Annotated in this window: 49 protein-coding genes and 4 pseudogenes; 14 read left to right on the forward strand and 39 right to left on the reverse strand. The window is 59.7% G+C overall.

Translation table 11 applies throughout. The features are described from left to right. Positions 1-1,019: pseudogene (locus tag C1D09_RS27730) on the forward strand (DEAD/DEAH box helicase); the annotation flags it as partial. A 262-nt stretch (positions 1,020-1,281) separates the two neighbouring features. Here the strand turns inward: C1D09_RS27730 and C1D09_RS27735 are convergent. After that, the gene (locus C1D09_RS27735) at positions 1,282-1,728 is read right to left on the reverse strand and encodes a DUF2971 domain-containing protein (RefSeq protein ID WP_143977237.1); all 447 of its coding nucleotides are present in this window, start codon (positions 1,726-1,728) and stop codon (positions 1,282-1,284) included. A gap of 354 nt (positions 1,729-2,082) precedes the next feature. Here C1D09_RS27735 and C1D09_RS27740 point away from each other — a divergent pair, with 354 nt between their 5' ends. The 3 genes and pseudogenes from C1D09_RS27740 to C1D09_RS27750 form a co-directional block, all read left to right on the forward strand. After that, positions 2,083-2,334: a hypothetical protein gene (locus C1D09_RS27740; protein ID WP_143977238.1), complete on the forward strand. Its 252-nt coding sequence runs from the start codon at positions 2,083-2,085 to the stop codon at positions 2,332-2,334. A 254-nt stretch (positions 2,335-2,588) separates the two neighbouring features. Continuing rightward, a complete protein-coding gene (locus C1D09_RS27745) occupies positions 2,589-3,776 on the forward strand; it encodes a Fic family protein (protein ID WP_006329252.1) in 1,188 nt (395 codons plus the stop codon). 10 nt (positions 3,777-3,786) lie between these two features. Beyond that, positions 3,787-4,259: pseudogene (locus C1D09_RS27750) on the forward strand (tyrosine-type recombinase/integrase); the annotation flags it as partial. 251 nt (positions 4,260-4,510) lie between these two features. Here the strand turns inward: C1D09_RS27750 and ccoS are convergent. The 8 genes from ccoS to ccoN all read right to left on the reverse strand — a co-directional run bounded on the left by ccoS (position 4,511) and on the right by ccoN (position 12,576). Further along, positions 4,511-4,660, reverse strand: coding sequence for a cbb3-type cytochrome oxidase assembly protein CcoS (ccoS, locus tag C1D09_RS27755; RefSeq protein ID WP_006329249.1), 150 nt, complete (start codon positions 4,658-4,660; stop codon positions 4,511-4,513). Then, positions 4,657-6,942 carry a cation-translocating P-type ATPase gene (locus tag C1D09_RS27760; RefSeq protein WP_143977239.1) on the reverse strand — a complete coding sequence of 762 codons (2,286 nt, stop codon included), beginning with the start codon at positions 6,940-6,942 and terminating at the stop codon, positions 4,657-4,659. The genes ccoS and C1D09_RS27760 overlap by 4 nt, the downstream gene beginning before the upstream one ends. After that, positions 6,939-7,436, reverse strand: a complete 498-nt coding sequence (locus C1D09_RS27765) for a FixH family protein (protein ID WP_006329246.1) — start codon at positions 7,434-7,436, stop codon at positions 6,939-6,941. Before C1D09_RS27765 ends, C1D09_RS27760 begins: the two co-directional genes overlap by 4 nt. After that, entirely contained in the window at positions 7,433-8,998 is a 1,566-nt protein-coding gene (gene ccoG / locus C1D09_RS27770; protein WP_109671461.1) for a cytochrome c oxidase accessory protein CcoG, read from the reverse strand. Before ccoG ends, C1D09_RS27765 begins: the two co-directional genes overlap by 4 nt. A gap of 198 nt (positions 8,999-9,196) precedes the next feature. Next, complete coding sequence (gene ccoP / locus C1D09_RS27775; RefSeq protein ID WP_019856557.1) at positions 9,197-10,060, reverse strand: cytochrome-c oxidase, cbb3-type subunit III; 864 nt, start codon at positions 10,058-10,060, stop codon at positions 9,197-9,199. Positions 10,061-10,062: 2 nt separating this feature from the next. Continuing rightward, positions 10,063-10,212: a CcoQ/FixQ family Cbb3-type cytochrome c oxidase assembly chaperone gene (locus C1D09_RS27780; RefSeq protein WP_027033462.1), complete on the reverse strand. Its 150-nt coding sequence runs from the start codon at positions 10,210-10,212 to the stop codon at positions 10,063-10,065. Between the two features lie 10 nt (positions 10,213-10,222). Further along, entirely contained in the window at positions 10,223-10,954 is a 732-nt protein-coding gene (gene ccoO / locus C1D09_RS27785; RefSeq protein WP_006329238.1) for a cytochrome-c oxidase, cbb3-type subunit II, read from the reverse strand. Positions 10,955-10,965: 11 nt separating this feature from the next. Then, positions 10,966-12,576, reverse strand: a complete 1,611-nt coding sequence (gene ccoN / locus C1D09_RS27790) for a cytochrome-c oxidase, cbb3-type subunit I (RefSeq protein ID WP_097572454.1) — start codon at positions 12,574-12,576, stop codon at positions 10,966-10,968. 129 nt (positions 12,577-12,705) lie between these two features. Between ccoN and C1D09_RS27795 the strand changes: the two genes are divergently transcribed. Beyond that, positions 12,706-13,245 (forward strand): hemerythrin domain-containing protein, encoded by a 540-nt coding sequence (locus C1D09_RS27795; RefSeq protein WP_019856553.1) that lies wholly within the window; start codon positions 12,706-12,708, stop codon positions 13,243-13,245. A 3-nt stretch (positions 13,246-13,248) separates the two neighbouring features. On the opposite strand, the gene C1D09_RS27800 is transcribed toward C1D09_RS27795, so the two are convergent. After that, positions 13,249-14,004 (reverse strand): Crp/Fnr family transcriptional regulator, encoded by a 756-nt coding sequence (locus C1D09_RS27800; RefSeq protein ID WP_143977240.1) that lies wholly within the window; start codon positions 14,002-14,004, stop codon positions 13,249-13,251. 156 nt (positions 14,005-14,160) lie between these two features. On the opposite strand from C1D09_RS27800, the gene hemN (C1D09_RS27805) reads away from it, so the two are divergent. Beyond that, positions 14,161-15,510 carry an oxygen-independent coproporphyrinogen III oxidase gene (gene hemN, locus C1D09_RS27805; protein ID WP_143977249.1) on the forward strand — a complete coding sequence of 450 codons (1,350 nt, stop codon included), beginning with the start codon at positions 14,161-14,163 and terminating at the stop codon, positions 15,508-15,510. 528 nt (positions 15,511-16,038) lie between these two features. Here hemN (C1D09_RS27805) and C1D09_RS27810 read toward each other — a convergent pair. The 14 genes from C1D09_RS27810 to hemN (C1D09_RS27880) all read right to left on the reverse strand — a co-directional run bounded on the left by C1D09_RS27810 (position 16,039) and on the right by hemN (C1D09_RS27880) (position 30,538). Further along, positions 16,039-16,311 (reverse strand): DUF2274 domain-containing protein, encoded by a 273-nt coding sequence (locus C1D09_RS27810; RefSeq protein WP_143977241.1) that lies wholly within the window; start codon positions 16,309-16,311, stop codon positions 16,039-16,041. Between the two features lie 12 nt (positions 16,312-16,323). Then, positions 16,324-17,538: a TraB/TrbI/VirB10 family type IV secretion system protein gene (locus tag C1D09_RS27815; RefSeq protein ID WP_143977242.1), complete on the reverse strand. Its 1,215-nt coding sequence runs from the start codon at positions 17,536-17,538 to the stop codon at positions 16,324-16,326. 11 nt (positions 17,539-17,549) lie between these two features. After that, positions 17,550-18,566, reverse strand: coding sequence for a P-type conjugative transfer protein TrbG (gene trbG, locus C1D09_RS27820; protein WP_167514785.1), 1,017 nt, complete (start codon positions 18,564-18,566; stop codon positions 17,550-17,552). A gap of 8 nt (positions 18,567-18,574) precedes the next feature. Continuing rightward, positions 18,575-19,300, reverse strand: coding sequence for a conjugal transfer protein TrbF (trbF, locus tag C1D09_RS27825; RefSeq protein WP_109671454.1), 726 nt, complete (start codon positions 19,298-19,300; stop codon positions 18,575-18,577). Continuing rightward, on the reverse strand, positions 19,301-20,623 hold the full coding sequence (gene trbL / locus C1D09_RS27830) for a P-type conjugative transfer protein TrbL (protein ID WP_006329225.1): 1,323 nt from the start codon (positions 20,621-20,623) through the stop codon (positions 19,301-19,303). It abuts the gene before it with no gap. A 30-nt stretch (positions 20,624-20,653) separates the two neighbouring features. Then, the gene (gene trbJ / locus C1D09_RS27835) at positions 20,654-21,379 is read right to left on the reverse strand and encodes a P-type conjugative transfer protein TrbJ (RefSeq protein ID WP_143977244.1); all 726 of its coding nucleotides are present in this window, start codon (positions 21,377-21,379) and stop codon (positions 20,654-20,656) included. Next, positions 21,376-23,826 carry a conjugal transfer protein TrbE gene (gene trbE / locus C1D09_RS27840; protein WP_143977245.1) on the reverse strand — a complete coding sequence of 817 codons (2,451 nt, stop codon included), beginning with the start codon at positions 23,824-23,826 and terminating at the stop codon, positions 21,376-21,378. Before trbE ends, trbJ begins: the two co-directional genes overlap by 4 nt. Beyond that, a complete protein-coding gene (locus C1D09_RS27845; protein ID WP_006329217.1) occupies positions 23,820-24,092 on the reverse strand; it encodes a VirB3 family type IV secretion system protein in 273 nt (90 codons plus the stop codon). The genes trbE and C1D09_RS27845 overlap by 7 nt, the downstream gene beginning before the upstream one ends. After that, entirely contained in the window at positions 24,092-24,400 is a 309-nt protein-coding gene (locus C1D09_RS27850) for a TrbC/VirB2 family type IV secretion system protein (protein WP_010914020.1), read from the reverse strand. Before C1D09_RS27850 ends, C1D09_RS27845 begins: the two co-directional genes overlap by 1 nt. An 11-nt stretch (positions 24,401-24,411) precedes the next feature. Continuing rightward, on the reverse strand, positions 24,412-25,380 hold the full coding sequence (gene trbB, locus C1D09_RS27855; RefSeq protein ID WP_069091251.1) for a P-type conjugative transfer ATPase TrbB: 969 nt from the start codon (positions 25,378-25,380) through the stop codon (positions 24,412-24,414). Then, positions 25,377-25,790, reverse strand: coding sequence for a CopG family transcriptional regulator (locus tag C1D09_RS27860; protein WP_027033450.1), 414 nt, complete (start codon positions 25,788-25,790; stop codon positions 25,377-25,379). Before C1D09_RS27860 ends, trbB begins: the two co-directional genes overlap by 4 nt. A gap of 118 nt (positions 25,791-25,908) precedes the next feature. Continuing rightward, complete coding sequence (locus C1D09_RS27865) at positions 25,909-27,939, reverse strand: conjugal transfer protein TraG (protein ID WP_097572446.1); 2,031 nt, start codon at positions 27,937-27,939, stop codon at positions 25,909-25,911. A gap of 661 nt (positions 27,940-28,600) precedes the next feature. Next, positions 28,601-28,990 carry a hypothetical protein gene (locus C1D09_RS27875; RefSeq protein WP_027056303.1) on the reverse strand — a complete coding sequence of 130 codons (390 nt, stop codon included), beginning with the start codon at positions 28,988-28,990 and terminating at the stop codon, positions 28,601-28,603. 222 nt (positions 28,991-29,212) lie between these two features. Next, a complete protein-coding gene (hemN, locus tag C1D09_RS27880; RefSeq protein WP_143977246.1) occupies positions 29,213-30,538 on the reverse strand; it encodes an oxygen-independent coproporphyrinogen III oxidase in 1,326 nt (441 codons plus the stop codon). A gap of 1,345 nt (positions 30,539-31,883) precedes the next feature. Between hemN (C1D09_RS27880) and C1D09_RS27885 the strand changes: the two genes are divergently transcribed. After that, entirely contained in the window at positions 31,884-33,047 is a 1,164-nt protein-coding gene (locus C1D09_RS27885) for a porin (protein ID WP_167514784.1), read from the forward strand. 974 nt (positions 33,048-34,021) lie between these two features. On the opposite strand, the gene glmS is transcribed toward C1D09_RS27885, so the two are convergent. Then, positions 34,022-35,845 (reverse strand): glutamine--fructose-6-phosphate transaminase (isomerizing), encoded by a 1,824-nt coding sequence (gene glmS, locus C1D09_RS27900; RefSeq protein WP_143977247.1) that lies wholly within the window; start codon positions 35,843-35,845, stop codon positions 34,022-34,024. Positions 35,846-36,301: 456 nt separating this feature from the next. Next, positions 36,302-36,946 (reverse strand): acyl-homoserine-lactone synthase, encoded by a 645-nt coding sequence (locus C1D09_RS27905; protein WP_006329186.1) that lies wholly within the window; start codon positions 36,944-36,946, stop codon positions 36,302-36,304. Positions 36,947-37,627: 681 nt separating this feature from the next. On the opposite strand from C1D09_RS27905, the gene C1D09_RS27910 reads away from it, so the two are divergent. The 6 genes and pseudogenes from C1D09_RS27910 to C1D09_RS27940 all read left to right on the forward strand — a co-directional run bounded on the left by C1D09_RS27910 (position 37,628) and on the right by C1D09_RS27940 (position 45,484). Beyond that, a complete protein-coding gene (locus C1D09_RS27910) occupies positions 37,628-38,380 on the forward strand; it encodes a carbonic anhydrase (protein WP_027056310.1) in 753 nt (250 codons plus the stop codon). Positions 38,381-38,777: 397 nt separating this feature from the next. After that, positions 38,778-39,467: a B3/B4 domain-containing protein gene (locus C1D09_RS27915; protein WP_097572440.1), complete on the forward strand. Its 690-nt coding sequence runs from the start codon at positions 38,778-38,780 to the stop codon at positions 39,465-39,467. 84 nt (positions 39,468-39,551) lie between these two features. Continuing rightward, positions 39,552-40,190, forward strand: a complete 639-nt coding sequence (locus C1D09_RS27920) for a LysE family translocator (RefSeq protein WP_027056312.1) — start codon at positions 39,552-39,554, stop codon at positions 40,188-40,190. 18 nt (positions 40,191-40,208) lie between these two features. Then, positions 40,209-41,096: a dihydrodipicolinate synthase family protein gene (locus tag C1D09_RS27925; RefSeq protein WP_027056313.1), complete on the forward strand. Its 888-nt coding sequence runs from the start codon at positions 40,209-40,211 to the stop codon at positions 41,094-41,096. Positions 41,097-41,350: 254 nt separating this feature from the next. Continuing rightward, a pseudogene (locus C1D09_RS27935) lies at positions 41,351-41,962 on the forward strand (ISKra4 family transposase); the annotation flags it as partial. A gap of 978 nt (positions 41,963-42,940) precedes the next feature. Further along, on the forward strand, positions 42,941-45,484 hold the full coding sequence (locus tag C1D09_RS27940; RefSeq protein ID WP_143977248.1) for a two-component system VirA-like sensor kinase: 2,544 nt from the start codon (positions 42,941-42,943) through the stop codon (positions 45,482-45,484). 119 nt (positions 45,485-45,603) lie between these two features. On the opposite strand, the gene virB11 is transcribed toward C1D09_RS27940, so the two are convergent. From virB11 to C1D09_RS28000, 12 genes are all read right to left on the reverse strand, one after another. After that, positions 45,604-46,644, reverse strand: a complete 1,041-nt coding sequence (gene virB11, locus C1D09_RS27945; RefSeq protein ID WP_027056317.1) for a P-type DNA transfer ATPase VirB11 — start codon at positions 46,642-46,644, stop codon at positions 45,604-45,606. Then, positions 46,628-47,767, reverse strand: coding sequence for a type IV secretion system protein VirB10 (virB10, locus tag C1D09_RS27950; protein ID WP_027056318.1), 1,140 nt, complete (start codon positions 47,765-47,767; stop codon positions 46,628-46,630). Before virB10 ends, virB11 begins: the two co-directional genes overlap by 17 nt. Further along, positions 47,764-48,645 carry a TrbG/VirB9 family P-type conjugative transfer protein gene (locus C1D09_RS27955; RefSeq protein WP_027056319.1) on the reverse strand — a complete coding sequence of 294 codons (882 nt, stop codon included), beginning with the start codon at positions 48,643-48,645 and terminating at the stop codon, positions 47,764-47,766. Before C1D09_RS27955 ends, virB10 begins: the two co-directional genes overlap by 4 nt. Further along, entirely contained in the window at positions 48,642-49,355 is a 714-nt protein-coding gene (locus tag C1D09_RS27960; protein WP_027033433.1) for a type IV secretion system protein VirB8, read from the reverse strand. The genes C1D09_RS27955 and C1D09_RS27960 overlap by 4 nt, the downstream gene beginning before the upstream one ends. Beyond that, the gene (locus tag C1D09_RS27965; RefSeq protein WP_080680416.1) at positions 49,352-49,510 is read right to left on the reverse strand and encodes a type IV secretion system lipoprotein VirB7; all 159 of its coding nucleotides are present in this window, start codon (positions 49,508-49,510) and stop codon (positions 49,352-49,354) included. The genes C1D09_RS27960 and C1D09_RS27965 overlap by 4 nt, the downstream gene beginning before the upstream one ends. A 26-nt stretch (positions 49,511-49,536) precedes the next feature. Continuing rightward, positions 49,537-50,424 (reverse strand): type IV secretion system protein, encoded by an 888-nt coding sequence (locus tag C1D09_RS27970; RefSeq protein WP_027056320.1) that lies wholly within the window; start codon positions 50,422-50,424, stop codon positions 49,537-49,539. 57 nt (positions 50,425-50,481) lie between these two features. Continuing rightward, a complete protein-coding gene (locus C1D09_RS27975; protein ID WP_027056321.1) occupies positions 50,482-51,156 on the reverse strand; it encodes a TrbJ/VirB5 family protein in 675 nt (224 codons plus the stop codon). Positions 51,157-51,169: 13 nt separating this feature from the next. Then, positions 51,170-53,539: a type IV secretion/conjugal transfer ATPase VirB4 gene (gene virB4 / locus C1D09_RS27980; protein ID WP_027056322.1), complete on the reverse strand. Its 2,370-nt coding sequence runs from the start codon at positions 53,537-53,539 to the stop codon at positions 51,170-51,172. Continuing rightward, positions 53,539-53,865 (reverse strand): type IV secretion system protein VirB3, encoded by a 327-nt coding sequence (locus C1D09_RS27985; RefSeq protein ID WP_019856520.1) that lies wholly within the window; start codon positions 53,863-53,865, stop codon positions 53,539-53,541. Before C1D09_RS27985 ends, virB4 begins: the two co-directional genes overlap by 1 nt. Continuing rightward, entirely contained in the window at positions 53,865-54,170 is a 306-nt protein-coding gene (virB2, locus tag C1D09_RS27990) for a pilin major subunit VirB2 (RefSeq protein WP_245436993.1), read from the reverse strand. Before virB2 ends, C1D09_RS27985 begins: the two co-directional genes overlap by 1 nt. A gap of 74 nt (positions 54,171-54,244) precedes the next feature. Continuing rightward, entirely contained in the window at positions 54,245-55,027 is a 783-nt protein-coding gene (locus C1D09_RS27995) for a type IV secretion system lytic transglycosylase VirB1 (RefSeq protein ID WP_027056324.1), read from the reverse strand. A 107-nt stretch (positions 55,028-55,134) separates the two neighbouring features. Next, positions 55,135-55,350 carry a hypothetical protein gene (locus C1D09_RS28000; RefSeq protein ID WP_133117143.1) on the reverse strand — a complete coding sequence of 72 codons (216 nt, stop codon included), beginning with the start codon at positions 55,348-55,350 and terminating at the stop codon, positions 55,135-55,137. Positions 55,351-56,334: 984 nt separating this feature from the next. On the opposite strand from C1D09_RS28000, the gene virG reads away from it, so the two are divergent. Beyond that, entirely contained in the window at positions 56,335-57,060 is a 726-nt protein-coding gene (gene virG, locus C1D09_RS28005; RefSeq protein ID WP_027033428.1) for a two-component system response regulator VirG, read from the forward strand. On the opposite strand, the pseudogene C1D09_RS28010 reads toward virG, so the two are convergent. Continuing rightward, a pseudogene (locus C1D09_RS28010) lies at positions 57,036-57,603 on the reverse strand (IS66 family transposase); the annotation flags it as partial. The gene virG and the pseudogene C1D09_RS28010 sit on opposite strands and share 25 nt — an antisense overlap. Positions 57,604-57,671 lie beyond the last annotated feature (68 nt).

Genomic DNA, 57,671 nt, shown 5'->3' on the forward strand with positions numbered 1-57,671 from the left:
ACGCCCGCTGGGATGCGGTGAACAACGATATCCTTCGCAAGCGGGCGGCGGCAGTGCAACAGCCCTTCCCAGCGCTGGGCGAGTTGCAGGCGATTGTCGGCCAGGAGATCGAATTTCAGAGCAGGCTCTGGCAGAGCGATTTCGAAGGCGCTGTGGAAGCAGCGGAGGGAGTGCTGGGTGGACTCACCGACCCGGACCTCCGAGGTTATCGAGCGCTGTGGCACTACCTCGCCGGCTCAGCCGCTTGGTATGGAGGACGCGCCGGCATCGCCTCGCTGGACGTCAAGGCGCGCGGCCATTTTAATCATGCAAAGCGCGCCGCCACCGATCTGCCTTGGTTGGTCAAGCTGGCCCGCTATCACGCGGACATGGAAGCTCCTCTTGGCCGCAGTCCCCGTCTGCTGCGACAGATCGAGCGCGTTGAGGGCGTGCTGGAGCGGCTCGGCACCGTGACCGACCGGGAGTTCAACAAGCGCGAGCGGGAGATTCTGGAAGGTCTCGCCTCGAAGAACGGTTTTGAGCAGGCGCAGGTACGCCTAGGCGAGATTCTCGGCTTCCACGCGGGGAAACGCGAAGTCGACGCGTCGCCGGATCCCTGGTGGGCGGCGGATGATCTGTGTTTCGTGTTCGAAGATCATGCCGGAGCAACAAACGATGTGCTGGACGCTACCAAGGCGCGACAGGCCTTCTCGCATCCCAACTGGATTCGCGACCACGTTGCTTTGCCCGATAATGCCATTATCCTGCCGGTACTGGTCACGCCGGTGACCAAGGCGAAGTCGGGGGCGGTTCCGCATCTCCACACCGTGTCGCTATGGGAAATCGACGAGTTTCGGGAATGGGCAGGTCAGGCGTTGCGGACATTGCGGCAACTGAGACGTACCTTTAGTCAGGCCGGTGACCTAGTCTGGCGTGCGGAAGCTGCTGAGCGCTTCGAACAAGACGGGATGGGTGCCGACCAGATCTACAAGTGGCTGAAAGGACGTATCGCGAGCGGTATCTTACAGAGTATCCCATAAGAATGGGAGAATACCCACTCACCGCGAAATTGGACTATAGGTTGCCCGAGCGGGCCTCAGGCAGGTGCAACGTCCGCTTCTAAGGAACCAACGATCACATAGCAACGGCCGACATGAGGCGCGTTTCAGACAGACACAATGGGGTAGCATGCAGAATGACATTCCGGCCACCGCGGTGATATCAGACGTTGAGGTACGTCCCGGGCGGGCAGCCTGCCTTCTTTTCACTCTCACCAGCCGAACTGCCACCGCCTTGCCGCCGTTAGGGAGTCTGCGGACGAACAGGCGGCCACAAACTGAGCTTGCGTTGACGGGTGACCTCGAACTTGGCGAAGTCGACCCGTGCCAGCATCACCTCGACGCCCATCCCCTTCACCATCTCCCGCATCTGCTCGTAGGAACGCTCGCGGAACTTCGGACCTGCAATGATTTTCTTCAACCGCAGGTCAGGCCCGAATGGCTGGAAGTAGTGCGTCTGGCCTTGGATGACCTCGGGGTTCACCAGTGGCAGTAGCCAGCGCCACTCGTCTTCATACGCCCAACCGTCAGACTTTATCCGCGCCAACTCTTTAAGGTGCTCAGGCCCTATTTCGGCATACGACGACAGTCCGAGGTCGACCAGGCGCGGCCTCGTTTTGCGGTAACGGACCTTGAAGAAGTCCCCTTCCGAAACGTCAAACCCAAGCACCATCCCGCGAAATTTCGCCATAGTGCCCCCACATCTGCGGCTTCGACCACGTTTCGCTCATACAGATGAGGCCCTGCTCCTGGTCTAGCCGGCGGCGGTACGAGGACAGGTGGATGCGGTCGCGCTTGTCGTCGAGCACGATGCCTATGAATTCGAAGGCGTCATTGAGGTCTTCGATGCGGGAGATCCGTAGGCACCGCTTCTTGATGGCAGCGACCGCGTACCGGGCCTTCAGGACGCAACGGAGCTACAACTGCCGGCATCCAACGCCGGTGAATATATTGCCGGCGAGCCGCCGCATGTCTGACGCCTCGCAGAATTGTTGACTGAACTGCCCACGCTGCCTAACTGCATCACCTGAGCAGAAGACAGAGCGTGAATCTGCCGAACATTATTTGCGAAAACGCGCTTGCCAAGAGCTTCTTCGAGCGCTGCGCGGAGTCGCTACCGAAATTCCACAATCCGTTCATCGGCGCGCTCTATGACTGGCAGACGTTGCTTACAGGTGTATTTGCTCTTGTCGGGTCGTTCGAGTCCTCGCGCAGCCTGGTCGCAGCGTCGCCTGCTTCCGCAGTCTCTGGAGAATCATTTGGAGTCGCCTGTATTTTCCTGGTCATATGTCCCTAGTCAGCGCGACCGGCGAAGTTCGGCCAAGCGATCGGCCAAATCGACCTACCGATCGCAAATTTGTACATACTATCAATGCGCTAAGCATAGCGAATATCGGCCATCATCGGCATCGGCATTGGCGTCGTCGATCAACCGTCTCGGTGAAGCTGAGGTAGCGGCTAACATCGGCCAAATGATCGGCCAGTTATGGGCGCTCAGCTAAAATTTCTGTTGACATATACGTACTTAGCGCGATCTAACATCGGCCAATCATGGAAGAGACCGTACAGCGCATCGAGCCGGCGCGCCTGGAAGACGTTGCGGAGCCTATCTCCGACGCGCTGGCTGAGCTGTCAGCAAGCTCGGCGGTTCTCGGCGCCAAGCTGCATCCGCGCACGGCTGCGAACCTGGCGGATCTCGTGCGCATCATGAACACCTATTACAGCAACCTGATCGAGGGCCACAACACGCGCCCCCGCGACATCGAACGCGCCCTCGCCGGCGAATTCGACAAAGACCAGGAACGACGCAACCTGCAGGTGGAAGCCGCGGCCCATGTTCGACTGCAGGGGGAAATCGATCGCCTGGCAGCGGAGGGTCAGCTCCCAGAACCGGCTTCGCTTGATTTTTTGCGCTGGCTGCATGCGGAATTCTACCGTGACGCCGATGAGGCGATGTTGCGCATTCGCGGCGCAGACAGAGAATTCTTGATGGTTCCGGGTCGGTGGCGATCACAGCCCGAACATGATGTTACTGTCGGCCGCCACCAGCCGCCGTCAAGCGATCGCGTCGAAGCGTTCATGGAGCATTTCGCTAGCCGGTACCGCTTCCAACGTACGGGCAAAGCGGCTAGGATATTGGCGATTCCGGCCGCGCATCATCGGTTCAATTACATTCATCCCTTCCCAGACGGCAATGGACGCGTCAGTCGCTTGATGAGTCACGCCATGGCCCATGAGGCAGGAATCGCCGCGCACGGGCTGTGGTCGATTTCCCGAGGCCTGGCGCGGGGTCTGGAAAGCCGCGGCGACTATAAACGCATGATGGATCACGCCGACATGCCACGCCAAGGCGATCGCGACGGCCGCGGTAATCTTTCTATGCGGGCGCTGGCAGATTTTACCTTATGGTTTCTACGCGTATGCATCGACCAGGTCAGTTTCATGTCCAGCCTGTTCGATTTGAACCAACTTGCCCGGCGCCTGCAGCGGTTCGTTCAACGCTACGACCTGAAGCCGGAAGCTTTCCGGCTGCTCGAAGAGGCGCTTCTGCGCGGCGAGTTCGATCGCGGTGAGGCCTCACGTATCGCTGGCTTGCCGGAACGTACGGCCCGCCGCGTGTTTACCGAGGTGCTCGAGCTTGGCCTGCTTGCGTCCGATACCCCGAAAGGACCGGTATCGCTACGCTTCCCGGTCGACACGTTGGACGAACTGTTTCCTAAGCTATTTCCGGAAACTTAGCGTCGCATAACTGCGCCTACTGTTTCCCCGCCCGGGCGAGTTGCGAGCCGCCGGATGGGAAGAGTTCGACTTCAAAGGCTCGGTGTGGACCATCCCGGAAGCAGGCAAGAAAATGCGGCGGCCGCGCCGCGTTGCACTTTCGAGGCAGGCCATCAAAATCCTGACCGATCTCAGAGACATTTCCGAGGGCGAGGCGCTGCTGTTTCCAACTGCGCGATCGGGTTCTCGTCCGATTTCCGACAATACCCTTAACGCCGCCCTGCGTCGCATGGGTTACAGCAAGAAAGAAGCAACGGCTCACGGTTCCCGAGCAACGGCATCAACTCTGTTGAATGAATGCGGCAAGTGGCATCCAGACGCAAGAGAGACAGCTGGCCCATATTGAAAAGAACGACGTTCGGCGCGCTTACGCCAGGGCGGAGCACTGGGAAAAGCGCGTCAGTATGATGCAGTTGGTGGGCCGATTATCTGGAACGAAATTGAGAGCACGAAACCTGCAGTTGAACCCAACCAAGTGTAACTGCAACCCCGTGTCCGCACCTATCGTGAACATGAACATCAGCTTTGCGTACGTTATGACATTGGCCGCGTCTATGTTGGGGCGGAACCGGCGACGCAGTCCTTCGAGGGACAGGGGCTTTTCACAAATCTACGTCAAGCGGCTTAATTGGTTGTGGAGCTTCATTCGTTATTCCGAGTCGGCGTCAGCACAGCGTCGGGAACAGCGGTCTGGCTCAGCGTTCCGGCTTGTCGTCCCGGAGGATGCGCTCAGCGGCTCCGTCAAGATCCTCATATTGGCCACTCTTCAATGCCCACAGAAAGCCAGTCAGCCCCAGTGCGCCAAGAAATAGGGCGACTGGCATGAGGTAGACGAGTATCGTCATGATGACCGCGCTGATGGGTGAATGCCAGAATGCGTTGCCGAAGAAGCCCTCGTCAGCTCGGCGAGCATAAAGCCCTGCAGCCTCAGCCCGTTTCCGATCACCAGCAGCGATGAGGCGGACATCGCCACCGCCGCGATCAACGGCGTGACGTGGCCGAAGATGGCGATCGGCACGGCAACGGCGTTGTAGATGATCGCGATGGCTATGTTCTGGCGCATCAACCGCCCTGCCTTCCGCGAGACGTCCAGCGCAAGGGGTACTGCCGAAAGGCTTTCACGCAGAAACACGAAATCGGCCGCGTTGCGGCCAATATCGGCGGCGGTGGCGGGAGCGATCGAGACGTGCGCCGCGCCCAGCGCTGGTGTGTCGTTGAGTCCGTCGCCCACCATCAGGACCTTGTGGCCGGCCTTGGTCAGCATTTCGATCCGCTCAACCTTCCCGGATGGCGGCAGCGCCGGAACAAAACGGTCGATGCCCAATATTCTTGCGACATCGCCACAGACGTCCGCGGTATCGCCCGACAGCATTTCGACCGAGACCCCTGCATCGTTCAATTGCGCCATGACGCTCCCGGCATCGGCCCGCAACGCATCCTCGAAAGCGAAGGAAGCGACAATCATCCCGTTCTTCGTGAGAACCGTTCCGCCGTAGCCATGTTTGCCTTCGCCGCCGGTTCGAGCCTTCCATCCAGCCCATCCGCGTCGACCCAGCCGCCAGGTATTTCCGGCGTCAGTTGCTTCGATTCCAAATCCCGGATGCTCGGTGACGGCACGGAATTTGTGTTGCCCGCCAGGCGTGGCAAAACCGGCTATGGCCTTTGAAAACGGATGCCGCGAGTGCGCTGCCAGGTCGGCTGCAACTGCCAGCATGGCGGGATCGATCGATGACGCGTTGACGAGCCGGGGCTGGCCAAGCGTGAGCGTTCCGGTCTTGTCGAACACCGCTATATCAATCGTCGCCAGGCGTTCCATGGCCGAACCGTCCTTGACCATGATGCCGTTCTCGAACAGGCGCCGTGCGGCGACCACCTGTACGATCGGCACCGCGAGGCCAAGCGCGCACGGACACGTGATGATGAGAACAGCGATGGCGATCGTCATCGCCCGGTGCCAGTCGCCGGTCGCCGCCATCCAGCCCAGGAATGTTACCAACGCGGTGAGATGAACCACGGGCGCATAGAGTGCCGACACGCGGTCGGCGATACGACGATAGCGGGCACGACCGCCCTCGGCGGCTTCCATCAGTCGAACCATTTCGGCGAGGAACGAATCCTTGGCGGCAGCCGTCGCCTCGATCGTCAGCGGGCCGGTAAGATTGAGCACGCCGGCCTGTACTGCTGCGCCCGGGGCCACGTTTTTTGGCGTGCTTTCGCCTGAGGCCAGTGAGCAGTCGAGATCCGACGCCCCCTGAATGATCTTGCCGTCGACGGGGATTCTTTCACCGGCTGCGATCAACAACCGCATGCCTGGTTCGATCTCGCCGACCGGCAGATAGTCGCGCGCGCCGTCGCCGCGCTGCACCATGGCGCCACGCGCGGCCAGCTGAGACAGGCCTTTCACCGCGGTGCGGGCACGTTCGCGCATCACGTGATCGAGGGTCCTGCCGATCAAAAGGAAAAACAGCAGTGATACCGACGCGTCAAAATAGGCATGGTCGCCATGGTTGATCGTCTCATAGAGGCTCATGGCATAAGCGAGCGACACCCCAACCGCGATCGGCACGTCCATGTTCATGCGGCCGTGGCGCAGTGCATTCCAGGCCGAGCGGAAGAAGATGCCGCCGGCGAAGGCGAGCGCCGGGATGGCGATCAATGCGGAGACCCAGTGAAACAAGTCGCGGGTTGCACCTTCGGCGCCGGACCAGACCGAGACCGAAAGCAGCATGATGTTGCCTGCCGCGAAGCCGGCAACAGCGACGGCGCGGATCAACTCGGCAAGCGTCTTGTCCTTCTTATCAGCGTCGGCTTCGAACAGGTGCGCCTGAAAGCCCAGCCGTCCCAGCGCGGCGACAAACGGAGGCACAGAGTCCCCACGCCACCGGATCGCGACCCGTTTCGTCGACAGGTTGACACGAGCGCCTTCGACGCGATCGAGCCTTCCGAGAGCCGTCTCGATGGCCTGGATGCAGGCCGCGCAGTGAACCGTCGGCACTGAAAGGTCGGTCTGCCAAAGATTGTCGCCAAGCGATCGGCTCGCCAACCTGATCTCCTGGCTAGACGGCAGGACCGATGTGGTACTGGTCAGATCCAGCGCCAGTTCCGCGCTGGGTGCACAACAGCTCATTGCAGCGCTCCTTGCGAAATCATGATCCGGCGAACGTCGCGATAGGGCTCTGTCAGACCGGCATCGGCGTCGACTTCGACGATCCAGACGCCATCCCTTGGCAAGTGCTGCGCGGCAAATTCCTGGTCCGAGACGAGGGCGAGAGTGACGGCCTTGTCCCCAGCCTCGTAGGCGGGATGACGAAACAGTATCTTGACGCCATGCAAGGGGACCGGCTTGCCGGTGGTATCGCTCAAGCTGTAGCGGACCTCACCCCGAGCGATCGTCAGTTTGCCGGTCCAGCCGAGTGCCGCCTGCGCGCGCCCTTCCTCGGCCTTTCGGTTGAATTGCTGGCTGGCCACATAGGTGTTCTCGACGACAAGGCCGGTCCAGCTCGTGCTGGCGAGTGTCGCCATCGTGAGATTGACCGCGATGATCACGCCGAAAAAGCCGAGAATGGTGAGCAGCATGTGCCTGCCGGTGAACTCACGCGTCTTTTGCGTATTGGTGCTCATCTGGCGATCTCCGGGGCGTTGAAGGTGGCGGTGTATTCGTCCGATTCGAAGCTCGCTCTGTCCTCGACGCGGAACTTGAAGGTTTGTGCAGCGTGCCGAACCTCACCCGCTGGCTGGCGCACGAAGACCTTGAGCATGTTCAGCCGGTCGGGTTGGACCGCGATGGCGAAGAAGCGAGCTGCCGGCAGATCACTGCCGACGACGCTCATTTCGGCTCCCTGCAAGCCCTGCATCGTGACGACGATCGTCCTTGGCTCGGGGATCATGTTAAGCAGCTTGACGGTGTAACCGTTGCGGATCGAGCCGTCGGACAGGGTCACGAATTGCGGATTGCGGTCGTGCAGGACGTTGATCTCGAGTCGGTCGCGCGTCAGCAGCGAATAGATCAAGGCAAGCCCGACCGCCGTCCACGCGCCCATGTAGAAGAAGGTCCTCGGCCGGAAGATCTTGCGAATATGGAAATGCGCCAACCTGGCGGAGAATGTGCTGTCGGCCGTTCTGACGAGTGAAGGGTTCACGGGACCGGAGCCGCCTGCGGTCGCCACCGCCATGTTGGCGTTGTAGTCGGACAGCGTCGCATAGGAGATCAGCCCGCGCTCCTTGCCGAGCTTGTTCATGACGCCGTCGCAGGCATTAAGGCACAGCGCGCAAGTGATGCATTCGAGTTGCTGGCCGTCGCGAATGTCGATCCCCATCGGGCAGACTGCGACACAGGCATTGCAGTCGACGCAGTCACCGACCGGCTGCCCCGCAGCCTGGACCTTCTTGGCGTGCCGCGAACGAGGTTCGCCACGCCAGTCATTGTAGGTCACAGTGAGCGAATTCTCGTCGAGCATGGCAGCCTGGATGCGCGGCCACGGGCACATGTAGGTGCAGACTTGCTCGCGCATCAGCCCGCCGAATGTGTAGGTGGTGGCCGTCAGCACCGCGATGGTGACGTAGGCGACCGAAGCGGCGGTGCCGTTGAATACGTCGCCGATCAGCGTCGGCGCATCGGCTAAATAGAGGATCCAGGCGCCGCCGGTAGCTGCCGCTATGACCAGCCAGATGGCGTGTTTCGACACACGCAGCACCAGTTTGCGCGCGGTCCAGCGGCCGGCGTCGAGCTTCATGCGAGCGTTGCGATCGCCTTCGATCGCCCGCTCGACAACTAGGAAAAGATCGACCCATACCGTCTGCGGGCAGGTATAGCCGCACCAGGCGCGGCCGACGGTGGACGTGATCAGGAAGAGGCCGATGCCGGCCATCATCAAAAGGCCGGCGACATAGTAGAATTCCTGCGGCCATATCTCGATGAAGAAGACGTAGAAACGGCGGTTGGCAAGATCGATCAGCACGGCCTGATCAGGAGCAAACGGACCTCGATCCCAGCGCAACCAGGGCATCAGATAATAGATGCCCAGCGTGACCGCCATCACCAGCCATTTGAAGCGGCGAAAGCTGCCCGAGGCGCGTTTAGGGAAGATTTTCTTGCGCGGAGCATAGAGCGGCTGTCGTGTCTTGGCGGAGTTGACCGCTTTTGCCTCGAGCCGCTCCATCTGCGTTTTATCCAGCACGTGCATCTCCACTCGCGCGCGGCCTATGACATCGTTGTGCGACGGACTGCTTCGACAGACGTCCGGTCTGCAGTGAGCCCGCTTCGCCGTGTGGGCCGCGCCGCCTTGCTGCAGGTCAATCGCCGCATGCCGGAATGGTGTCGGGGCCCGACTCGTGCCGGGCCCCGTCGCTTGGCGGGGAGGGCCGAGAATAGGCTTCCGTTCCTATTCTCCGCCGCCAAGCGAATGGACATAAACCGCAAGTTCCTTAACCTTGGTCTCGCCGAGACGCCCGATCCAGGCCGGCATGACACCGTGCTTCGGCGCGCGGACTTGGACGGCGATGGCTGTCTCGCCGGGTGCGTAGAGCCAGATCGCATCGGTCAGATTGGGCGCGCCGAGCTCTTTGTTGCCTTTCGCATTATCGCCATGACAGGCGACGCAGTTTTCCGCGAATACCTTGGCGCCGGGCTCGATAAGACTTGCATCCTGGACCTTGCCCGAGAGGCTGGCGACATAGGCGCCGACCTGTGCGATCTGTTCGGGCGTGATGATGTCACCGAAGGGGGGCATTTCCGACTGCCGAGTATCCGGGTCGGATGCGAAACGGATGCCGTGCGCGATCGTTTGCTGGATCTGCTCGGTCGTGCCGCCCCACAGCCAGTCATCGTCGTTCAGGTTTGGAAATCCCTTCGACCCTTGGGCGCCCGAGCCGTGGCATTGCACGCAATTGACCTTGAAGGTAGCTCCGCCGGCCGCTACCGCGAATTCACGCAGCGCGTCGTCGGCTGCAATCTCGGATACGGTCTTCTGCTGGATGGCCGCGACATATTTGCCCTTGGCGGCTTCGGCAGCCGCCAGCTCAATCTTGACAGCGTTGCGGCTGGAATAGCCAAGCACACCCTTGGTCGCGGAAGACAGCATCGGCCAAGCCGGATACGCAATTGTATAAGCCACCGCCCAAGCGACGGTGATGTAGAAGGTTATCACCCACCATCGGGGCAATGGGTTGTTGAGCTCCCTTATCCCGTCCCATTCATGACCGGTCGTTGAGATGCCCGAGACTTCATCGATATGCTCGCTGCTCATGATCAGTCGTCCTTGAGTGGAATCTGGGCGGCTTGATCGGCCTGTGTTTTGCCGCCGGGACGCAAGGCAAAGGCAATGCAGCCGACGAAGAAGAGCGCCATGGCAAGCAGACCCCAGCTGTCCGCGAATTCCCGCATCAAATTATAGCTCATTGCGTCCCCCTCAGCGGTAGCCGGCTGCATCGTCATAGGTCTTGAAATCGACCAGTGTTCCCAGCATTTGCAGATAGGCGACGAGGGCATCCATCTCGGTCACCTGCTGCGGATTGCCGTCCAGATCACCGACTTTGGCTTTCGGATAGCGTTTCTCGACGCCGGAGGCATCGGCATTCGGGTCGGCCTGGGCCATCAGATCGGCATTGGCGTGCGCGATCATGTCATCGGAGTACGGGACGCCAACACGCGCGTTCGCAACCAGATGCGTCGAGAAGTCCTTCACCTCGATCGGAGCGTCCTTCAGGAAGGCATAGCGAGGCATGATAGATTCCGGCACCACCGAACGTGGATCCATAAGGTGCTGAACGTGCCATTCGTTGGAATAGCGGTTGCCGACTCGTGCAAGGTCAGGGCCGGTGCGCTTCGAGCCCCACTGGAAGGGGTGGTCGTACATGGACTCGGCGGCCAGGCTGTAGTGGCCGTAGCGCTCGACCTCGTCCCGGAAAGGCCTGATCATCTGGCTGTGGCAGAGGTAGCAGCCCTCGCGCACATAGATGTTGCGTCCGGCGAGTTCCAGTGGCGAGTAGGGCCGCATGCCTTCGACTTTCTCGATCGTGTTGTCGAGATAGAAAAGCGGCGCAATCTCGACGATGCCGCCGACGGTCACGACAAGAAGAGAGCCAACGAGAAGAAGCGTGGCGTTCTTCTCGATGATCGCGTGTTTGTCCATCAAGCCCATTGTCTGGCTCCCTATTCGGCAGGCCGGAGGGCGGGCTCGGAACCTGGCATTGGTTGCTCTTCGCGCTGGTGGCCAAGAATGGTCATGGTCACGTTCCAGGCCATGAGCAGGGCGCCGGTGAGGTACATCGCACCGCCGATGGCACGCATGACGTAGAAGGGATGCATGGCGGCGACGGTTTCGGCGAAGGAGTAGACGAGGAAACCCTGCTCGTCGTATTCGCGCCACATCAGGCCCTGCATGATGCCGGAAACCCACATCACCGCGGCGTAGACGACGATTCCGAGCGTCGCCAGCCAGAAGTGCCAGGTGACGAGCCGCAGCGAATAGAGACGTTCACGGTTCCACAGTTTCGGCACCATGTAGTAGATTGCGCCGAACGAGATCATGCCAACCCAGCCGAGCGCGCCGGAATGGACATGGCCGATGGTCCAGTCCGTGTAGTGCGACAGCGAATTGACCGTCTTGATCGACATAATCGGACCTTCGAAGGTCGACATGCCGTAGAAGGCGACTGCCATCACCATCATGCGGATGATCGGATCGGTGCGCAGCTTGTCCCAGGCGCCAGACAGCGTCATCAGGCCATTGATCATACCGCCCCATGAGGGCATCCACAGCATGATCGAGAACGCCATGCCGAGCGTCTGCGCCCAGTCGGGTAAGGCGGTGTAATGCAGGTGGTGCGGGCCGGCCCAGATGTAGAGAAAGATGATCGCCCAGAAGTGGACGATCGACAGGCGGTAGGAATAGACCGGCCGGTTCGCCTGCTTGGGCACGAAATAATACATCATGCCGAGGAACCCGGCGGTGAGGAAGAAACCGACGGCGTTGTGGCCATACCACCATTGCGTCAAGGCGTCCTGGACGCCGGAGAAGGCGGAGTAGCTCTTCGAGCCCAGGAACGACGCCGGCATCGACAGATTGTTGACCACATGCAGCATCGCGATTGTCACGATGAAGGACAGGTAGAACCAGTTGGCGACGTAGATATGCGGTTCCTTGCGCTTCAGGATCGTGCCGAGGAACAGGATGAGATAGGCGACCCAGACGATGGTCAGCCAGAGATCCACATACCATTCGGGTTCGGCGTATTCGCGGGCTTCGGTGATGCCGAGCAGGTAGCCGGTCGCGGCCATGACGATGAACAGCTGGTAACCCCAGAACACAAACCAGGCCAGTTTGCCGCCAAACAGCCGGGCGCGGCACGTGCGCTGCACGACATAGAGAGACGTGCAAAGCAAAGCGTTGCCGCCGAAGGCGAAGACGACGCCGGATGTGTGCAGCGGCCGCAGCCGGCCGAAATTGAACCAGGGTTGGATGTTGAGGTGAGGGTATGCCAGCTGCAGGGCAATGATCACACCGACGAGCATGCCGACGACGCCCCAGAATACCGTTGCAATGGCTCCGTAGCGGATCGGGCCATCCATGTAGGCGGAGGTGTCGATCGGAGCCGCCGGCTTGAAATCTGTGTTGCGCAGCAGGATCGCGGTAAAGCCAGCCACGGCGAAGAACAAAACCCCCATATGCTGGCGAAAAGGTCCTTCTACGCCGAAGCCGGCAGCCACCAGGGCCGCAAAAGCAAACAGGCTTAGAACGACGATCTCCGTGCCGAATTTCATGACATGTCCCCGACCAGGATTCCAATGCGCGGACGCCAAATCCGCGGTGCATTAATTCCGTAGTTGCCGCCTGCTCGCCCTGATCCATGTCAGAGCCGCACGATTTTGCTTCGGGCAGCATCGAGTTCGGTGCAATCAGAAGGTGGCGATTTGAACAAGGAAACGCAGCACGGGCCAACCCGCTCATGGACAAGTGCGGCTTTCTCGCGCCAGGTCGGCACAGAGGCGATTCCGGGCGAGGTCATGAAGCTTGCCCATCGGGAAAAGCTGGAGCTCTGCTTCTCGCTGGAAAGCATTGCCGATGCACTGCCGAACGTCGACCGCCTCAAATGTCTTGGAACGGCCAAGAAGATCGTTCCGCTGCTCCGTGACATTCATGGGTTTGAGGAGAGGGTGATTTTCCCTGCGTATGAGGCGCACTTGACTCCGGCCGAGGCCAAACTTGCCTCTACCAGCCGGTTGCGCATCGAGCACCTTGAGGATCAATGCTTCGCTGGCGAGGTGGCCGAAACGCTCCTAGCGATCGGTCATGGTGATCCGATAGAGAGCGCGGAAGCTGTCGGATTCATGCTACGCGGCTTCTTCGAAGGCTTGCGGCGACACATCGCTTTCGAACGCGAGCATGTCCTGCCGCGGATCGTAATAAGCGACGAAGGCCCCGACGCTTAGGTCTCATTCAAAGGCCGGTTGCCGCGCGCCTCGGCCGCCGCAGTGCTGCTCCAGCCGGCTCATGCTGTCGACCGTTACATGGCGTTTGTTCTCGATCCGGATCACGTCGTCAGCCCGCAATCGCGTAAGCTGGCGGCTCACGGTCTCGTTCGTCAGTCCAAGGAAATCAGAGATGTCGGCACGTGTCAGCGGCAGATCGAAGCATGCCGACCCAGCCGCCGGGTCGATACTGGAATCCATATTCCGGGCGATCATGAGGAGAAAGCTCGCCACCTTCTCCGGTGCGGTCTTGCGCCCGAGAGTCACCATCCATTCAAGTGCCTCGTCGAGTTCGTCCAGCGTCTGCTTGAGCAGGCGATGCTCGAGTCCCGGTGATTCCTTTATTATCCGTTCAACGGCCGCCTTCGGAAACGAGCACAGCGAGACGGAGGTTGCCGCTTCCACATTGATCGTGCTTTTCACCTTGAAGGGCCGTCCCAGAAAATCCGGTGCGAACCGAAGACCGACAATCTGCTGGCGGCCGTCCGAAAGGCACTTCGTCAGCTTCACAACGCCTGAAAGCAAGTTTGAATAGCTGTCGACGGCCTCGGCGTCGGCGATCAGTTCGACCCCCGGCTCGAGCTTGTGCCGCGACGAAGTTTTGGCGAGCCCAACCAAATGGTTTGGATCGAGCGCACCGCAGACGCCGCGATGTCGTGCTGCGCAAGACAGGCAAAGAACGGGAATGCCGGAGCTGTGAATGTCTTGCCGTACTGTCATTACGCTCGCGCTACCGATCCCAAGTTTCGGCAGGATAGCAAGCGATGGCAGAGAAATCCTTGCGGCAGTTTGTCCGTGCTGGAGGCTGACCGAAATCAGGGCATTGGCTCTTCGACGCGTCCAGACTTCGGCGAGGCAAAAACGGCGGACCACCAAATGAGACCGAATTTAGCTGCCAGGCTTGGCGAGAACGTCCCGCGTTATACCAGTTACCCGACCGCGCCGCATTTCCATCCTGGCGTCGACGCTGATGTCTATCGAAGCTGGTTGAAGGCGCTCGAAAGCGGTGACGAGGTCTCGCTCTACCTGCACATCCCTTATTGCGACCGGCTGTGCTGGTTCTGTGCGTGCCATACAAAGCAGACCCGCCGCTACGAGCCGGTGGCTTCGTATCTCCGCTCGCTTCACGCGGAGATCGCGACTGTCGCCGGTCTTGTCGGCGGCAAGGCCCATGTCCGCGCCGTGCATTTCGGCGGCGGCTCGCCGACCATGCTGAAGCCCGAGGATATGATAGCCTTGGGAACTGTCCTGCGGGATAGCTTCGATTTTCTTGCCGATGCGAAGATCAGCGTCGAAATCGAACCCAACGACATGGACGAAGCCCGCCTTGATACACTTGCCGAGATCGGCATGGCGCGGGCGAGCCTCGGCGTTCAGGATTTCGATCCGAAGGTGCAGAAGGCGATCAACCGCGAGCAGAGCTTTTTGCAGACCAAGGCGGTTGTCGACGGCATTCGCTCTCGCGGCGTAGGGTCCGTGAACCTCGATTTGCTTTACGGCCTGCCGCATCAGACCAGGGAGAGCGTCTGTTCCACCGTGGCGCAGGCGCTGACTCTGGAGCCGGACCGGATGGCGCTGTTCGGCTACGCGCATGTGCCTTGGTTCAAGAAGCATCAGACTATGATCGACGAGGCATGGTTGCCAGGTCCGGCCGAACGGTTCGCTCAGTGGCAAATTGCCGCCCGTCTGATCATGGGCGCCGGATACGAGGCGATTGGAATAGACCATTTCGCCAAGCCGGATGATGCGCTTGCAGTCTCGGCTCGCGCGGGAACAATCCGCCGCAATTTCCAGGGCTACACCGAGGATCGCTGCGAAACACTGATCGGGCTCGGGCCGTCATCGATCAGCCGGTTTCGACAGGGCTATTCGCAGAACATGCCGTCGACAGCCGAATATGGACGCATGGTCGAGGGGGGACATCTGGCCACGGTCCGCGGCATCGCGTTTTCCGAAGATGACCGTGTTCGCGGCTGGATCATCGAGCGCTTGATGTGCGATTTCGGCTTTTCAGCAGCCGATCTGGTGGAACGCTTCGGGGAAGCCGGACAAAAGCTTCTTTTCCAAGCAAGCTCCATCGCCATTGGCGACCCTGCTCGACCGCTTGAACTCCAAGGTGACAGTTACGTCGTATCGGCGGAAAGTCGTCCCTTTGTAAGGAGCATTGCAGCGAAGTTCGACAAATATTTCGAAAGTGGAACGGCCAGGCACTCAGTGGCAGTCTGAGTGCCACAGACGAACGTCACCGTCTTCAGTCGATCGCGAACCTCCTCAAAATCCCCGAAACCAGCAGCTAACAATTCGATAGTGCATATGACGCCACTTTACGATGGTGTGACGACACGGGTATTTCCCAAAGGGGGTCGCATGGCAGAGGGCTGGGACCCGCCGGAACCCTGCAGGCAGGGCTCCACTTAAAGCAGGTTGGATTGTTCGGCCCAGTCTTTCACTGAATGTCAGCGACGCACCCCATTGCGGCTTCCGCTACTCAGCGCTGCGGCTCTTGAATACCCCTTTGAGATGAGCTCATTCTGAGTAACAACCACACGGCGTTCCCACGTGTCTGAAACCATGCATGAGTGCGGCTAGCACGCCCTGCGCCTTGTTCGCGGTTTCCGGGCCGCCCCGGCACTTACTTGACCTCCAGCTGCTCGAAGTTCGCGCATAGGCCTTACATGACGGATCGGTAGGCCGCGACCGCCGGGAAATTAGGCACCCGGGCGGCTGCGCCAATTGACCAACTTTATGCTTCGATTACTCGGAATCTGAACCTGACATGCGTCGCGATTTCTCTGACATGCCGGCGGCAGGCAAGCTTTCCTTTCTGGCCTTGGCAAACGCTCTGTCACCTTCCAGAAACCCTGCCAGCATGAACGGTATGAGTTCCGCTACCGTTTCAGACTCGCCATAGGTCTGGCGGTAAAGCGCCGCATAGTCCTTGAGTGCTTGGTTCAGGTCCGCGCTAACGGTGATGGTCATCTTCGAAGGTGTCCGGTCTGGAAGCTTTCCAAGTTTCAGATCTGCCATGATTACTCCTGTTCAAGTCGGGTATGGGCGCAGCACAAGATCCTTGTGTACAATCACGCGTAGGGGCCAACCGGGGCGGACGATAATGGTGGGTTGAATATTCAGGTTTTTTTCGGTGATGCGCTGGCCGGCTTGACTGATGTTTTGCTGAGTGGATTCCCGGATCGCCTTAACTAGGTCGCTTTCGTTTTCCCCAAAGCTCAACTCGGTACCAACGCCCAGTAGCGTCGCTAGAGCAACTCCCTTGATCAGCTGCCAGGTGTGAAAATCGACCTTGTCTTCAAGCCCGGCATAGCCGGCAGTATCCGTCGCTGGCAGATTGTCGATTTCGATCGAGGAACCGTCGGGCAGGATTATTCGCTGCCAGACCAGCAATGCGCGCCTCTGCCCAAAAGCCACGACGCTGTCATAAGTGCCGATGAGGCGTGAGCCTTGCGGAATGAGCACAATGCTGCCGGTGACTGTGTCGTGCACATTCTCGGTGACCTGCGCGACGACAAGGCCAGGCAAGTCGGAATTTATGCCGGTGACGAGACTGGCCGCGATCACGCTGCCGGCCATCAGTTGGTAGGGCGAGGCCGGCGTCTGCAGCGCGTGCTGATTGTAGATCCCGCTTGTGTTTCGCTGACTGATAAAATCGAGCTTGCGCTGTTGGTTGTTCTGGTCACCCTCGGCTGGGGCAACGGAAGCTGACACGCGCGTCGCTCCGGATTGCGGAAGCGCCTCAGACGGCTGCTGCGCACTCGGCCCGCCGCCGGCGACATCTGTCTGTCTGGGTCGATTGTCGATCCGGAACAAGACTTGCGACTCGCGCGCCTCAATTGCTTGCTGGGCAAGGCGCTGCTCCTCGGCGGAGATATCCTGCCCTGGCGCGATGCCGAGCTGACGTTGGCGTTCAAGGATGGGGCGACCGAGGTCGCCGGGCAGTGGCGGTCCGAGCACAGGGGCCTTCGGCATGATCCCGGAATAGTCCTTGGGAAGCGCTTCTAGTCCCTCGGCGGGTGGCTTGCGCTCGGTGTTATAGCGGTCCTCTGCCTGGTGCTTGATACGCCATGCCGGTCCTTGAAGCGCCATCATCGTGACGCCCAGAATGGCACCGGATCCGACTGCAGCGATGGCGACGATCAGACCGCGCCTGAATCGGACAGCGCGGCGGGGCGAGGCTCGCAATTGCAGCTGCTCGGGATCGAGTTTCGGCGGCGCATCGGATCGGGAAGTATCGGTCATGAGCGCTCCCCTCACCTGCTGGGCCGCGCAAAGAGCGGAATCCGCCGCGGCGGTTGCCGGCCGTCAGTCCTGGTGATGCGCACCACTTGCTGCTGTTTGGCGCCGAGGCGCAGTTCGGCGGCAGCAAAGAGGCGATCGACGATGTAATAGTTGCCGCGCATACGGAAGTTGACGAGCTGGTCATTGCCATCGGCGCCGACGATGAAGAGAGGAGGCGCTTCACCCTGATCAATGCGACGGGGGAATTCGATATAGACCTTGCTGCCATCGTCGAAAGCGCGCATCGGCCTCCAGGGTGGTGTGTCGCCGGTGATTGAATACCGGAAGCGGATATTCTCGAGCGCCACATTCGAAGCTACCGGCATGGCAGCCTCGGCTTGAGCGTTGCGCTGGCGTAGCGCGATGATCTGGTCCTCGCTATAGCTCCAGGAGATCGCCGCCATTGAGGTTTTCTCGGTGCTTTGAAGCTGCAAATGGTAGGTGCGTCGTTCTGTGGTGATCACCAGATTGGTGGTAAGCCCCGGCGCGAAGGGTTTTACCAGCACATGGGTGCGCTGATTGTCACCGGTGCCGCTGACGGTATCGCCGATCACCCAACGCACCGTGTCGCCGGCCGACACGGCTGTTAGCTTCTCGCCCGGCTGGAGTGCGATATCGGTAACGCGCTCCGGTGCGGCGTAGAGCTGATAGAGCGCGCCATCGGCGAATGGATAGACCTGAACCGCATTCATGTACCCATACCTGGTGGGTTGCTGCGTCGCTGCTTTATTGGCATCGGAGACCCGTTCTTCAGGAGAGCGCTTGTCTTCGGCCACCCTGCCCGGATTGGGCTGTAACTGACCGGGTAGCGGCAGCGGCTTTGGCACCTCGACTATCTTGACCGGCTTCTCCGGCGGCTTCTCGATTGCGGCTGGTTTGAAATCGGCAGCATCATAGTAAATCTCAGGCGGCGGTACCGGCTTCGACGCGCAGGCGGAGAGGACCGCTGTAGAGGCCGACAGGATCAGCACGGCACGGACCGGCGACATTCTATTCTTCATTGGTGGACTCCTTTTGGGGAAACGGACGTCGGCGCAGCACTGTCGAGCTCGCGCGACCAGTCGATGGCGTTGATGAAGACGCCGAGCGGGTTGTTGCGCAGTTGGTCAGTATTGCTTGGCGGGCGGATCACGATGGTGAGGATCGCGGTCCAGCGCGTCGTGCTGGCAAGGCTGCCGCGCTCAAAAACCTGCTCGGCCCATTTGACCTGGAACGAGCTGTCGGAAGCCCTGACCACGCTGGTCACTTGCACCGACACGCTGCGTGTGCCGATCTGGCCGAAAGGATCGTTCGCCTTGGCGTACTCGTTGAGAAAGAGCGCCGCGCGGTCGGTGGCGAAGTCATAGGCCGAAAGCCAGTTCTGCCGCACCAGCACCGGATCGGTGGAAACGGAACGGACATTCTGAATGAAGCGGCCGAGATGCCACGCGATCTGGGCATCGGAGGGCTCGTAGTCCCGGATTGCCGGTGCAACGGCGCGTGCCTCGCCGAAGCCGTCGACCTCGACGACGTAAGGCACGACGCGGCTCTGGATCGACTGCCACACGAGTCCGCCGGAAAGTCCGGCCGCCAAGGTCAGACAGCCAAGAGCCATGAACCGCCAGTTGCGGGCCTGCACTCGAGATGAGCCTATGCGCTCGTCCCAGAGCTGCGCGGCCTTCTGATACGGCGTGACCGGCTCGGGCGTCTTGCCGTAACGTTGAATGGGTCGCTTGAATAGCATTTAGTCGTCCTTGTCGTTGAGAGAGGGATTGGCGCTGCCTCCCGGCCTGTCGCCTTCACGGACGGCCTGCATGGCGGCGTGACGGTGGGCACGGGCTGTCTGTTCGGAACGCAGGCGCCTGGCCCAGCCGGGCGCGGCATCAGCGACCGGACCAGTAGGGCTTCCGGTCATGGATGCGGTCGGCGCACCACCGGTCGCGGTCCAGGCAGCTTCGCGCCCGGCATCAACGCTGCGCCCGAAGCCTCCTGCGGCAGATCGTGCCGCCCGCATTGCGGCGCCGCCGGCGGCGCTGGTCACACCATGCATTCCAGCAGCTACACCGGGCAGGCCGGACTCGGGCGATGTTGCGCGCCCCATCTGCCAGGCCGTAGAAGCCGCTGACCCCATGGTCGTGCCGGCACGGAGTGCGGTGAGACCGCTGCCGGTTGCCATGCGCGCGCCGGCAAATGCTGCGCCTGCGGCAACGAGCGATGCACCGGCTGCGGCTGCCGTGGTTCCAAGTGCGGCGCCCGCGCCAAGCTGCGGCGCGCCCGAGACAAGACCGGAGGCTATCCCAGGTCCGAAAATGCCGAGACCAAGGAGCGCCAAGGCGCCCAGGACCTGTGACATGGCGGCGGCCAGATCCGGCTCCTTGCCTTGCAGCGCGGAAGCGAACTCGCCAAAGAGCGTGGAGCCGATGCCGATGATGACGGCCAACACCATCACCTTGATGCCCGACGAGATGACATTGCCGAGCACGCGCTCGGCGAGAAACGCGGACCGGTTCCAAAGCGCGAAGGGCACAAGAATGAATCCGGCCAGAGTGGTGAGTTTGAATTCGAGGATGGTGATGAAGAGTTGGATGGAGAGGATGAAGAAGGCGATGATGACCAGGAACCAGGCCACGAGCAGCACGAAGATGGTGAGCGCGTTGCCGAAGATTTCTGGGAAGCCGAGAAGCTGGCTTGCCTGATCGAGAAGCGGCCAGGCGCCCTCGAAACCGGTTGCGGCAATGCGGCCCGGATGCAGGAGATTGTCGGCAGATAGGTTGCCGGATGACGCATTGATGCCGAGACCGGCAAAGGACCGATAAATGATGTCGGCGAGGTTCTTGAAGTTATTCAAGATGAAGGCAAAGACGCCGACATAGAGCACTTTGCGGATGAGCCGGCCGAATATGTTGGGTTCGCCGCCGAATGCCCAGGCGAGGCCGGCAAGTGTGACGTCGATGCCGATCAGGGTCGTGGTAAGGAAGGCGACATCGCCCGAGAGCAGACCGAACCCGCTATCGATGTAGCGGATGAAGGTCTCCATGAAGCGATCAATGACCCCAAGGTCGTTCATGCCGCCTTCCTCGTCGTCAGAGATTGGTGATCAGTTGCCGGGATAGGCCCTGCCTGTGCCGAGGAAGCGCTTTGTTGTCTCGCGCGCGGCCTCCTCGGACTGCGCCTTGCGCGCCGCATCCTCGGCCTCAGCGCGGAACTGCGTTGCGAGCAGCGTCTGGATCTGCATCTGCTGCTTGGTCGAAAGCGCAAGGAGCTGGTTAGTGGCCTGACTTGCCTGAAGCGCACCGGCCGCGCCTTGGCTGCGGTTGACGAGATCGGCAAGCAGGTCACCATCACCGCGAACATTCTCGACGATCTGCGACTGGACACCCATGGTCTGACGGAATGCCTGCATTGCGCTTTGCCAGCGGTCACGTGCGGCGCTCGCCACATCGCTGACCTTGATCGTGGCGTCGTAGCTTTCCGGATATTGATTACGCCACTGGTCCTGAAGCTTGTTGAGATCAAAGCTCAGGCCACTCGCCTGGTCCATCAGACCGTCGATCCGTTGGAGCGAGCCGGTAAGCTGACCCACGGAAGAAAAATCCAGACTCTGAAGATTGCGTGCCATGTTCTGCAGCACGGTCGCCTGGTTCTGGAGCGACTGGATCTGGTTGTTGATCTGCTCCAGCGAGCGCGCCGCCGTGAGCACGTTCTGTGCGTAGTTCGACGGATCGAACACGATGAGCGCGTAGGCCGGCTGCACGTAGTCGGCCATCGGCTTGGCGATCAACGAAAGGGTGATCAGGCCCGAGAGAAAGCGGCGCCGCATCATGACGATTGCTCCTTGGTTGGTTGAGGGAATTGCTGGAGAAGCTCGGCCGCCCAATCCAGGCCGCGGGCGCCGAGGAAGCGAAAGACAAAGCTGTCCTGCCCGTGCTTGGACAGGACCCTGTCGATCAGGCTTTGCGCGGCTGGACCCGAGGCGCCGCAAAGTGCAAGCGCGATGGGGCCGAGCCCGAGCTCGAAGAGACGGTTGCCGCAGCGCGACTGCAAATAGTAGTGCCGCTTCGGCGTGGCCCGGGCGATCAGTTCAATCTGCCGGTCGTTGAGACCGAAGCGCTCATAGGCAGTCCGTGCCTGCGGTTCCACGGCACGATCATTGGGGAGAAAAATGCGCTGTGGGCAGCTCTCGATGATCGCCGGCGCTATTGCAGAGCCGGCGATGTCGGCAAGCGACTGCGTGGCGAAGATCACCGATACGTTCTTCTTTCGCAGCACCTTCAGCCATTCGCGGATGCGGGCAGCAAAAAGCGGATTGTCGAGATAGACCCAGGCCTCATCGAGCATGAGCAGCGTCGGTCGCCCGTCGAACCGCTCCTCAAGGCGATGGAAGAGATAGGTGAGCACAGGCAGCACAGCGCTTTGGCTATGCATCAGCTCCTCGGTCTCGAAGCACTGCACATCCGACAAGGCCAGCCGATCGTCGTCGGCATCGAGCAATCGGCCGAAGGGACCGTCGAGCGTGTAGGGCATTAAGGCGGACTTCAGTGCATTGGACTGAAGCAGGACCGACAGACCGGTCAGCGTGCGCTCCTGCGCCGGCGCGGTGGCGAGGCTGTTGAGCGCCGACCAGATCGCCTCCTTCACCTCCGGCGTGAGGGTGACGTTCTCATGGGCAATCAGGCCGGCGATCCATTCAGCTGCCCAGCTGCGCCTACCCTGATCACCGATATTGCGCAGTGGCTGGAAGGCAAGCGCACCGTCCGAACCCAATACATGATGCTCTCCACCCATGGCGAGCGTTGCCGCGCGCGCCGAATTGCCTTTGTCGAAGACATAGACCTGCGCGGCGGCATAGCGACGAAACTGCAGGGCGATCAGGGCAAGCAGCACCGATTTTCCGGCGCCGGTCGGTCCAACGATCAGCATGTGGCCGACATCTTCGACATGGGAAGAAAGCCGGAACGGAGTCGACCCGCTGGTTTCGGCGATGAGGAGCGGCGGGGCCTCTCGTCCAGTGAATTCAGCCAGATGCTCGTTCGCCGCAGGACCGGCCCACACCGAGGAAAGCGGCATGAGATGGGCAAGGTTCAGCGTGTGAACGAGCGGCTGACGAACGTTGGCATAGACATGACCCGGCAGCGAGCCGAGCCAGGCTTCGACCGCATTGACGCTTTCGCGGATGGTGGTGAACCCGAGCCCATTGATGATGCGCTCGACCGCGCGAAGTTTCTCAGCGGCGGCTTGGCGATCCTCGTCCCATACCGTCACCGTTGCAGTGAGATACCCGAAGCCGACATGATCGCCGCCCAACGCCTGAAGTGCTTCATCGGCGTCGAGCGCCTTATTGTCGGCGTCGCTGTCGATGAGCGGAACGGGTTCGTTGCTTACAACCTCGCGCAGGATTGCGACGATCGATTTGCGCTTGGCAAACCACTGCCGGCGCAAGCGGGTCAGCGTCTTGGTGGCCTCGGTCTTGCCGAGCGGAATGAAGCGCGTCATCCAGCGATAGGCGAAATCCTGATGATTGAGGGCATCGAGGATTCCGGGCCGGGTGAGGTTCGGAAAGCCGAGGATGGTAAGTGTGCGAAGATGTTGCTCACCCAGCATCGGCTCCAAGCCGCCGGTAAGCGGCACATCGACCAGGATGCCGTCCAGATACATTGGCGTTTCCGGCACGGCGACCGGATGGCGGCGGGTCGAGATCGTGTCGTGCAGGTATGTCAGCGTCTCGGCGTCATCGAGCGGACGCACTTCGGGCATGAAGCCCGACAGAAGATCCAGCACACGGTCGGTCTCGTCACGGAACCGCGCCATCTCCTGGCGCCAGTCTCTTTCGCCTTCTGAATGATGCTTGTCGACGAGCGCGCTTTCCGCCCGCGCCTGGGCGTCCGGTGGCGGCATGGACAGCAAGGTCAGGTGATAGCGGCTCTCGAAATGCGCGACCTTGCCTTCGAAGGCAGCACGCCGTTCTTCATCAACCAGCCATGACGCCGCGTCCGGGAAACGCGAGGACGGATAGCCCAGCGCTTCGATGCGCTCGGCCTCGAAAAACAATGTCCAGCCGGAGCCAAGGCGTCTAAGCGCATCGTTGGCCCGGGCGCAGATGCCGATGAGTTCGGCTTCGGTCGAGCTTTCCAGATCGGGCCCGCGAAACCGAAGAGTCCGCTGAACGCTGCCGTCCTTGTTGAGCACGATGCCGGGCGCCACCAGTGCTGCCCAGGGCAGATGGTCGGCAAGCCGGTCGGCCTTGCCGCGATATTCCGAAAGGTTCAGCATGCGAGCCATCCCCTCAGGCGAAGGTGACGGACAAGCACGCTGGCAAAGTCGGGATCGCGCCTTGCGGCAAAGACCGCGAGCGTGTGGCCGCCAAGCCAGAGCACTAGCCCGGCAATCCATTGCTGCAAGCCTAGTCCGATGGCCGCAGCCACCGTGCCGTTGAGGATCGCCACCGCCCGCGGCGCGCCGCCAAGCAGGATCGGTTCAGTCAATGCCCGGTGAACGGGAACCTCGAAGCCCTCGATATGTTGCACTCCGGCGGCCATCAGACGAGCGCCCCGCCGCCAAAGGAGAAGAACGAGAGGAAGAAGCTCGATGCGGCGAAGGCGATCGACAGGCCGAAGACGATCTGAATCAGCCGGCGGAAACCGCCTGCAGTATCGCCGAAGGCAAGGGTCAGGCCGGTGGTGATGATGATGATCACCGCGACGATTTTGGCGACCGGTCCCTGCACCGATTCCAGGATCTGCTGCAGCGGCTGTTCCCAAGGCATGCCGGAGCCGGCAGCGTGCGCCGGAACTGTGAGAAGAAACGCGAGCGCGGCAAACGAAAGAAAGCGGAGCTTCTTGCGCATAAGGGGGCCTTTCAGAGTTGCTGGAGTTGCGGAGGCGTGAGTGGGGTGACGGCGTAGTCGCCGCTGCCGTCGAGACCTGTGACCTCAGCGATTGCATCGATGCGGCGCGACGAGCCGCGCCCCGCGATGAAGACGATGAGATCGATGGCATCGGCGATGAGGCGGCGCGGCACGGTGACGACAGCTTCCTGTGCAAGCTGCTCGATGCGATAGAGGGCAGAGCGCGCCGAATTGGCATGAACCGTGGCGATGCCGCCGGGGTGCCCGGTGTTCCATGCCTTGAGCATGTCCAGCGCTTCCGCGCCCCTGACTTCACCGACGATGATGCGGTCGGGGCGGAGCCGGAGCGTCGAGCGCACGAGATCGGCGAGTGTGACCGAGCCCCGCCTGGTTCTCAGGGCAACGCAGTCCTTTGCTGCGCATTGCAGTTCGCGGGTGTCCTCGATGAGGATCACTCGCTCGTCGCATTCGGCGACTTCGGCCAGCAGCGCATTGGCAAGCGTCGTCTTACCCGACGACGTGCCTCCGGCGACAAGGATGTTGCGCCGTTCTCGGACTGCCTTTATCAACGCATCGGCCTGCAGCGGCAACATGATGCGATCCGCAACATAGTTGGCCAGCGTGTAGAGCTTTGCGGCTGGTTTGCGGATGGCAAAGCAAGGCGCCAGCACGACAGGCGGCAGCAGTCCCTCGAAGCGTTCGCCCGATGGCAATTCGGCGCTGACAATCGGATTGTCCGCATGCGCCTCGGCACGCACGTGGGAAGCGACTAGGCGGATGATGCGTTCCGCCTCGGAAGGATGCATATGCACGGCCGTATCGATTCGGCCTTCTCCCAGCCGGTCGAGCCGCAGCGCGCCATCGGGATTGACCATCACCTCGATGACCAATGGATCGGCCAGCGCCTCAGTGATCGTCGGACCCATGGCGGTGCGCAGCATGGCGCGGCGTCGGTGGTCGGCCTCTGGATGAGCGCTCATCCTTCCCCTCCTCCGCCATTGTCTTTGCCAAGCGAGCGTTTCCCCGATGCGATCTGGCGACCGACCTGCTCGACGAATTTGTCGAAACGCTCCTGAGCAATCGCCTGTGTCGCCTTGTCCGGAACAGGCGTGTGGGCATGAAGCGTGATCGAAAAGCGGATGAAGAGCGCCAAGCTTTCCAATGTCATGTCGACATCGCGCCTGACGTGACTGAGGTCGCGGGAAAGACGGTCCAGCCTCATGCCATAGCGCCGATCGAGTTCATTCTCGCCACGCCGCTCGATGAAAGCTTCTACGGCCTTCGCGACGACCGCGGATTTTGTGGTCGAGGGATCGCGGCTGAGGTTGTCCAGCTTCTCGCTCAATTCCGGTTCGAGCAGAAACTGGTGACGAATGCGGTGGGGCTTCATGCGCTTGTTCCAACTGGCCGGCGCTGGCGGGCCGGCGGCGGAACAAGCATTATCGAGATGCCCAAAATTGCTTACGGCCGTTATCTACGCTGAGATACGCTCGAGCTGCGGAAAGCGTTCAGAAGCCGGGGACGATATCCTTATCATCGCCCCTTCCCTCGTTGATGCCATAGGCACCTGCGACGGTGGAGATCCGGTCCATGACGCGCTTGTCCGCCATCGCCTCGCTATCATCGTCTGCGGGTCTGGACAGATCGTCCTGGTCCGGTTCCTGCGTGACGGCGGTATGTTCTTCGGGTAGGCCAGGATGGCGCTGCTGCTGAACACCTCCCTCGTCCGCATGCGCGGCGCCAGCGCTTTCATCGTCGGACGCAAGACGACGGTCGACGCCGCGTACTTGCCCAGTCCAATCGTCCGGCCGCGACATCGGGCAGTCCGCGTAGGGTCCGTCGCGCAACACCGGCGAAGGCAGCACCCGCTCGGTGAAATTGTGATCCTCATAGTATCGCAGCTTTTTGGCCCGGATGGGGGGCAATCCCGAAACCAGCACCAGTTCGTCCGCGGGCGGCAATTGCATCACCTCGCCCGGTGTCAGCAGCGGGCGGGCGGTTTCCTGGCGGCTCACCATGACATGCGAGAGCCAAGGTGCCAGCCGGTGGCCCGCATAGTTGCGCATGGATCTGAGTTCCGTGGCCGTGCCAAGCGCGTCCGAGATTCGCTTGGCCGTGCGCTCATCATTGGAGGAAAAGGCAATTCGCAAATGGCAGTTGTCCAGAATAGCGTTGTTGTCGCCATACGCTTTGGAGATCTGGTTCAACGATTGCGCGATCAAGTAGGCACGAATTCCGTAACCGGCCATAAACGCGAGCGCGGTCTCAAAGAAGTCGAGGCGACCGAGCGCCGGAAACTCATCCAGCATCATCAGCAGTTGATGCTTGCGGCTCTTCTTTGGGTCACCCTCGAGGCGCTCCGTCAGCCGCCTGCCGATCTGGTTCAGGATCAGTCGCACCAAGGGCTTGGTGCGCGAGATGTCCGATGGCGGCACGACCAGATAGAGCGACATCGGCCACTCCGCATCCATCAGATCGGCAATGCGCCAGTCGCAGTCCGATGTTACCGCCGCCACGGTCGGATCACGGTAGAGGCCGAGAAAAGACATGGCGGTCGAGAGGACGCCTGAACGTTCGTTCTCCGATTTGTTCAACACCTCTCGTGCCGCCGAGGCCACGACGGGATGGACCTGAGGCTTATTGGCCGCGCCGAGATGGTTGGTCGTCATCATTCGCCGCAAAGTCGCGGCAAACGAGCGTTGCGGGTCCGAGAGAAAGGTGGCGACGCGGGCAAGAGTCTTTTCCTCTTCGGCGTAGAGCACGTGCAAGATAGCGCCCACCAGGAGTGAATGACTGGTCTTCTCCCAATGATTCCGCCGCTCCAGCGCGCCTTCCGGATCGACTAGAATGTCGGCGATGTTTTGGACATCGCGAATCTCGTCCGAACCTTTGCGTACCTCCAGCAGCGGGTTGTAGCGGGCCGATCGCGGATCAGTCGGATTGAACAAAAGGCAATGCGAGAACCTCGACCGCCAGCCGGAGCTCAGCTGCCAGTTCTCGCCTTTGATGTCGTGAATGACGGCCGAGCCGGACCAGGAGAGAAGGGTTGGGACAACCAGTCCGACGCCCTTGCCGGAACGTGTCGGCGCAAAGGCCATGACGTGCTCAGGCCCGTCATGACGCAGATACCGGTCCTTCAGTTTGCCGAGGAAGACGCCTGCCGGCTGAAACAGCCCTGCTTTCTCGATCTCCCGCGTCGCCGCCCATCGAGAGGAGCCATAGGTGGTGACCAAGCCGCGCTGGCGCGCGCGCCAGAGGGAACCAGCGATCGCAGCGGCACAGCCCATGAATCCACTGGTGCCCGCAAGCATGCCCGCCTTGTCGAATACCTCGGGCGCATAGGCATCGAATTGGAACCACCATTCCAACAGTTTCCACGGCTCGTAGATCGGCCAGCCAGCCGCGACAAACCATGGCGCGCCGAGTTGTTCCTGAAAGGCTAGCATATGAGCGCACCATTGCGTGGCAGCCCACACGCCGAGGAGAACGATGGCGAACACAATGGCGATCTGCCCAATCAGAAGCTTCGTGGGCGTCACTGGCTTGCTCCGCTGTTCTGGAGAGATGGATCGAGCATCGCCCGGGACGGCCGGAACAGGAATGCGCCCTATGTACGACTTGGTGCGATGAGAGGCTGTTTGGCGCGCCGTTGCTCTCCTTCGAGGTGTATCAATATTCGCGCATTCCCGAGGACTGCTAAGTCGGAGGGGACTATCGGTCGTGCCTATCGTGAGCACGTGGTCGGGGAGCGGCGGTGGCGTGCGGGCAAGCCGCTGAGGAAATTCTGAACATCGAGTCCGGTCTGAGGTACAACAAGCCTATCGAGATCGGATCGCGAGGTAGCCCTGCCCGCCATGGGAATTCCTCAGGCGAGTACCGACATATTGGGCGCTGCCTTATAAGTGGAAGGCGCCTTCCCGTTGCCTCTATCGCAGATAAGTTACCTTCCGGCCTTCGCGCTGGGTTTCCCAGCTGGACTGCGTTTCAGTCTCAATTCGCTGTGCTTCTTGTGAGCCAGACACCATTTCTCGGACGGTGAATTGACGACATTCATTGTCCGACAAGCCCTCGCCGGCGATCTGTTGGGCAGAGGCGGCTATCACCCCGGCCGTGGCACATCCGCGCGCTGCAGAACCTCGATGAGCCGCCGGCTCAAACGCCCAGGCGGATGCAAAGATCCACAGATGCGTTCCGCCAGCCCTAGTTGCCAAGCATATGACCGGCATTTCGCAACGCGCCTAGGAAGAGGCCGGCATGGTGAGTGACATCGATTTTGGCCTGCATTGACACCGGCATGCTGGTCCAATTCTCCAACGGTGCAATGAAGCGGGAGAAGGTATCGTCGACGACGCAGTAGCGGCTAATAAGGCCTTGTCTGTCCAACGCCAGCACACCAATCTGCCCGCCTCGATATCGGATGGCTGCGAGCCGTTGGACCTCGGCGTCATCATCGATCCGCACATCGAAAAGCAGGTTTCCGCGGCTCCTCGCGGCTATCTCCGCCGCTTTGTCATTGAAGCTCAAGCAGAGTGAGCGGACGCTTTCCACTGCCATCTGGAAAACCAACAAATCCAGTTCATTCACGGCCATGTGGGCAGTTGAGCCAATAAATGGATGATTGCAATGTCGCACACGGCTTGTTCACAGGTGTCGGCGACTGATCGTTCGTGGCTTTCTTCGAGGGCGGGAAGCCGCTTGAGGCCTGCTACGCCGGCGAAGGCTGTGAAATCGTGACCTCGAAGAAAGGAAACCGCATGGGCGTCAAATTTCGCTTCGGCGTCGCCTTGGCCTCCTCACACTTATTTGGCTGACTCAGCGGGCAACCCGGTCGAGAAAAGCGTCGAATGCGGCAGCGACAACGCGCATCGCAAAGCGATGCTGCCGCCGTACGCGGACAAAACCCTTTTCGATGTCCACAATCCCGTCCTTGGCAAGCATCGCCAAGCGTTCGGCTGAATCGAGAAAATGGATCGGATCAGATCCGTGGGCGGCACAGATTGCCGGCACATCGGCCTCGAGATCGCACATTAGTCGCTCGATGATTGCGGCTCGCGCGCGGTCTTCCTCGGTGAGACGGTAGCCCTTTGACGTCGCCAGACGGCCAGCTGCGATGTGCCGGCAGTAGGAATCCCGTGTAACCTCGTTCTGGACGTAGCCCTCGCCGACACGCCCGATAGCCGACGCGCCGAAACCGATCAGGGTTTTGCAGGTGTCGGCCGAGTAGCCCAGCGAGTTGCGCCGCAGGCGACCGGTTTTCTGTGCCAGCGCGAGATCGTCGTCCGGCAAGGCGAAATGGTCGAGCCCGATCTCTCGGTAGCCGGCGGCAATCAGCGTCACGGCAATGGCCGCATCCTGTTCGGCGCGGGCAGCGCTGCCCGGAAGCGATGCCTCCTGGATGAGGCGCTGATTCTTAATAAAGGACGGAATGTGCGAGTAGCCGAACACCGCAAGCCGGTTGGGGCGCATGGCGACCGCCGCCCTCGTGGTCTCGACGCAAGACTGCACCGTTTGATGCGGGAGACCAAAGATGAGGTCGAAGTTGATGCTTGTCACTCCATGCCGACGCAGCATTTCGACGGCAGCCGCCGTCTGCGCCTCACTCTGGACCCGGTTGATCGCTTTTTGAACAATGGGATCGAAGCTCTGCACGCCGAGGCTCGCGCGGTTCACGCCGGCTGCTTGCAAGGCTTCGGCCATATCGGCCGTGAACGTGCGTGGATCGATCTCGACGGCGATCGTAGCTGTTTCCGCAAGCGCAAAGTGGCGGCGCAGGAATTCCGTCAGGGCGAGGAACTCAACTGGCCCCATGAGAGTTGGCGTTCCGCCGCCGAAATGCACATCGCTCACGGGCAGCGCCTGCGGCGCGTGCTCCGAGACCAAACGTATCTCGTCACGCAGCGCCGCCAGATAATTAACGATCGGCGCATCATGGCGGGTGATGGTGGTGGGGAAGCCGCAATACCAGCACTTTGATCGGCAGAACGGAACGTGCAAGTAGAGTGACGCCGGATCGTTAGCCGGTAGGTTCCTGAGCCATTCCTCATAAGCGTCGGCGCCGACCGCCCCAGAGAACTCCGCGACAGTCGGATAGATGGTGTACCAAGGCAGGCGGGCTTCGCGATGTTTTGTGGTCTGCAACAGTTACCGTCCCATGTTGTTGCCTTCCATCCTTACCACTGCGCTCTCCTGTGTCTTTGCGCTATATCAGTCCGGTCCGCTTTGGGCCCGATTATTTCGCAGCGATAGCTCCATTCAGCCTTGGCTGGACAGCGATGGTATGAGCACGCGCTGGTCAGCGACAAGCGCCATGGGTTTCCCGTCGAGACTTTCCCGCACACCGTTTGGTGCTACTATCCTATCCTATCCCCTCCCTTCAGCGTCCGATGGAACGCAGCATGCCCCATCCGACCAGTCGATTCGGCGTTGGGACCAGACTTTTGCTCGCCGGCTGGTGCGTAAGACGGCGTCACGTAGCGATACCTGGCATCTCGATGAGTTCGTCGTATTAATTGCCGGCACGAGGCTTTGCCTGTGGCGCACCGTCTGTCAGAGCGGGAATTGTGCTCGAGGAGACCGTCCAGGTCCGCCCCTGCCAAGGCTGCAAGCCTGATGAACCAATTTAGAAAGTAGCGCTACGCCAGGCGCATGATCACCGACAAATCGCGCTCCTGTGGCCCGGCAAAGCGCCGGAGTAAAGCGCAACTCAAGCATCGCTCGCAACTGACAATCGAGCGAATTCGCATGTGCTTCCGTAAAAACAAAAATGGCCCATGCACGGCTTCCGATTCAGAGAGGGGCTTACAACGGCTCGTCTCGACCTTCCCGCCTTTCCGAACCACTTTGTCCGGACTAGCTGGAAAGCTGGTGCACCTCGCCACCGCCGAGGTTGGCCCTTCGCCCTAACGAGGACGCTTACGCCTAGGCATGTCGGCATCAGTGGGGCATCTCGGCTGACGTACCGAGCGGTGCACTCGCATGATGTCAACAATGTCGAGGCTCAAAACAAACAAAAGATATCGCCATTGAACGATACTGTCGCGAAGCGAACAGACGAACCATGTCCGAACATTTGCTTTTCGTGCTCAGCTTGACCCTCAGAGCAAAAAAGGAAACGCAAACCAAGGTCCGACGGCAAACTTGAGTGTCAATCGTAGCTTGGTCGTGAGGTTGGCACGTCACTTGCGGGGTGATTTTCGAAGCCGTTGTGACGGTACGCCCGCAGCTATCGGAGATAATCATGGCGATCGAATCGGAAGTGTTTGATTCCTCCCCGGGCATTTCAAGCAGGTGATATGAGAACAACAACTTATCGTGTGGAAGTATGATTTCAGCTTCATCGCCCCTGTTGTTGAATAATTATTATGATCCGCGTGTCACACTGCGATAGGCGCAGCGCGATGTGAATCGTTTTCGATTCTGGGGACAGGAAGGGCTGGCTCGTTCGTTGACGTCCCCTTCTTCAATATTTGAACGGAGATCAAGAATGAACATCAGGAGCCTCCTGCTCGGCTCAGCTGCGGCCCTGATCGCCGTTTCCTGTGCCCGAGCCGCCGACGCCATCGTCCTGGCCGAGCCTGAGCCCGTTGAATACGTCAAGATCTGCGACGTTTACGGCGCTGGTTACTACTACATCCCCGGCACCGAGACCTGCCTGCGCATCGGCGGCTATGTCCGTTACGACATCGGCCTCGGCGATGTCGTATCGTATGACCAAGCCAGAACCACGGATGTGAAGACTGGCGAGGCCCAGGGCATATGGCAAAACCACACGCGCTTCACATTCAAAACTTGGACAGGGCAAGAGACCGAACTCGGTACATTGCAGACCTACATCGAGACCCGCATGACCTACGGCAAGCACACCGCCTATTCCGGTTCGGACAGTCCTCGATACTATGCCTTCAGCCAAGGCATCACGTTGACTTTCGCCTGGGTTCAGCTTGGTGGCCTCCGAGTTGGCAAGGACTGGTCCGCCTTCGACATGTTTATTGGCTACGCGGGCGACGTGCTCAATCAGATGCTTATCCCGTACGGCGCCTTCGATACTAATGTGGTTCAGTACTACTTTGACGCCGGTAACGGCTTTTCGGCTGTGGTTTCACTCGAAGAAGGCTCGGGCCTGGTCGGCACCATCGACAGCTACGTTCCGCACCTAGTCGGCGGAGTGAAATACACACAACACTGGGGCGCGATCACCGGCGTTGTCGCTTATGATAGCAACTACGAATCGGTCGCCGGCAAGGTCCGCATCGACGTCGATGTTACCGACCAACTCTCGCTATTCGGAATGTTCGGCTACGGCTCCAGCGGCAAGCTCAACGATGACGTCACTAACGCAATCGACGCTCATGGTCGCGGGTTCTACAAAAGTTGGGGCGGTAACTGGGCTTTCTGGGCCGGCGCCACTTACAAGCTCAATGAGACAACTTCGTTGAATCTTCAGCTCTCAGGTGATCATCTCAGGAACTATGGTGTCGCTGCAAACGTTGCCTATGCGTTTCTTGCAGATTTCACAATTACAGCCGAACTCGACTACGACCGCTACGGCGACTTCGCCGTCGGCAAGGTCGACCCTTCCATTAGCTGGGCTAATGCCAACAAAAAGAGCAGTGTCGGCGGCATCCTCCGTTTCGAACGTTCATTCTAACGGGAGGAAGAGCTTCATCTCGGTGGCCTCAGGCGGCGAATGACGATTATGCGGGGGACCTGCCACGCCTGCGGCAGATAAGCCCTGACACGTTTGCAATCGGATACAGCTGCGATTAGGGCGCCGCCGATGCCCCGCTTGCCGGGAGTGACAGCTGGTAAAGCGTTGCGGCAGGTTTGCTGGCGGTCCCGGCGCTTGCGCTGACGCGTGCGGCGCAGTCCGGCGACACGGTGGAGGCCGCCGGCAGATTGGTGGGCGCGTGATCGCCGAAGCAATCGCCGAACTCGCCCAGTATCCCAGCTTCGATAACGACTGAATCGGCGGCGACTCAATGCAACCTTGGCTTCCGGAGACCGCGCTGACCGCCGCCGGCCTGACCGCGCTCGCCGCGCAGGATGCTTCGGACAAGCAAATCACCTGCGTCAAGGCGCCCTTCAAGTCGCTGATCGACCATGTCTTTATCTCGCCCAATCTATTTCATGATCCTCGCGCTCGACCGAACCATCGAGCGGTTCCTGGAAGTGTCCGATCATCGCCCGGTCCTCTTGCGACTGGCCGGGCCTATCGGTGAGCGTTAGATCTAGAACGAGGTTACACGGGATTCCTACAGCCCGCACATCGCAGCTGGCCGCCTGGCAAAGTCAAAGGGCAACCGTCTCACCGACGAAGACCGCGGCGAGCCGCAATCATCGAGCGAGGACGAAGTAGTGGACAGCGAAGGGTTTTATCCGCATGCGGCAGGAGGATCGCTTTGTGGTTAGCGCTATTGCTGCGTATTCGATGCTTTTCTCGACCGGGTTTGCCCGTAGGCACAGCCAAGCAGTGTGAGGGGAGGCCAAAGGGATAACCAATCGTCGCTAAACGGCATGCTCCAGCAAATAACGGCAAGGCGGTAGCGGCGCGCTTGAGCGCCGGTTGAAGTGCTTGGAGTTTTTTCCGAATGGGCGAGCGTTGCGACTAATGAAGGCGTAACATCATTCGACGGTGACTGATTTTGCCAGGTTGCGTGGCTGGTCGAGATCTGTGCCCATGAAGAGCGCCGTGTGGTACGCAAGAAGCTGTATCGGCAGCGAGAAGATCATCGGCGCGATAATCTCGTCGGTGGCCGGCAGCACGATCGTGTGCATCGTATCGAGTTTCGATGCGGATGCCCCTTTTCCATCGGTGATAAGGATAATGCGCCCTCCGCGGGCGGCCACTTCCTGCATGTTGGAGACGGTCTTGTCGAAAAAGCGATCATATGGCGCGATGACGATCACTGGCATGTTCTCGTCTATCAATGCGATAGGACCGTGCTTCAATTCACCCGCCGCATAGCCTTCGGCGTGGATGTAGGAGATCTCCTTGAGCTTCAGCGCACCCTCCATCGCCAGTGGGAAATTTGTGCCACGGCCGAGATAAAGGACATGATGACACTTTGACAGTTCGCGCGACAGAAGCTCAATCTCCGGCTGGATGCTGTCCAGTACCTGCCTCATGAGGCGCGGCATTTCGGTGAGGCTCTCGACGAGCGCCTGCACCTCATCTTCGGTCACGGTTCCGCGGGCCTTGGCTGCGTGGATGGCGAGTGCGGCAAGAGCGGCTAGCTGGCAGGTGAAGGCCTTGGTGGAGGCGACGCCGATCTCTGGGCCGGCAAGGATCGGAAAGACCACATCGGCCTCCCGAGCGATGGTCGATTCGCGCGCATTGACGACAGCGCCAATTTTCAGCCCAAGCTGCTTGCAGTACCTCAGCGATGCCAGCGTATCGGCGGTTTCGCCCGACTGTGAAATGAACAGAGCCGCAGACTGCGGCGACAACGGAATCTCGCGATAGCGGAATTCGGATGCAACATCTATTTCGACCGGCAGGCGCGCATAGCGCTCGAACCAGTATTTTCCGATCAGCCCGGCGAGATATGCGGTGCCGCAGGCAGAGATCGCCAAGCTCGGGATCTTGGCGAAGTCGATGCCAAAAACCGCATCGGCACCATTTTCGATGAAATTGATATAATGACCGAGCGCATCGGCGATGACCTCGGGCTGCTCGAGGATTTCCTTCTCCATGAAGTGGCGATGGCTGCCCTTGTTGGCCAGAGTGGCCACGGCCACGGAGGTCTGGCGCGGACGCGCGACGGGGTGGCCGTCGTAATCAAAGATATCAGCGCCCGTCCTGCCGACAACGGCCCAGTCACCGTCAATGAGATAGGTGATTTCATTCGTGAATGGAGCAAGCGCGATCGCGTCGGAGCCCAGGAACATCTCGCCGTCGCCGTGACCGATCGCCAGCGGTGGTCCATTGCGCGCCGCAATGATGGTCGACGGATCATCCTCAAAGAGGATGGCAAGCGCGTAGGCACCCCTGACGCTTTTCAGCATGGCATGCACCGCCTCACCACGCCTCATGCCCTCCCGGCGGTGCCTTGCCAAGAGATGCGCAAGGACCTCAGTGTCGGTGTCGGTCTGGAACTCGGCTCCCGTCGCCGCCAATTCGTCCTTCAGTTCGGCGAAATTCTCGATGATGCCGTTATGGACGACGGCCACACCATCCGTGAAGTGCGGGTGTGCATTGCGTTCCGTCGGTGGCCCATGGGTTGCCCAGCGGGTGTGGGCGATGCCGATGGTACCACCCAGCGGCTCTTCCTTGAGCCTCCTCTCGAGATTGACGAGCTTGCCCTCCGCGCGCCGGCGGTGCAAGGTGCCCTCGGTGATCGTCGCAATGCCGGCCGAGTCATAGCCGCGGTATTCCAGACGCTTCAATGCGTCGACCAGGCGTTCCGACACCGGCTGTTGCCCAACGATGCCAACAATTCCGCACATGTTCTTCTCCGAATTCTTCCCGGCAGCCTTAGCCGACGCAGACGAGGGACGCCGCCCGGCATGCGCTCAGTTAGATTCTTCTAATGGAATCCAGTCAGTTCGGTAAAATTGATTGTTGGGATAGCCATCATCCACGCCATGGATGAACTAAACCTCAGTCCAATGCGGGTGATGTGAACCGGGGCGTACGCTTCCGCCTTCAACGGGCTGCGCATATCATGGCCGGCGCCCTCACCTGCGTTAATAGCATGCAAGCCGGCCGGAGGAGACGGGGAATACTTGGGCCGAGTGCGAATGGGTAGTCCCAGCGCACTCTTTGATCTCGCCGTTCAATTGTGCGGACGCTGCTTCATGCATCATTCCTCGGTTTGCTTCTCCAGGCCGGACGCAATGACTCCTTTCGGCGACGAGAAGCAAACCCTCTTCCGATCCCTGGGGCCACGCACCACGTCTTAGCTATCCGCATGGGCCGTGCGGCAGGCCGAGAATCGGTCGCCACAGTACCGGCCCATTCAGACGTCCCCTCCAGCGGATGCGCAACAGGCTGGCGTGAGAGATCTCGAGAAACCCGGCCACCGCCTCCGTTTTGCCGACGGGCTGCGGCTTTCCGATACGCGACAATGGCCACGTTGCGAGGCGAAGGATCCGTTCCATACGCGTATCGGTCACCGTCACGATCCGGGTGAGATTGTTAGCCAAGCCGAATTCGATCATGCCGGCGAAGAGCTCGTAGGTTGCTTGGGCAAGGCCGCCTGCCGCCTTGGGCGTTGATGGGGGCAAATCGAGCGCGAAACGGCTGCTTTCCCATATGTCGGGACTCGCGGGCGCCACAGCTTCACCCAGCAGCGCCGGGAATGTGTCGCGCAACATGGTCGGCCCAGTGGTTGGCAAGAGGCGCACGCAGCCACGAATTCGCCAATCGGATCCCTTGAGCAGCAGATAGACAGGCTTCAAGTCGTCAAAGGTGTCTGTTTCCATTTCGCCTCCGGTCTGAACTTCCCAATCGAGCCTCTCCTTGAAAACCCGATATCTGAGCCCGTGCATCTCTTTGAGCTCGCCTGCGAATTCGCTGTAGAGGCCAGGTGTGATCAGCTGAATCATTCGTCGCCTCCGTGCGGGTTGTGTTCCCGCCATCGAAGGGCAAAGCGCACAGCGATGCAGCCTGTGGACGTTTACAGCTATCCTCGCGGAAGGATCCGGATCTCGCCTGACCGGAGGCAGCCAGCCTGGCAACCGCATGGATCGTCCGAACGCGAGCTTTGCTTGGCATTTTCCAGATGGAAGGCCCCCTTGCCCTTTGAGACCTGCTTTCCAAGGCGTATTCGCGCGTTTTATCCATGCCTTTATGGTCTTGGAGAGCGTGGCGGGCAGGCTACACAGTGGGTGGCCGAGAGGTCGGGAATCAGTTGGAATGGAGGAATTCGTCTCGCCAAAGAGGGGATCCTTTGCAATGCACTGCCTGCCCGACATTCCCGCTTCAACGTTACGCGCCACATACCGCCGAGTAACAGCCGGACCGGCGACGCCGGCTGTGCTGGTTGTTGGCCTGATCAGCGGCGGCACGGTGAATCTGAGCCACGTCGCCAGCCATTTCCACGGACCGGCGAGCGTAGCCTCCAACGATCGCCGGCGGCGACGCTTCTTCCAGTTTACCAGTTCGACGAGGACTGGCTGGCGTGTACGCTGGTGGCGCGGCTCAACCTACGCCCGCCCTTGCGGCTGTGCCTTGACTGCACCAATTGGAAGCAAGGACATAAGGTTCGCATCAAGGAGCGAGGCAATATGCATCGTCGTAACCTGATTAGAGCATTCATCGCGCTGGGCGTGTGCCCGATCTGCGCCCAGACCGCGCGTGCGGCCAGCGCCCATTGGGGATATGGCGGCTCGGTCGGGCCGGAGCATTGGGCCGATCTGGACACGAGAAATTTCGCCTGTTCGGCGGGCAGGCAGCAGTCACCCATCGACATCGCCGGCACGGTAAAGGCGGATATACCGCGCATCGACATCAGTTGGCTCAAGGGCGGCGGCAGGATGGTGAACAACGGCCACACCATTCAAATCAACATGCCGGAAGGCAGCACCTTGACCCGCGGGGATCGCGTCTACCAACTGGCACAGTTGCATTTCCACGCGCCGAGCGAGCATCACGTGGCGGGCATGAGCTTCCCGATGGAAGCGCATTTTGTCCATAAAGACACAAAGAGCGATACTCTGGGTGTGCTGAGCGCCCTTCTTACGCCTGGCGCGACAAATATCAGCTTTGCCGGTCTCGCCAAGGTCTTTCCGGCCCGGCCCGGCGAGGAGATGGCAGTTGACGAGTTCGATCCCAACGGGCTTTTGCCAGCCTCGCTCGGCTACTGGACCTATGAGGGATCATTAACGACTCCGCCCTGCACCGAAAACGTGGAGTGGATGGTTGCAATGGAACCGGTCGAGGTCGACACCGCAGACATCAAGCGGTTTACGACGCTTTACGCATCTAACGCGCGGTCGATCCGTCCCTCCAATCGGCGCTTCATCCTAGGCCTCAGCTAAGGTCATCGCGCGCGTCAAGCAAAACCGCGGTAACAATCGGGGGGTTTCAAACAGTACGACGCCACCATGGTGGCGCTGGCATCACGATAATGCCCTAGGGTTCACAACAGCATGACCGGATCATGGGAACTTGTGGGCCGCTTGCTTGCGGAGAACTGGGTGGCGTCACCGACACCCGTACACTCCGGCCTGGATCTGCTTGATCAGGGATTGATAAATTCGACGCGTCGCTCCCGTGCTGCGAGAACCCTCCTTATACTGGACCAATTAAAATCTCCAAAAGTGGCAGTTTAGTTTGGACCAGTGAACTGCAATATTGGCTTGCAGTCAGGGAAGCGATCGTGACTGGTCGCGCCGGTCATGGATTGCTTGCGCTCGAACTGATGGAGTTGCCTGGATGTTTGAGGGTCCCATCATCGACGGTCGAATTAAGAATATTGCATCGGGATTTAGAGCCGTGAGCGTCTACGTCGATGCCACTTCAGCTGGAGAAGGACGTTTCGATCCCCGATTGCTTGGTGAAGCCTGCGATTGCGCGTTGGCGGATGGCCCGGCTTGGGCAGAAGCTCATCTGGCGAGTTGGTCCGACGCCTACGTCGTCTTTGGCGCGAAGCCTAACCGTACGCCGTGCTCAGCCCAGGCCCTCAGAAAGCGGGTTCTGAAAGACGGCACTCTTTCGACGATCAACCCGATCGTCGATCTCTACAACGCCATCAGCCTGAAATACGCAGTCCCGGTGGGTGGAGAGAATTTTGACGCCTATGTCGGAAGACCCCACCTGACGATCGCTGACGGGAGTGAGACGTTCGACACCATGATGAATGGAGAGGCGGTCAACGATCCTCCCTTGCCCGGTGAGGTCATCTGGCGCGACGACATTGGCGTCACCTGCCGACGCTGGAACTGGCGACAGGGCACTCGAACCCGCCTGAAGACCCTAACAGGCCGGATGTGGTTCGTACTGGAGGCGTTGGAGACCATGCCGGACGATGCATTGGCAGAGGCGACGGATGCCATGGTCGGAGGGCTGAATGCCTTGATGCCTGGCTGCAAAATCGCGAGCCAAGAAATTGCCATCGCCGGATGAGGTTTCCGGTCGAGCGAGCGGATCGCTGGCCGCCCGGGGCATCCGGCGCGATCGATCCGATCGAGATTATCAAGGGCTGAGAGAATGAATGTCGATCTCCATCAGTTGCTCATCGTCTTTGCTGCATATGTCATTGCCGCGGGGAGCCCCGGCCCGAGCAACATGCGCATTATGGGGGTTGCGATGGCGCGCGGCAGAGGTGCTGCGCTCATGCTTGCCTCCGGCGTCGTCAGTGGCTCGATCTTTTGGGGTTTTATGGCCTCCACCGGCATCTCCGCCCTGTTGGCCAGGTACGCCCAGGCACTGCTCGTTCTGCAGGTTTTCGGGGGGCTTTACCTGCTATTCCTCGCCTTCAGGGCGGGACGGTCGGCGCTTACGTCGGACGAGAAGCTGGCGGTGCGCGCATCGACCGACCAAGTCGCTCTTTCGCGGGGTGAGCTCTATAGGAAGGGCCTCTTGATGCATTTGGCGAACCCAAAATCCGTGCTGGCATGGATCGCGCTCGTCACGCTGGGGATCGGCCCGAATTCATCGTGGCAAAGCATCGCGGCGATATTGGGTGGCTGCGCCATCCTAAGTGTCACGATATTCTGCGGCTACGCCATTGTCTTCTCCACACCGCCTATGGTGGCTCTATATCGCCGCTGCCGCCGCTGGATCGAAAGTCTGTTGGCGATGTTCTTCGCGTTCGCCGGGCTGCGTATGCTGCTTTCCCGTATGTAGTTTCGAAAGGAATGGATGATGACTTTGTTTCGCGGCCTGTCGGCGTTCCCCCTTACGCCAACCGATGCGGAAGGGCATGTCGACACCGAGGGTCTGGCTCGTTTTCTCGAGCGTATTCAACGCGCCGGAGCGGACTCCATCGGCCTTCTGGGGAGCACGGGCGGTTATGCTTACCTCACCAGGGAAGAACGCAAGCGTGCCGTTCAGGCTGCCGTGGAATGCATCGGCGGCAAAACGCCTCTTGTCGTGGGTGTGGGTGCATTGCGTACCGATGAAGCTCAGGCTTTGGCGCGCGATGCCAAATCCGCTGGCGCTGACGGCCTGCTCCTGGCACCCATGTCCTACGTTCCCCTGAACGAGGACGAAGTCTTCCAGCACTTCGTCGCGGTGGCCGAGGCGGGGGAATTGCCTTTGTGCATATATAACAATCCAAGCACCACGCGCTTCACATTCAGCGACGCATTGATCGCCCGGCTGTCGGAGGTGTCCAACATCGTCGCGGTGAAAATGCCTCTGGCGGCAAATGACGATTACGCGGGGGAACTGGCACGTTTGCGGTCGATGACGCCTGACACGTTCACAATCGGATACAGCGGCGATTGGGGCGCGGCGGATGCCCTGCTTGCCGGATGTGACACCTGGTACAGCGTTGCGGCAGGTCTGCTGCCGGTCCCGGCGCTTGCGCTGACGCGTGCAGCGCAGTCCGGCGACGCGGTGGAGTCCAGTCGGTTGAACCGCGCTTTCGGGCCGCTCTGGACCTTGTTCAAACACTACGGCAGCTTCCGCGTTATGTTCGTCATCGCCGACTACCTCGGTCTGGCGCACGTCCAGCCACCGCGCCCTATTTTGCCGTTGCCGGAGGACGCCGGAGATGACATTAGGCAGGCATTGGAGAAGCTCGAATAGCCGAGCACAGGGCATGCCCAGTGCCACTGCTAGTTAGGCACCCGGCGCGCGGGCGTTCCGCGCACCGTTCGAGATGGAAGTTAGGCGGCGCAGAATTGGATCGGGTTGGTCGCGCTTTGGCTTTGCGGTCTCTTCGGTGGTGAAATGGTCGCAACGTTATCGTGCTCCGGTAGCGCCGGGAAGATGGGCGGCCATCGCAAACGCGTTCTGCAGCCGCATCGAACTTTCATCCGCGACCAAACGACCGGAAGTAGAATTTCGAGCTGATCGTAGGCCGCTCGCTGCCTGAAGAGGGTGCTCCGCGCTACATCGGTTTCGTCTATGGCTATGATCGCGAGCCGCAACGGCGCATTCTCGACCATCTCAAGAAGCAGCCCGTCCAAGCCAATCAGGATATCACCCTCATCACCGACGGTGGGGAAGAATCGCCGACTGGTTCCATATCACCGTGCGCATCAGGGTCCTTCGGCAGTTCGTGCAAGGGCTCGAAAACCAGGACGAGCAGACCGGACAGGACCTGCTCGAAACTCTGCGCAGGATCAAATGGCATCTCTGGCATGTTGACGTCTATCGGGCCCGTCACGAAATCGCCGACCTGCAATTCGACGCGGAAGGTCTCGAAACAGGCTAGCCGAACATGCGCAAGTTCCTGACCGCCATCGGCGAGTTCACCAGGCCTACATCGCCTCCGACAGTGCCAGCCTGATTAATTACGGCGAGCGTTAGCGGTCCGGAGATCGCATCTCTTCGGCCCTCGTCAAGGCCACCGTCAACGCCGTTCCAAGCGGGTCGCCAACAAGCGGCAGATGCAGTGGAGCAGGATCGGCGCACATCTTCTGCTGCAAACCCGCACGCAGATCCTCGATGACCGTCCCGACGCGCTTGGCGTGCAGCCCCTCACCTCGCCCGCGCCCCGCGGTGGTTCTTGCCAAGAGACGCTCGCTCGCATCTAACGAAAACCGCCGCTGCATTTAGCTGCATCCATTGTTCGGATGCGTGCGATCCAAACAATCAATTTGTTCAATCAGCTTCTTGAAAGCTAACCCTTGTTTGGTGGAACATGGGCTCTGGTCGTCGACGCTGGCTTAATGCAGGGGCTGCACGCAGGAGATACAATGCACAGAGATCGCAAGCGGGTTAGCGGCATAATGGCTGGCCGACCGGTGTCATCCCCAGGCTGCTGCAGCGTGCGGCTTGTCTGTCCCTCCATGATCTCTCGGAAGACAGTTCCGAATACTGCGACCGGTTGCCCGCCTTGTGTGTCGCCTCGATCTCATAACCGATGGTGAGCTGCTCAATGGGCTATCCTTCACCGGATAAGAGATGAAGTGCGAACGCTCCTCGGGGATCATGCCGATCGTACGTACGTCCTGCTTACTCTGGTCAGGCATAGAGCGCAATTTGTTGGCCCAGCTATGAAACTCTTGCCGGAAGTTAGCTCTGCCGCGTGCGTGATGGCTTGAGCGGACTGACGCAACGAAGGCTCACGAGTATTCGGTTCCTGCCGTCATTATGACGAGACTCAACGGTACCTTCAACATCGGCGTGGTTCGACTCGCCGCGCGAAAACAGGCAAATCTCGATTGAATCCGTCACGCGGTGTCAGCCTGGCATTGGTGCCTTCCCTTCTCAACAACTATCAAATCAGCATTCACGGATAGCCCAGTTTCTCACGTGCCGTAACGCCGTGCCTTCAGTTTCCACGTTCGCGTCGAGCTCGCGAGTGGCCAGAGTTCGGAGAACGGTCGAAGTCTAATCGCCGCGAAATTCAACGGAGGGTCAGCGGGGCCACGGGGGCAAAGTGCGACGGTGTCTAAGCCGTCTTTATGAGGGGAGAGGTACACATGGTTTTCCTGTTCCAGCAGCATCCGGCCGCACACCGAAGCAATGAGGAGCTAGAATTCAGATCGGACTTTCGCAAGGCGCGCACCGCGCATCAAACGCCGTTTCGTTGTGAAAAAAGGCTCAGTACCGACAACGTTTTTGTAATCGCCCTGGCGGCCTCGTTTGCGCTCTTGTTCGGGATACAGAGGCAGGACCCACAGGTCGACGAGGCGGTCCTAAGTGAACTGCGAACGATTCAGATCAACTACGCATTGCTCCAGCGCGATGTCGCCCGCGCTCGAACCGACATGGTATTGGACTTCCGCCCCGTTGATTCTACCCTCCAAGCATTGCAAAGGAACGTTACAAACTTGCAACGCCTTGCCGAGATTTCGCCCGATGAGAGCTCCGGAGCGCACTCCAGGTTGCTTGCACAGCTCAAAAAGTCCGTCGAGAACACGGAGGCTGCCATCTCGGCAGCGGCTGCGCAAAATGAGCTTCTGCAAAGCTCTCTCGTACGGTTTGCTCGCTCGGTTAATCGCCTTGAGGGGGCGCCGTCCAACAGGCTTGAACTCTCCAATTTGATCCTTCAGTTTTCGGCCAGACTACCGGGATTCAGCCTCGCATCACAGATCGATCAGTCTCTCAGCCGACTTCCTCCGAGCCAGGACCAAGCCACCCACGATGTTGTCCGCAACGGCCGCGCTATCCTGTCCGCGTTGTCGAGAGTGGACCGCGCAGCCGATCGGATCGCATCCTTTAACACGTTCGCCAAGGCCGCCGAACTGGAGCGCGAATATCTGAAAGACTACAGCTTGGCCAGCGCGCAAGCGCAGCGCACACGACTTTTCTTTGGCTCGGTGTCCATATGCCTCTGCTTGTTTGCGATCATTCGGGCCTTCAGGCTGCATGTGCGGACGAACCGGTTGGAAAGGCGGCTGGAGCTTGAAGAGGCAATGCGTGAGATCGAAGCTCGCTTCAACGAAAGTAAAGCAAAGAACGGGTCGCCGCGCTTTTCAACGGAAGCAGCGCTTAGACTTGTTCAACGCGCTTTCGACGCGGATCACTGCGCGCTTGCTCAGGTGGATCCGAGTCTCAGCAGGCATACCGAGTGCTTTGTGACGAACACGTGCATGCGTGTCTGGAACGTCGCGCTTCTTGATGAAGTCGTTTCACTTGTCCGCGCCGGACGGCCAGTGTTTCGCGTCGTTCCGGCGGCGGAAATGGTTCGCACCGCCCTAGACACTTCCGGTGTTTGTCAAATTGTTGCTTGCAGGGCCTCCGATCAGCAGGCTGTGGTTTGCATCCTTGTTTTTGAACGAGATCGCTCACTCCCCTCAGCAGGCGACCTGTGGGTTCTTGCCAGTGCCATTGTGCGTTTGAGCAACCATCTTGAAATGCAACGTGTAAATGCCGAACGCGACCTTCTGGTGAGTCGATGGGAGCAGGTGGAAAGGCTGAGGACCGTCGGCACGATCGCAAGCGGCGCCACACATGAGTTCAACAATATTTTAGGCGCAATAATCGGATATTCAGAAATTGCCCAAGGTCTGGTGCGTCGCCCCTCCAGAATACGGAACCACATCGACCAAATCATCTTAGCTGGACACCGCGCCAAGCTGATCGTTGACCAGATCTTGTCACTCAGCCGAAACCGCAAGCGCGTTGCAGTGCCTTTCAACGTCTCCGAAATTGTCATGGATCTTGCGCCATTGCTGCGGGTTACAGTTCGTGCGGGTGTTCAGTTGAACTTCAAGATCAACGAGTGGCAAACGGTGGTCGAGGGCAGCCCAACCGAGATGCAGCAGATTCTCATGAACCTGTGCAAGAACGCGTCGGAGGCTGTCTTGAACGAGGGCCGCGTCGAGGTTAGCGTTTCTCGCGCCCAGGTGTGCCAAACCAAGCCGCTGGCTCAGGGCACCTTGAGACCTGGAGATTACGTTCTCCTCTCCATCAGCGACGATGGCCCAGGAATCGCAAGTTCGATACTTCCGCATGTCTTTGAGCCCTTTTTTACCACGCGCTCTCTCGTCGGCGGGACCGGGCTAGGTCTTGCTGCAGTTGACAGGCACGTGAGCGCGCTCGCAGGATACCTAGACGTCACCTCGGTTGTTGGCCGAGGTACGCGCTTTGATATCTACTTGCCAGCCTCCGAGGAGGAGCCAGTCAGCGCTGACGTCACTTTCGGCCCATACAGCGGATCACCGGCCAACGGCGGAATCATTGCAGTCGTGGAGCCCGATCCAGCAGAGTTGGAGATTCACAAGGACAATATCGCCGCGCTGGGTTATGAGCCGATCGGCTTCGCGACCTTCGAAAGTCTTTGCGGCTGGATCGAGAGCGGGAAGGCAGCTGACCTGCTGATTTTGGCGAAGACGCCTTTCCTCGAGCGAGGACGGGCAGAGTCCGTATGCCCGGCCATCATGACGGTGCCTTTCATAGTCATCGGTGACATCGACCCCACGCCGGTCACATCTGACAATCAGGCCTTCGTCCTTCGGCTAGCGAGACCGGTCTCGTCCAGGACAATAGAGCATGCGATTCGTATAATGATGATGGCGTGATGCCGCCGACTCGCTCATTCTATGCAAGTGTGAGAAGGCCTGGCAAAAGACATCGAAGCAGAACAAAACGACGCGTCGCATCATAATGGACTTATCGATCCCGAGACGTTGTTCTAGCCTTAGTGCTTGTTAAGGAGGTCGGCTACTGTCTCTCCCCGTCGCCGGGCATCGGCGGCGAGCCATACCTCTCCCACCTCGTACAGGTCACCTTGGGTGTGGAACGGCACAATGACGTCAACGGCAGCCGACAGCATGTCAAGAAGCGTTCGATCTTCCACAGCGGCTCCTTGCGGGCTGCTCTTGACGAGGGAAAAGAGCTTTTTGAAGCCCTGGACCGGATCAGCCCCATGGATCGTTGATATTGATCCCGCATGGCCGGAGACGACTTCGCTAAGGTAGGCCCATGCAGCATCATCGCGCATCTCGCCGAGCAATATTCGGTCAGGGCGCATGCGCAAGCTCGCTTGCAGCAGTTGCTCGGCTGTCACCGCACCTACGCCTGCTCGGTCCTTCGGATAGAGTAACCGGACATGGTTCTCGTGCGGGATTACAAGCTCCAGCGTGTCCTCGATACTTATCAGTCTCTCTTGCGGGGGTATAGCGTTGATCAAAGTCTTGCTCATTGTCGTTTTGCCGCTTCCAGTAGGTCCGCAAAGCAGCATCGTGAGCCGTCCCGAAACACACGCTTGCAAAAACTTCTCCAAGTCACCATCGTCGTATTGCTGAAGAATAGTTTGGTCCTGCCGCTCTTGGCGCTGTTTTCGTGACCGCCATTGATTCCAGCGTGAGTATTCGTAGCGAGAAGAAACTTCCTTCAGTTCGGTCACACGACTTGAAGGACGCCGTATCGTCAGGCTTACTGTTCCTGAGGGAACAGCGGGCGGCAAACAGATCTGCAGCCGCTCTCCGTTCGGCAGCTCAGTCGCACAGAGGGGGCTTTGCGGTCCGACATCTTGCTTGCGCAGCGCTCCAGCGAGAATCGCGATGTCCTCCAGATCGTTATAACCTAGTGGTAGCGGATGTTTCGTGAAGACGCCGGCTTGTCGCACAAACGCTTCCCCAGGCCGGTTGATAGCGACCTCTTCGGTCCTCGGCTCCTCAAGCCATTTCAGAACGGGGTCGAGAAGCAAACGCAATTGAGGGTCAGCCTCCGATCGCATTGTTGTCTCTCCGGCGTTGGCGATGTTGGGGGGCTGGCGCCACGACGGTTGCCGTGAGACCGTATACATCCGAGAAATCGAGGTCGCGAGCCACAAAGATGGATACAGCATCTCCCTGGTTTTTCTTCAGGGTTGGCGGGATGTTGACCGTCGCTCTCAGTGTCGTCTCGACGGCTTGTCCGCCATTGCTCTGGAAGCTGTTGATGCCGCTTCCTCCGCCAGAGCTCGCCGCGTATTGACCGGCCGCCTGGAACGCGCCTTGAAGGACGCTCATCAGCATTGCTCCGCCAAAGCGTTCCCGGAAGTGATTATCCACCGTGCCAGGCACTCCGGAGCGGCCGAGCTCGTCAGCGCCCGGCGATGCTATCGAAACGAGGGCATGGTCAGGTGTTTCGATGCGCGTCCACAGCACGAAGACACGCGCATCCCCCTGTTCGAGACCATGCTGGATCTCGCCAATCACGGTCGTCCCACGATCCAAGAGCACGACATTGTTGGTGGCGCCGCGGACGTCTTTAGGTAAGACGCACTTCACATAACCGGGTAAATTTGTGTCGACTGCCGTTTGCAAAAGGCAAGGAATGATCGTTCCCTGAGTAATCACGAGATCAGGGTGCGGCAAAAGTGTGGCCCGGCTCGGCTCCTGTATGTCTGGCTTCAATCGGCCCGACAGGTCGCCACCGATCGAAATCTCATCCGCGGTCGCGGGAGCATCCTTGTGGTCGTCTTCGCTCCGCTGAGCCACGTCGGGCTTTTGACTGCTGCTGCTGTAGGCGAAAATTGGTGACTCCTCGGGCGGCGGTTCAGCTGCCGCGGGTTGCGGCGTGGATGGCGCAGGATCTGCCGCCTGCGCCGCCTTTGCGGGTGCTGGAGGTTCGGGAGCAAGCTCAATAGGCACGGGGCGGAACGGCTCGGCGTTCGGGGAAATTGGCGGGTTTGGCTGAGATGGTTCGTCTTGTGTGCTGGGACGACTTCCGAGCCAGATGAGCGACAGAGATGAGATGAGAACAAGACCGGCGACGGCCAATTTCTGTGATCCCGAAACATGCCGGCGGGCCGGCTCCGAGACCAACGATCCGGATGCATTTACATCGTGTCCCGACTGTGGGCCGGTTTCATTCATCGGCCCGAGCCTTTCAAAACGCGCCACACGTCGGGTCTCACTGTACCGGTCCCCGGCGCTTGTCCAACAGGATCATATGCCCTGTTGAAAATCGACAATACCGTATTGCCATCTCTCAGACGCCATTCCCGGGCGACTGCGGATACTTCAACATAGTCGCCTTTGACTGTGAAGTTGGCAGCGGCTTCCTTGCCGTCGGGATTGATAATGTAGAGGGAGGGTATACGGGAATTGCTTGCGAAGCCAAATACGGTGGTAAAGCCATTGTCGAAAACCTGCAGCGGCGCCAGCGATCGATCGCCCTTTGCGACGTAGTGAAAATTGCTTTCGTCGGAACTGGCAGTTGTACCGGGCCGATTCAACAAATCCTGAACCCTCTGTTCCTGCAGCACCTTTGCCCGGGCCTGACCAAGAATCGAGCGCTTTTCTGCTGCCTGTCTCAAAGCAGCGGCCTCATCACCGGGATAAGTGAACTGCACACTGTAGTATAAGTCAGGTTGCTGCTCATCTAGTTTTGGCATCGCTCTCGTTGAAATGCTGAAGACATATCTGCGGGTACCGGACTCACTGTCGGCCAGAACGACGACCGGCTGCGGCGGCAGGATCCGGCTGGCCTTAAAGAACAGGTAGTTGGCGCGTGGGAGCGCAGCCAAGTCTTTGCTATTGGAAACGGCCACGGCTGCGACGGTCTCGTTGGCCGCGAATGTGACGACCAGCGTTGCCCCCACCGCGGTCGACAGGCGCACCACTTCGTCGGGACGGTAAGCCAAGTAGCGCATCCGCGCATCATGCTTGCCGGCAAGCGGGGTGTCTTCCGCGGAAGCCTCCAGCGTTAAGAGTAGTGAACAGGCCAGGGCGAGAAACGCTCTTTTTGTCATGGCTGCACGTCACCCAGGTTCGACACGCTATCTTCCGAGGTTTGATAGGAAGTGACGAGTAGACCTCCCGGATTGGTGAGCCTTGATTGGGCAGGCAGATCTGTCAGGCGCTCGTAGCGGATGGTTGCTGTCCAGGTGGTCACCAGCGGCATCTGCCCATCGATGGAAAGGGTGCGTTTGTATCGGATCTGTTGAACGTCCGGACTGATGTCGTTTGAGGAAATATGCCCGACTTCGAGCTTGCCGAGCTTGCCGACTGTGACTTGCGGCGAGGTGGGATTCGGATAATTGAAGAAATCTTGATATTGCTGCCGCACAGCCGGTGCGCTGAAACTGGATACGAGGTCATAGCCGTATTGGGCGGAATCGGCTGTGTAGCTCTCGCGTAGGCGTACATATTCCCACAGCGAAGCATTTATGACGGCTCGCTCTTGGGTTGCCGGCAGTCGAGAGACTGACACTTCGCTGTCAACTGTTCCATCCGGGCGTACCCAGAGGAACACAGGTACGAGCTTGGCCAACGGGACCATGGCAGCGATGGTAAATGCCTGCGCAACATTTCCTAGGACCGCCGCTGCCGCAAAGGCTATGAGGGCCTTTGACAGGCGCCGCGCAGACTTCGCTCGTGAAGTTTGAAACGCTTCCACCTTCTTATAGTGGGCGGCTAGCGTTTCTCTCTCCACCAGAAGGGCATGTTCAGGAAATTTCACTTGGGCTCTTTCGCACATTCGACTTGAAGATCTTCAGGGGAGGTTTCCCATTGTCCCACGTTCAGTTGGAATGGCGAACCCGTGCAGGTCGCAAGCTTATCGGTTGTCTTGCAGGCCGCCAAAGCCAGTATTGACAAAAGTAGATAGTATTTCATGTTGAGGTACCGCGCTTGTCGATTGATTAACCACCTGCCGTTTTGGCAATGCGGCGATTGAGGCTGCTAAGAGATTGGTTCGCACCTGCCCAAGAACCGCCGGCTATGCTGCTGGCGATCGTCGGAAGCGCGACGATCAAAGCGTCACCAGCTAGGAAAAGCATATCGAGCTCGTAAAGCCCGATGATCTTGGCTGCTGTCGTACCCTTGTATTTGATCACCGCAAGCATGACTCCCAGCGCGACTGATTCGGCCGCGATAACTATCGTTGCAACGATGTTGAGGAGGACAAGCAGCAGCCCGTATGAGAGCAGTTGGCCGATCCATCTGGTAGCCATGTCTCGAGTGTGATCAAAAAGATAGCCTACAAGAACGAGGGGGCCGATCGCCAGGAGCACCTTCGTCAGAATTCCAACGGCATCATAGATCTCGAACGCTGTCCAGAGCGAGCCGTACAAAATCCATTGCGCTCCCTGGAAGGCAAGTATGTCCTGCTGATTCATTGGCCCAATTTCGGAAGCAATCCGCTGAAAGGCACTCTGACTTGCAGCGAACATTACGTCGAGCTTCTGGGGGATACCGATGAAGGGCAAGGTGCTTCCGCTGATCTGGTGGGCAAGCTTTGGAATCGTGTCGTCGAAGACCGATTCAATGTACAGCTGATAGTTGGCCTGCCCTAAGATGAGGGCGACGACAATCGATACCGTGACTACGCGCGAGATACCTCCGCGCGCGTCGACTTGACCGCGCATGACCAGAAAGCCTTGGATTATGATCCAGAGCGTGACGCACGCAACCAGAGGCGCACTGACCGCCTCTTGGACGTTTCCAATCACTTTGTGCAGCCCCACCGTAAAGGCCCCATGAAAGATCGCGTGTATGGCCGTGAATGGCGCAGGAATTCTGAAAACCATTGCGTGAACCTTATTTGCCCCTGATCAGCGCAGATGAGCCGGATGAACTAAGCGTCGCTACTCAAACATTCTGGCGGTGTCCTGGCGTTCGCGACGCTGCATCGCGGCCTCCTCTGCGGCGTGAAGGCTCGCTTGTGCAGTGGCCATCGTCAGCAGACTCGTGGCCTGGACATTTTGGATAATCGCATCATGAATCTGCTTGAGGACCAGACCGTTGGTGACGGTGGCCTGCACAATATTTCCCGAGCGGGAAAGCTGACCAAGCGTGTTGTCATTGGCCTTAAGGCGCTTGTCCATTACGCCCAGAGTGTCGGCTGCAAGAGCTGCGGCATTGATGGCACCAGCGATTTGTCCCTGTAACAGTTTCGCTTCCGAATCCGTGCCGTCGACTTTCCGGTTTGGGTTGTCCGCAATTGCACGCGCTTTAATCGAAGTTGGCGCCTGACCCTCAAACATCTGCCTCTCAAGCTGATTGCCCGACGGGTAGTGATTTCCTTGGTTCAGTGAACTTAGCAGCCCCGTGACACCGAATGACGAACTTAGTATCTCCACCATTTCCATCGTGGAAGCGAGCGTCTGGGCTGACTTTATCAGGATCTGCGCGGTGGAAACCGCTGTTAAGCCCGCTTGTGTTACTACCGCCGGGTCGATGACGACAAATTGCGACCGGGCCTGTCCGCTAAGTAGAAAGGAAGCGGCAAGCGTCGTTGCTGCAAGCGTGGGAAATCTCATGAATATTCCTCCGTCAGTCTTGAATTTCGTGGTAACGAGTCATGAACTTGTTGAGCCACGCACTTGGGGCATCTCCGTGCTGGTCACGAAGCTGGTCGACAAAGCGCACGGTGTTGGCCCGCCCCGAGAGTACGGCTACATACTCGCGCATCTGGCCAAGATCGAATTCGCAAACAACACTCCCGCTCTCGCGCTTGAGCAAAAACTTGCGGCTGCCAATTGCCATTCCCTGGCGGATTGCCTCGAACTCCTGCGTGGTGCACTTCAAGCCATCGACATACGCGGCCCGGTCGGCCGTCGGTGATGGGTAGAAGATCTTGGTCATGCATTGTGCAACGAGACTGGCTCCGAGGGGCGATTCAAGCACGTGTTCAGGCTGCTGCGTTGCGAGTATCAACATGCCGTTGTTCTTGCGGACGGTGAGCAGGAACTTGTCGATAACAGCCGAGAACTGCGGGTTGAGCAGATAGAAGCGAAATTCGTCGCAGCTCATGACGAACCGACGGCCATCGACAACAGCGCCCACGCGGTGAAGAAGATATGCGGCGGCCGGCGCACAAACCTCCTCAAATTCCAGGAGCTGCGTCATGTCGAAGCCGGTAATGGAGGCATCCAGCCTGACTTCGTCCTCATCGCCGTCAAAGGCCCATCCAAGCGCATTCCCTCTACACCACCGCTGCAGCCGTGCTCCCGCGCCCTCCGAGGGGCTGTGCAGCAGGAATTCGCGCAGGCCCGCAAGTGAGCGCATGGCGGGTTCGAACGAAAGTTGACGAAGAATGCCACGTTCCAGTCGACGGCTTTCCTCCGGCGAGATCGGACCACGGCCGTCACTCTCGATGAGGGCCATCAGCCATTCGCGCAGAAAGTCCAACGAGGCGGAGGTGTTGTCCAGTCCGCGCAGAGGGGCCAAGCCGCTCGGAGCGCCTCTGCGCAACGCAAGGTATGTCCCTCCCGTGGCTCGCACCAGCAGTTCACCACCCCGGTCTTTATCGAAAAAGACGATGGCACCATTGCGATCGACCACGCTTTGCTCAAGCATCGCGAGGATAAAGGTCATCAGCGTCGTCTTGCCTTTGCCGACGGGTCCGAATATCGCCGTCATGCCGACGTCATTCTCATGGGGGATGTAGTCGAAAGACGTTCCACCGTTTGTGCGAAAGCGCGCAACAGCTTTGCCCCAGTGGCCGGAGCTGGAACCGCTGGGGAAGTTCTCAAATGAGACAAGCCCGGCAAAATTGTACGAGGTGATCGCCCCGGGGCGCGTGCGCCACCTGTTGTTCCCCGGGAGTTGGGACCAGTACGCGGCCTCCATGCCGATACCCTCTTGGACGATAACGGCGCCTGTGTCGGCCAGCCTTGCGCGCGCATTTGCTGCGCGATCTGCAAGGCTATTGAGGCTGTCGCCATAGACGCACAGGCTCAGATGATGCGAACCCATGACGAACTCGTTGCTTGCCAGTGCGTCCTCTGCCTCGGCAAGTTCATTGATCTGGGTGAGAGCCTTGTCGCCGGCGCTCGTCATCTGGCTGGATTTAAGGCTAAGCTTCGCATGAGCTTGTGGCCGAGTGAGGAAGGAAAAGCTCTGGCTCAGGACAAGCGGGAAGTTGGCGGACAGTAAGGGATTTAGCATGCCTGGCCGCGTCGTCGCCGGATATTCACGGAACGAAAACAATGATCCCACGGAGCTATCCCCGGGTCTTCGAATCTCAAGCGCCCGCTTCCCGCAGATGACCCGATCAGTGTAGATCGAGGCGCCAAGCGAGCCGGTAACCATCGGAACCGGAAGAAACCGGCAAGTCATTATCAACCGAAGCGCCTCACCAATTTCCGTGAAGAGCACGTTGCCTTTCTCGCGAATACCCAACCGGCGCAGACCGTAACCGCCGAGTGAGCCAGCAATGATCTGCCAGAGGTCCTCCAGGCTTCGCATTTGTGTGGCCAGATCGTTGTCATTCCGTCTGGGGGATTTGGCAATGCGCCAGCCTATCTTGCCGATTGCGGTGCGGGGGGACACGACGATAGTGAGGAAGTGATCGTTGCGAAAGAGCTTGCCCGACAGCACATGGCGCTCATAGGCCTCGCTCAGACTGCCAGCAAATGCACTTTGAAACTGGCGCGATGCCGGCTCCGGCACATCGTTATTGCGCACAAGATGAGCGTATAGCGTGACATTGTCATCCGCGATGTTGCGCAAGAGAGTGTTGAACGCGCGGCAGCGCGAATTGCGCATCTCTGCGTCTTCCAAATCAAAGGGCAGGCCGTTCACGTGTGCCATGGCCATGATCGATCCGTCTTCCAGCAGGACAACCTGATCGCTGAGATGACCGACATACGGAAGATAGATCTCGCCAGATCTCTCGGTCCGGCCACTGGCGCCAAACATTACACCATTCCTCTTCCGCGTTTCGGCACTCTGATCGGATTGGCGCTGACGCTCGCGCCACCCCAGACCGGCCCGTCCACGCTTCTGCCGGCAGTCTGCAAATAGAGGAGCGCGACGCTTGCGGCGTTATAGTCACGCTCAACCACCAGCCGTGCCCCGAACCAGAGTGGCACGAGCACGATTTCATAAAGTGGGTTTTGAAGGACAATGATGACGAGACCAGCCAACATCATCAGCAATCCGGCCAGCGTCAGCGGCACCCCCAGAAACAGTGCGGGGCGTGTCGCCGCCACATAGAGGGTGCTCACTTCCAACCGGTCGCTCATCAGCCACCGCCTATGAGCGCCTTGCCCAGGAAGCTGGCGCCGAACATGATGACGATCCCTCCAACGACACCCGCAACCAAGCCAAGTGAAGCACGACCGAACATCCAAGAGATGCCGATGGCCACGAGTCCGAGCACGGCCAGTGATTGTCCGAAGGGGCCAAGTATGAAGGTGCAGATATTCTGGACCATCTTGGCGGGATCCGTCCCTCCGGTCACCTGAGCCGAGGCTGGCCCGATGGAGAAGACCGTCCACGCGGCGCCTGCAGCAGCGGCCGGTACATATTCAGCCGCCGTGCGCAGCATGGAAAAAGGCGAAGGAACACGCGTTTTAAGCGCACGAAGTATTTTGAGTGGCGTCATCATTGTATCTCCATGGTTCAATCGAATACGAGTTTGTTCGGGTTCGAGGATTCCCGCTCTTCCGCAGCCTGGCTGCCTGTCGGACCGGAGGGATCGGCCCCGGAGCGGTTTGACTCATACGAGCCCCAGATGTCCCAAGAATTTCGTTTGGGCTGCTTTCCATTGGCCTGTTGGCTCTGTTGGAGCAGAGGCGGCACGGCTTTCCGACCGGGTGCCTCAAGGTGTGGCGCATCTTGAGCGGTCGGCTCCAGGGTTGGCTCGGGGTGACTCGAGATGTCCTTTGCGGCTGACTCGACCTTGCGTACATAACCGTTGGTGAAGCCACGCGTGACGTCGCCCGTGTTGTAGGCCGAGATGGCACGGCGAAGCGCCAGTTGCTGCGCCGGAGCAGTCGTGCCGCCGGCATACCGGCTTTCAAGCAAGTGGGCGGCGGCCGATAGCGAGGCGCAGGGCTCGAAAGCCTTTTCCGGCGTGAGATTGAGGAAGGAAAAGTTCTTGCTGTTTATCTGCATCAATCCGACATCGACAGAATGTTGTGCTTCGAGGCGGTTCTTGATGCCCCGCGTCGCTTCCAGGCGGTCTATCCAGCGAAGCTGCTCACCTGTGGTGTTGTCATGAGCCACCAGCGTTTCAAAGCCACTTTCAATTTTGGCAATCGCGGCGAGCGTGGACGGCGCAACCCAGGGAGCGCATTTGCGCGACAGGCGGTGGAATTCACGGGGCGAAAGTGGCGCGGGCTCGGCGGGGAATGACATGGATGTCAACAGGGCGATGGCCAGCGGCCAAGCTGCAATAAACATTCCTATCCCCTACCTTTCCAAGCGTCCGGACCGGTTCTGGCCCTGTCCGGCACGCGCTTATCGGGCAGGTTTGTTACTGCGTGATGTTCAAGTTCAGCTTTTCGGTTTCAACTGAAGCAAAGAGCTTGTTCATGTCCGGGTGCATGGGCACCTTGCGCATGCGCGGGTTGCGCGGGCGCGATCAGCCGGCACATCTCGACCATCGTGGTGGACCATTCCTGCGCGGGATTGCCCGCCCCGGCCGTCCGTTGCTCCTGCAGCGTCAACTGCGACTTGGCATGGGCGGTGATGGAATCTTGTGTCAGCGCCTGGCCGAAGGACAAAATGGGGAGCTTGGCGGGTTCATCTCAGGCTGCGGAAGCTTGGGTCGATCGAACGCGAGAACCGACTAGGGCGCCGAGCTGCCCAATGTTGCGGCATGCTGCCGTTGTTGCAAGAGACAGCCATGCGCCCTGCATACTCAGGCATTGGTTGAAACCGCGAGTTCGTCCGCGAAGCTCGTCGGAGGCGCAAAATACGCGGGGACGAGGGTCAACTGGGAAGACGTGGCGGCGCAGCCGGCCTGGTGCGAGACCTGGTTCAGCTGTTCGGCCGCGCCGCGAACTGGTGGGTCACGCACAGTCCCATCGGCAGAAACCGCAGGCGGATTGACGCAGTCCGACAGCGCTCTCGACAAGTACAGTGACAGGCTCAAAAGGAAGGTATTGCATCAACTGAGAAATGTTAGCTCGCAAGGTAACCGTAACCGTAACCGGACCTGCCGATCGCCGGGAACAGGATTGGCGCCGCCGGCCACCTCCCAATGACCTGCCTTGGGCAGGAGACATACCGGTGGCACAAGGCCACTATAGCGAATCACGGCCGTTCTTCGGCCAACCGCCTCTGCGATCAGTCAACCGCCGCGGTGCTCCACCGCGTCGGAGCCGCACGCACGAGCGGGAGGATTTCGAGGTGATCCAGGTCCGCAAGCGCCAGAAACGCGAAGAAGATGCAAGGACATGGCAAGCGACCGGGCGTCCGTGCCGTCGTAATCAAGTGGTGTTGGCAGGCCTACACCAACGGCGGAGCTCGCGAATAAGCGAAGGACCACTCGGCAGGGTCATACCGGCGCTTGCAGCTGTGTGGTGGCCACCGGCTGCCTGGATGCGGTCAATTCGCTGTGGATGAAAAGACCAGGCCGAGCAACGGCCTCACATTGGCCGCACGCACCGGCGAGTGGTAGCAAGGGGCAGCTGTCCTGCGTCGGTGCCCCAAGGGTTGCTCGGCAACAGCTTTAGACAAGGGGATTCAAGATTGAAGGTGAGCCGTTGAAACATGTTCTTGTCATTGACGATGATGCCGCAATGCGACGCCTCATCTCCCAGTATCTCATGATGCATGCCTTGAAGGTGACCGCAGTCAACGATAGCAAGCAGTTTAACTACGTTCTATCGCATGAGCCAGTCGATCTCGTGGTTGTTGACCTCAACCTCGGCCGGGAGGATGGGCTTGCCATCGTCCGCAACCTCGCGACGAAATCGGATTTACCCATCATAGTGATCAGCGGCGACCGGCTTGATGAGGCGGAAAAAGTCGTTGCGCTGGAGCTCGGCGCAACCGATTTCATTCCCAAGCCTTTCGGGCTGCGCGAGTTCTTGGCCCGCATTCGAGTAGGGCTACGCCAGCGCATTTCCAGTCCGCGAACGAAAGATCATCGCTCATTTCGGTTCGGAGCCTGGAAGCTCAGCGTCAAGCAGCGGCGACTGATCTGTGCGGAGCGTGGCGAAGTCAAGCTTACCGCATGTGAGTTCAACCTGCTGATCGCGTTCCTGGAGAACCCCCGCAATGTCCTATCCAGAGAACGGCTTTTGCTCGCGAGCCGTGTGCGTGGAGAAGAGGTCTACGATCGAAGTATCGATGTCCTAATCTTGCGCTTGCGCCGAAAGCTGGAGGCTGATGCGGCCAATCCAAGGCTAGTCAAGACATGCCGTGGTGCAGGGTATTTCTTCAACGCTGACGTAGACGTTAGCTACGGAGGCACCTTGGCCGCGTGACAGGAGCTATTCTGGAGATTGGCTGATGAAGCGTGGCGGTGTTTTCTGGCGGCCCTTAGCTCGGCGCCTGGATGTCTGACCCAAGGCAGCATCTCGTCGATCTGGCTGGGATGGCTGTTGACGATCCTGGTGGTGAGGACGTCGGCGAGATAACCGAGTGACTCGACACCATCGAGCCTGCAGCTTTCGATCAACGACGCAATGACCGCCCAGTGTTCGGCACCGCCGTTCGAGCCGGCGAAGAGCGCGTTCTTGCGGACGGATTGAGCGCTCGACGGTGTTGTTGTCGATCTCGGTGCGACCGTCGTCAACGAAGCGCGAGAGGCCTTCGCAGCGTGAGAGCGTGTAGCGGATTGCCTTGGCGACCTTGGTCTTCTGACCGATCAGGCCGAGCTTTCACGCAGCCAAGGTTCAAGATGGCGACAATAGCGCGGCTATTTTCCCGACGCGTCGCACGGCGTTCATCGGCCGGTCGGCCGCGGATATCGTCCTCGATCTTATTGAGGTGGGCGATCGTCTCAGCGCCTCGCTGGCGATCGGCGAGTTCCAGGCCTACATCGCCTTCCAACAGTGCCAGTCTGATCAATTGCGGCGAGAGCTACCGGTCCGGA

The sequence above is a fragment of the Mesorhizobium intechi genome (assembly GCF_002879535.1).
GTDB lineage: Bacteria > Pseudomonadota > Alphaproteobacteria > Rhizobiales > Rhizobiaceae > Mesorhizobium > Mesorhizobium intechi.

Bases quoted from the DNA above. Each gene is read 5' to 3' on its own strand.
- glmS (WP_143977247.1), bottom strand. From the start codon at position 35,845: ATGTGCGGAATTGTTGGCATCGTTGGGCAACAGCCGGTGTCGGAACGC.
- C1D09_RS27875 (WP_027056303.1), bottom strand. From the start codon at position 28,990: ATGGCCGTGAATGAACTGGATTTGTTGGTTTTCCAGATGGCAGTGGAA.
- ccoP (WP_019856557.1), bottom strand. From the start codon at position 10,060: ATGAGCAGCGAGCATATCGATGAAGTCTCGGGCATCTCAACGACCGGT.
- C1D09_RS27735 (WP_143977237.1), bottom strand. From the start codon at position 1,728: ATGGCGAAATTTCGCGGGATGGTGCTTGGGTTTGACGTTTCGGAAGGG.
- C1D09_RS27995 (WP_027056324.1), bottom strand. From the start codon at position 55,027: ATGTTTATTGCAGCTTGGCCGCTGGCCATCGCCCTGTTGACATCCATG.
- ccoG (WP_109671461.1), bottom strand. From the start codon at position 8,998: ATGCACGTGCTGGATAAAACGCAGATGGAGCGGCTCGAGGCAAAAGCG.
- C1D09_RS27920 (WP_027056312.1), top strand. From the start codon at position 39,552: ATGAATGTCGATCTCCATCAGTTGCTCATCGTCTTTGCTGCATATGTC.
- hemN (WP_143977249.1), top strand. From the start codon at position 14,161: ATGAGACCGAATTTAGCTGCCAGGCTTGGCGAGAACGTCCCGCGTTAT.
- C1D09_RS27985 (WP_019856520.1), bottom strand. From the start codon at position 53,865: ATGAGCGACCGGTTGGAAGTGAGCACCCTCTATGTGGCGGCGACACGC.
- C1D09_RS27860 (WP_027033450.1), bottom strand. From the start codon at position 25,790: ATGAAGCCCCACCGCATTCGTCACCAGTTTCTGCTCGAACCGGAATTG.
- C1D09_RS27975 (WP_027056321.1), bottom strand. From the start codon at position 51,156: ATGAGATTTCCCACGCTTGCAGCAACGACGCTTGCCGCTTCCTTTCTA.
- virB2 (WP_245436993.1), bottom strand. From the start codon at position 54,170: ATGCTGCGCACGGCGGCTGAATATGTACCGGCCGCTGCTGCAGGCGCC.
- ccoO (WP_006329238.1), bottom strand. From the start codon at position 10,954: ATGGGCTTGATGGACAAACACGCGATCATCGAGAAGAACGCCACGCTT.
- trbF (WP_109671454.1), bottom strand. From the start codon at position 19,300: ATGCTATTCAAGCGACCCATTCAACGTTACGGCAAGACGCCCGAGCCG.
- C1D09_RS27815 (WP_143977242.1), bottom strand. From the start codon at position 17,538: ATGACCGATACTTCCCGATCCGATGCGCCGCCGAAACTCGATCCCGAG.
- C1D09_RS27745 (WP_006329252.1), top strand. From the start codon at position 2,589: ATGGAAGAGACCGTACAGCGCATCGAGCCGGCGCGCCTGGAAGACGTT.
- C1D09_RS27965 (WP_080680416.1), bottom strand. From the start codon at position 49,510: ATGAAATACTATCTACTTTTGTCAATACTGGCTTTGGCGGCCTGCAAG.
- trbE (WP_143977245.1), bottom strand. From the start codon at position 23,826: ATGCTGAACCTTTCGGAATATCGCGGCAAGGCCGACCGGCTTGCCGAC.
- trbB (WP_069091251.1), bottom strand. From the start codon at position 25,380: ATGAGCGCTCATCCAGAGGCCGACCACCGACGCCGCGCCATGCTGCGC.
- C1D09_RS27885 (WP_167514784.1), top strand. From the start codon at position 31,884: ATGAACATCAGGAGCCTCCTGCTCGGCTCAGCTGCGGCCCTGATCGCC.
- virB4 (WP_027056322.1), bottom strand. From the start codon at position 53,539: ATGTTTGGCGCCAGTGGCCGGACCGAGAGATCTGGCGAGATCTATCTT.
- C1D09_RS27800 (WP_143977240.1), bottom strand. From the start codon at position 14,004: ATGACAGTACGGCAAGACATTCACAGCTCCGGCATTCCCGTTCTTTGC.
- C1D09_RS27940 (WP_143977248.1), top strand. From the start codon at position 42,941: ATGGTTTTCCTGTTCCAGCAGCATCCGGCCGCACACCGAAGCAATGAG.
- C1D09_RS27925 (WP_027056313.1), top strand. From the start codon at position 40,209: ATGACTTTGTTTCGCGGCCTGTCGGCGTTCCCCCTTACGCCAACCGAT.
- C1D09_RS27845 (WP_006329217.1), bottom strand. From the start codon at position 24,092: ATGGCCGCCGGAGTGCAACATATCGAGGGCTTCGAGGTTCCCGTTCAC.
- trbL (WP_006329225.1), bottom strand. From the start codon at position 20,623: ATGAACGACCTTGGGGTCATTGATCGCTTCATGGAGACCTTCATCCGC.
- ccoS (WP_006329249.1), bottom strand. From the start codon at position 4,660: ATGACGATACTCGTCTACCTCATGCCAGTCGCCCTATTTCTTGGCGCA.
- C1D09_RS27970 (WP_027056320.1), bottom strand. From the start codon at position 50,424: ATGGTTTTCAGAATTCCTGCGCCATTCACGGCCATACACGCGATCTTT.
- ccoN (WP_097572454.1), bottom strand. From the start codon at position 12,576: ATGAAATTCGGCACGGAGATCGTCGTTCTAAGCCTGTTTGCTTTTGCG.
- C1D09_RS27905 (WP_006329186.1), bottom strand. From the start codon at position 36,946: ATGATTCAGCTGATCACACCTGGCCTCTACAGCGAATTCGCAGGCGAG.
- trbJ (WP_143977244.1), bottom strand. From the start codon at position 21,379: ATGATGCGGCGCCGCTTTCTCTCGGGCCTGATCACCCTTTCGTTGATC.
- C1D09_RS27780 (WP_027033462.1), bottom strand. From the start codon at position 10,212: ATGAGCTATAATTTGATGCGGGAATTCGCGGACAGCTGGGGTCTGCTT.
- C1D09_RS27915 (WP_097572440.1), top strand. From the start codon at position 38,778: ATGTTTGAGGGTCCCATCATCGACGGTCGAATTAAGAATATTGCATCG.
- C1D09_RS27760 (WP_143977239.1), bottom strand. From the start codon at position 6,942: ATGAGCTGTTGTGCACCCAGCGCGGAACTGGCGCTGGATCTGACCAGT.
- trbG (WP_167514785.1), bottom strand. From the start codon at position 18,566: ATGTCGCCGGTCCGTGCCGTGCTGATCCTGTCGGCCTCTACAGCGGTC.
- virB10 (WP_027056318.1), bottom strand. From the start codon at position 47,767: ATGAATGAAACCGGCCCACAGTCGGGACACGATGTAAATGCATCCGGA.
- C1D09_RS27850 (WP_010914020.1), bottom strand. From the start codon at position 24,400: ATGCGCAAGAAGCTCCGCTTTCTTTCGTTTGCCGCGCTCGCGTTTCTT.
- C1D09_RS27955 (WP_027056319.1), bottom strand. From the start codon at position 48,645: ATGACAAAAAGAGCGTTTCTCGCCCTGGCCTGTTCACTACTCTTAACG.
- virB11 (WP_027056317.1), bottom strand. From the start codon at position 46,644: ATGCGATCGGAGGCTGACCCTCAATTGCGTTTGCTTCTCGACCCCGTT.
- C1D09_RS27910 (WP_027056310.1), top strand. From the start codon at position 37,628: ATGCATCGTCGTAACCTGATTAGAGCATTCATCGCGCTGGGCGTGTGC.
- C1D09_RS27765 (WP_006329246.1), bottom strand. From the start codon at position 7,436: ATGAGCACCAATACGCAAAAGACGCGTGAGTTCACCGGCAGGCACATG.
- C1D09_RS27810 (WP_143977241.1), bottom strand. From the start codon at position 16,311: ATGGCAGATCTGAAACTTGGAAAGCTTCCAGACCGGACACCTTCGAAG.